Origin of the sequence: Prevotella sp. P5-50, assembly GCF_002251295.1 — a bacterium.
In the GTDB taxonomy this organism is placed as follows: Bacteria; Bacteroidota; Bacteroidia; order Bacteroidales; family Bacteroidaceae; genus Prevotella.
Window position 1 is genome coordinate 115,344 of record NZ_NPJA01000013.1, and the last position, 57,671, is coordinate 173,014.

General features: G+C 47.9%; 42 protein-coding genes and 2 pseudogenes (1 of these 44 only partly in view). 23 read left to right on the forward strand and 21 right to left on the reverse strand.

Annotated features, from left to right (window positions below; all coding sequences use genetic code 11):
* Positions 1-626: 626 nt before the first annotated feature.
* The 5 genes from CIK88_RS02225 (at position 627) to CIK88_RS02245 (ending at position 5,617) form a co-directional block, all read left to right on the forward strand.
* Positions 627-1,205, forward strand: a complete 579-nt coding sequence (locus CIK88_RS02225) for a porin family protein (RefSeq protein ID WP_094391318.1) — start codon at positions 627-629, stop codon at positions 1,203-1,205.
* Positions 1,206-1,433: 228 nt separating this feature from the next.
* The gene (locus CIK88_RS02230; protein WP_094391319.1) at positions 1,434-2,306 is read left to right on the forward strand and encodes an electron transfer flavoprotein subunit beta/FixA family protein; all 873 of its coding nucleotides are present in this window, start codon (positions 1,434-1,436) and stop codon (positions 2,304-2,306) included.
* A gap of 5 nt (positions 2,307-2,311) precedes the next feature.
* Positions 2,312-3,334 (forward strand): electron transfer flavoprotein subunit alpha/FixB family protein, encoded by a 1,023-nt coding sequence (locus CIK88_RS02235; RefSeq protein ID WP_094391320.1) that lies wholly within the window; start codon positions 2,312-2,314, stop codon positions 3,332-3,334.
* Between the two features lie 60 nt (positions 3,335-3,394).
* Entirely contained in the window at positions 3,395-3,778 is a 384-nt protein-coding gene (locus CIK88_RS02240) for a four helix bundle protein (protein ID WP_094434244.1), read from the forward strand.
* Between the two features lie 111 nt (positions 3,779-3,889).
* Positions 3,890-5,617 (forward strand): acyl-CoA dehydrogenase family protein, encoded by a 1,728-nt coding sequence (locus CIK88_RS02245; protein ID WP_094434246.1) that lies wholly within the window; start codon positions 3,890-3,892, stop codon positions 5,615-5,617.
* A gap of 1,437 nt (positions 5,618-7,054) precedes the next feature.
* Here CIK88_RS02245 and CIK88_RS12540 read toward each other — a convergent pair.
* Positions 7,055-7,184 (reverse strand): annotated as a pseudogene (locus CIK88_RS12540) (IS1380 family transposase); the annotation flags it as partial.
* A 250-nt stretch (positions 7,185-7,434) separates the two neighbouring features.
* Between CIK88_RS12540 and CIK88_RS02250 the strand changes: the two are divergent.
* From CIK88_RS02250 to CIK88_RS02270, 5 genes are read left to right on the forward strand one after another with little or no spacing between them, the layout of a single operon-like run.
* Entirely contained in the window at positions 7,435-8,778 is a 1,344-nt protein-coding gene (locus CIK88_RS02250) for a hypothetical protein (RefSeq protein WP_094434248.1), read from the forward strand.
* Positions 8,765-9,586 carry a hypothetical protein gene (locus tag CIK88_RS02255; protein WP_144269567.1) on the forward strand — a complete coding sequence of 274 codons (822 nt, stop codon included), beginning with the start codon at positions 8,765-8,767 and terminating at the stop codon, positions 9,584-9,586. Before CIK88_RS02250 ends, CIK88_RS02255 begins: the two co-directional genes overlap by 14 nt.
* A gap of 7 nt (positions 9,587-9,593) precedes the next feature.
* Positions 9,594-10,304, forward strand: a complete 711-nt coding sequence (locus CIK88_RS02260) for a DUF488 family protein (RefSeq protein WP_094434252.1) — start codon at positions 9,594-9,596, stop codon at positions 10,302-10,304.
* Positions 10,305-10,318: 14 nt separating this feature from the next.
* On the forward strand, positions 10,319-10,762 hold the full coding sequence (locus CIK88_RS02265; RefSeq protein WP_216820871.1) for a DUF488 family protein: 444 nt from the start codon (positions 10,319-10,321) through the stop codon (positions 10,760-10,762).
* Positions 10,763-10,771: 9 nt separating this feature from the next.
* Complete coding sequence (locus CIK88_RS02270; protein ID WP_094434254.1) at positions 10,772-12,010, forward strand: hypothetical protein; 1,239 nt, start codon at positions 10,772-10,774, stop codon at positions 12,008-12,010.
* A gap of 260 nt (positions 12,011-12,270) precedes the next feature.
* Here the strand turns inward: CIK88_RS02270 and CIK88_RS02275 are convergent.
* From CIK88_RS02275 to CIK88_RS02300, 5 genes and pseudogenes are all read right to left on the reverse strand, one after another.
* A pseudogene (locus CIK88_RS02275) lies at positions 12,271-12,513 on the reverse strand (transposase); the annotation flags it as partial.
* A gap of 1,029 nt (positions 12,514-13,542) precedes the next feature.
* On the reverse strand, positions 13,543-15,900 hold the full coding sequence (locus tag CIK88_RS02280) for an alpha-L-arabinofuranosidase C-terminal domain-containing protein (protein ID WP_158214625.1): 2,358 nt from the start codon (positions 15,898-15,900) through the stop codon (positions 13,543-13,545).
* A gap of 648 nt (positions 15,901-16,548) precedes the next feature.
* Positions 16,549-16,902, reverse strand: a complete 354-nt coding sequence (locus CIK88_RS02285) for a YraN family protein (protein WP_094391361.1) — start codon at positions 16,900-16,902, stop codon at positions 16,549-16,551.
* 14 nt (positions 16,903-16,916) lie between these two features.
* Positions 16,917-17,921 (reverse strand): A/G-specific adenine glycosylase, encoded by a 1,005-nt coding sequence (mutY, locus tag CIK88_RS02290; protein ID WP_094434258.1) that lies wholly within the window; start codon positions 17,919-17,921, stop codon positions 16,917-16,919.
* Positions 17,922-18,340: 419 nt separating this feature from the next.
* Positions 18,341-19,042, reverse strand: a complete 702-nt coding sequence (locus CIK88_RS02300) for an outer membrane beta-barrel protein (protein WP_094391363.1) — start codon at positions 19,040-19,042, stop codon at positions 18,341-18,343.
* Between the two features lie 432 nt (positions 19,043-19,474).
* Here CIK88_RS02300 and CIK88_RS02305 point away from each other — a divergent pair, with 432 nt between their 5' ends.
* The 6 genes from CIK88_RS02305 (at position 19,475) to CIK88_RS02330 (ending at position 26,878) form a co-directional block, all read left to right on the forward strand.
* Entirely contained in the window at positions 19,475-20,365 is an 891-nt protein-coding gene (locus tag CIK88_RS02305) for a hypothetical protein (protein ID WP_094434262.1), read from the forward strand.
* A 93-nt stretch (positions 20,366-20,458) separates the two neighbouring features.
* Positions 20,459-21,751, forward strand: coding sequence for a DUF6175 family protein (locus CIK88_RS02310; protein WP_094434264.1), 1,293 nt, complete (start codon positions 20,459-20,461; stop codon positions 21,749-21,751).
* A 38-nt stretch (positions 21,752-21,789) separates the two neighbouring features.
* Complete coding sequence (locus CIK88_RS02315; RefSeq protein ID WP_094434266.1) at positions 21,790-22,908, forward strand: hypothetical protein; 1,119 nt, start codon at positions 21,790-21,792, stop codon at positions 22,906-22,908.
* 30 nt (positions 22,909-22,938) lie between these two features.
* Positions 22,939-24,255, forward strand: coding sequence for a plethodontid receptivity factor PRF (locus CIK88_RS02320; RefSeq protein WP_094434268.1), 1,317 nt, complete (start codon positions 22,939-22,941; stop codon positions 24,253-24,255).
* Positions 24,256-24,306: 51 nt separating this feature from the next.
* Complete coding sequence (locus CIK88_RS02325; RefSeq protein WP_094434271.1) at positions 24,307-24,933, forward strand: hypothetical protein; 627 nt, start codon at positions 24,307-24,309, stop codon at positions 24,931-24,933.
* A gap of 106 nt (positions 24,934-25,039) precedes the next feature.
* Entirely contained in the window at positions 25,040-26,878 is a 1,839-nt protein-coding gene (locus CIK88_RS02330) for a hypothetical protein (RefSeq protein WP_094434273.1), read from the forward strand.
* A 127-nt stretch (positions 26,879-27,005) separates the two neighbouring features.
* Here CIK88_RS02330 and CIK88_RS02335 read toward each other — a convergent pair whose 3' ends face one another.
* The 6 genes from CIK88_RS02335 to CIK88_RS02360 form a co-directional block, all read right to left on the reverse strand.
* Positions 27,006-27,617, reverse strand: coding sequence for a hypothetical protein (locus tag CIK88_RS02335; RefSeq protein ID WP_371327161.1), 612 nt, complete (start codon positions 27,615-27,617; stop codon positions 27,006-27,008).
* 210 nt (positions 27,618-27,827) lie between these two features.
* Positions 27,828-30,008, reverse strand: a complete 2,181-nt coding sequence (locus tag CIK88_RS02340; RefSeq protein WP_094434275.1) for a TonB-dependent receptor domain-containing protein — start codon at positions 30,006-30,008, stop codon at positions 27,828-27,830.
* 25 nt (positions 30,009-30,033) lie between these two features.
* Entirely contained in the window at positions 30,034-31,008 is a 975-nt protein-coding gene (locus CIK88_RS02345; RefSeq protein ID WP_094434277.1) for a hypothetical protein, read from the reverse strand.
* A gap of 18 nt (positions 31,009-31,026) precedes the next feature.
* On the reverse strand, positions 31,027-31,722 hold the full coding sequence (locus tag CIK88_RS02350) for a hypothetical protein (protein ID WP_094434279.1): 696 nt from the start codon (positions 31,720-31,722) through the stop codon (positions 31,027-31,029).
* On the reverse strand, positions 31,719-32,231 hold the full coding sequence (locus tag CIK88_RS02355; protein ID WP_256387686.1) for an RNA polymerase sigma factor: 513 nt from the start codon (positions 32,229-32,231) through the stop codon (positions 31,719-31,721). The genes CIK88_RS02350 and CIK88_RS02355 overlap by 4 nt, the downstream gene beginning before the upstream one ends.
* A 35-nt stretch (positions 32,232-32,266) precedes the next feature.
* A complete protein-coding gene (locus CIK88_RS02360) occupies positions 32,267-33,067 on the reverse strand; it encodes a GIN domain-containing protein (protein ID WP_094434283.1) in 801 nt (266 codons plus the stop codon).
* Between the two features lie 514 nt (positions 33,068-33,581).
* Between CIK88_RS02360 and CIK88_RS02365 the strand changes: the two genes are divergently transcribed.
* The gene (locus CIK88_RS02365) at positions 33,582-35,024 is read left to right on the forward strand and encodes a PTS galactitol transporter subunit IIC (protein WP_094391375.1); all 1,443 of its coding nucleotides are present in this window, start codon (positions 33,582-33,584) and stop codon (positions 35,022-35,024) included.
* Between the two features lie 15 nt (positions 35,025-35,039).
* Complete coding sequence (gene kduI / locus CIK88_RS02370; RefSeq protein WP_094434285.1) at positions 35,040-36,008, forward strand: 5-dehydro-4-deoxy-D-glucuronate isomerase; 969 nt, start codon at positions 35,040-35,042, stop codon at positions 36,006-36,008.
* Between the two features lie 121 nt (positions 36,009-36,129).
* On the opposite strand, the gene CIK88_RS02375 is transcribed toward kduI, so the two are convergent.
* From CIK88_RS02375 to nadB, 7 genes are all read right to left on the reverse strand, one after another.
* Positions 36,130-37,365 carry an NAD(P)/FAD-dependent oxidoreductase gene (locus CIK88_RS02375; protein ID WP_094434287.1) on the reverse strand — a complete coding sequence of 412 codons (1,236 nt, stop codon included), beginning with the start codon at positions 37,363-37,365 and terminating at the stop codon, positions 36,130-36,132.
* Positions 37,352-38,764 (reverse strand): aminomethyl-transferring glycine dehydrogenase subunit GcvPB, encoded by a 1,413-nt coding sequence (gene gcvPB, locus CIK88_RS02380; RefSeq protein ID WP_094434289.1) that lies wholly within the window; start codon positions 38,762-38,764, stop codon positions 37,352-37,354. Before gcvPB ends, CIK88_RS02375 begins: the two co-directional genes overlap by 14 nt.
* 16 nt (positions 38,765-38,780) lie before the next feature.
* Positions 38,781-40,100 (reverse strand): aminomethyl-transferring glycine dehydrogenase subunit GcvPA, encoded by a 1,320-nt coding sequence (gene gcvPA / locus CIK88_RS02385; protein ID WP_094434335.1) that lies wholly within the window; start codon positions 40,098-40,100, stop codon positions 38,781-38,783.
* Positions 40,101-40,124: 24 nt separating this feature from the next.
* A complete protein-coding gene (gene gcvH / locus CIK88_RS02390; protein ID WP_094391379.1) occupies positions 40,125-40,505 on the reverse strand; it encodes a glycine cleavage system protein GcvH in 381 nt (126 codons plus the stop codon).
* A gap of 37 nt (positions 40,506-40,542) precedes the next feature.
* Positions 40,543-41,619, reverse strand: coding sequence for a glycine cleavage system aminomethyltransferase GcvT (gene gcvT / locus CIK88_RS02395; protein WP_094391380.1), 1,077 nt, complete (start codon positions 41,617-41,619; stop codon positions 40,543-40,545).
* A 51-nt stretch (positions 41,620-41,670) separates the two neighbouring features.
* Entirely contained in the window at positions 41,671-42,642 is a 972-nt protein-coding gene (locus CIK88_RS02400) for a lipoate protein ligase C-terminal domain-containing protein (RefSeq protein ID WP_094434291.1), read from the reverse strand.
* A gap of 73 nt (positions 42,643-42,715) precedes the next feature.
* A complete protein-coding gene (gene nadB, locus CIK88_RS02405; RefSeq protein WP_094391382.1) occupies positions 42,716-44,302 on the reverse strand; it encodes an L-aspartate oxidase in 1,587 nt (528 codons plus the stop codon).
* Positions 44,303-44,394: 92 nt separating this feature from the next.
* Here nadB and dacB point away from each other — a divergent pair, with 92 nt between their 5' ends.
* Positions 44,395-45,612 (forward strand): D-alanyl-D-alanine carboxypeptidase/D-alanyl-D-alanine-endopeptidase, encoded by a 1,218-nt coding sequence (dacB, locus tag CIK88_RS02410; RefSeq protein ID WP_094434292.1) that lies wholly within the window; start codon positions 44,395-44,397, stop codon positions 45,610-45,612.
* A 796-nt stretch (positions 45,613-46,408) separates the two neighbouring features.
* Here dacB and sprA read toward each other — a convergent pair.
* Positions 46,409-53,722, reverse strand: a complete 7,314-nt coding sequence (sprA, locus tag CIK88_RS02415) for a cell surface protein SprA (RefSeq protein ID WP_371591478.1) — start codon at positions 53,720-53,722, stop codon at positions 46,409-46,411.
* A 49-nt stretch (positions 53,723-53,771) separates the two neighbouring features.
* Positions 53,772-54,374: a Holliday junction branch migration protein RuvA gene (gene ruvA / locus CIK88_RS02420; protein WP_094434296.1), complete on the reverse strand. Its 603-nt coding sequence runs from the start codon at positions 54,372-54,374 to the stop codon at positions 53,772-53,774.
* Positions 54,375-54,574: 200 nt separating this feature from the next.
* On the opposite strand from ruvA, the gene CIK88_RS02425 reads away from it, so the two are divergent.
* From CIK88_RS02425 to CIK88_RS02440, 4 genes are all read left to right on the forward strand, one after another.
* Positions 54,575-55,474, forward strand: coding sequence for a diaminopimelate dehydrogenase (locus CIK88_RS02425; RefSeq protein ID WP_094391386.1), 900 nt, complete (start codon positions 54,575-54,577; stop codon positions 55,472-55,474).
* 85 nt (positions 55,475-55,559) lie between these two features.
* Entirely contained in the window at positions 55,560-55,991 is a 432-nt protein-coding gene (locus CIK88_RS02430; protein WP_094391387.1) for a Fur family transcriptional regulator, read from the forward strand.
* Between the two features lie 133 nt (positions 55,992-56,124).
* Positions 56,125-56,451, forward strand: coding sequence for an ATP-binding protein (locus CIK88_RS02435; protein ID WP_256387687.1), 327 nt, complete (start codon positions 56,125-56,127; stop codon positions 56,449-56,451).
* A 27-nt stretch (positions 56,452-56,478) separates the two neighbouring features.
* On the forward strand, positions 56,479-57,671 hold the 5' portion of the coding sequence (locus CIK88_RS02440) for a glycoside hydrolase family 28 protein (protein ID WP_094434300.1). It continues 232 nt past the right edge of the window; the window shows 1,193 of its 1,425 coding nt (coding positions 1-1,193); it begins with the start codon at positions 56,479-56,481; its stop codon lies off the right edge, out of view.

Below are 57,671 nucleotides of genomic sequence, written 5' to 3' on the forward strand. Positions count from 1 at the left end.
TTAGAAGAAAATACTATATCTTTGCAAGCAAATAAGAACCAAAAATATAACAAAAAGGTTTCAAAAACATGGCACAGACATCAAACCAAAGTACTGTAAATAAGATAGAAATGAGACTTAGAGGAAAGGGACGTGGTTCGATATGTGCATTTGTATCTTCAGGGCGATGCCCTGGGCTAAGGAAACCATTGGGCTTTCAGCCCGCTTTTGCTTGTCAGAGTTCTATTCATAGTTCCGTATAAATTCCGTTTAAATTCCGATGATTGATTTCTTGCGAAGCAACATCTTCAGAAAGATTTCCTCCAAAGATTTCTTGCCGTAGGCAACTAAAAAATAATCTTTTCTGTGATTTCCGTGATTTCTGTGTGACCTTTCAAGGGAGCGCACACGGAGGCACCCCCCAAAAAACTCATCTGTTTAAATTCCGTTTAAATTCCGATGACCCGATGTTCCGATGTCCCGACAAAATCGTCGAATCACCACATTTTTTCGCTATTTCTCTGTTTTTCATATTTTTTTCCTTGGATATATTGACATTTTTTCATACTTTTGTTCCGTGATAAGACATGAAACAGTGTAACAAACCAAATAATAAACCCTATTATTAATTTAATTTCAGTACAATTATGAAGAAGTTATTTTTAGCCGTAGTAGCAATGATGATATCAGCAGCTACCTTTGCACAAAATGAAGTAGGTCAGCTCACTATCCAGCCTAAGGTTGGTGTCAACATCGCCAACATCACAGATGTCAACGACGCCGATCCCCGTATTGGTTTGGCTGCCGGTGCAGAATTTGAGTATGGACTAACAGACAATATCGGTTTGAGCGCTGGTGTCCTTTATTCTATGCAGGGTGTTAAAACTATCATTGTTGATGATGATTGCACTTCGAAACTCGATTACCTGAACGTTCCTATCCTTGCCAATTTCTATGTAGCAAAAGGATTTGCTGTGAAACTCGGTGTACAGCCTGGTTTCAAGCTCTCTTCAAAGGCGGAATTTAAAGGATCTGGAGGATCAAAAGAGGTAGATGTTGATGGTTTCAAAAGCGTTGACCTTTCTATTCCTGTAGGCGTCTCTTATCAGTATCAGAATATCGTGTTTGACGCTCGCTACAACTGGGGTGTTACAAATATTGTTGAAGATAGCGATTCAAAGCATAGCGTATTCCAGATTACCGTTGGCTACAAGTTCTCTTTGTAATAGCAACATGATAGTCAATCATTATATCCACAAGGTAGGTTCTCCCAGAACCTACCTTTTTTAATATCCCACACCTATTTATATATACCAACTCGAAAAATCACAGACATTGCACAAAAATCGCCATTTGTGCACAAATCGTCGGTTTTTGTGCATTTTATTTGGCTACATACCAAAAAAAGATTACCTTTGCACCCGATTTCGAAATTTCAATAACTCAAAATTTATATGGCTTTAAAGATTGTCGTTCTGGCAAAACAAGTGCCAGACACCCGAAATGTGGGTAAGGACGCAATGACCGCTGAAGGTACCGTAAACCGCGCCGCCTTGCCTGCTATCTTCAATCCCGAAGATTTGAACGCCCTGGAACAAGCCCTTCGTCTGAAGGAACAAAACCCAGGCTCAACAGTTGGAATCCTCACCATGGGTCCTCCACGTGCAGGAGAAATTGTCCGTCAGGGACTTTACCGTGGCGCCGATACCGGTTGGGTTCTCACCGACCGCCTCTTCGCTGGTGCCGATACCCTTGCTACTTCTTACGCTTTGGCCACCGCCATCAAGAAGATTGGCGATGTGGATATCGTACTCGGTGGTCGTCAGGCTATCGATGGCGACACCGCACAGGTAGGCCCGCAGGTTGCTCAGAAACTGGGACTCAACCAAGTCACCTACGCTGAAGAGATTCTGAAAGTAGAAAATGGAAAGGCCACCATCCGCCGCATCATCGACGGAGGTGTGGAGACCGTAGAAGCTCCCCTGCCTGTTGTCATCACCGTCAACGGAAGTGCAGCACCCTGCCGTCCGCAGAATGCCAAACTGGTGATGAAGTACAAACGCGCTACCTGTCCTATGGAGCGCCCCAAGGAAGGCACTCCCTACGACTACCTCTATGAAGAGCGCCCCTACCTCAACCTCAACCAGTGGGGTGTGGCAGATGTTGACGGCGACGTAGAGCAGTGTGGTCTTTCAGGATCACCCACCAAGGTGAAGGCAGTGAAGAACATCGTGTTCCAAGCCAAAGAGTCAAAGACCCTGACCGCTTCAGATGCCGACATTGAAGGAATGATCAAGGAATTGTTGGACGAAAAGATTATTGGATAAGAGATATGAATAATGTATTTGTATATGTTGAGATAGAAGGTACGCAGGTACAGGAAGTATCTCAGGAACTGCTGACCAAAGGTCGCAAGCTCGCCAATGAACTCGGTGTAGAGCTCCACGCTGTGGTTGCCGGCACCGGTATCAAGGGTAAGGTAGAGGACCAGATCCTCCCCTATGGTGTTGACAAGCTGTTCGTGTTCGATGGCGAAGGACTCTTCCCCTACACCTCAGCTCCCCACACCGATATCATGGTCAACCTCTTCAAAGAGGAACAGCCGCAGATTTGCCTCATGGGTGCAACAGTCATCGGTCGCGACCTCGGTCCCCGCGTGTCATCATCACTCACCAGCGGACTGACTGCCGACTGCACCGAACTGGAAATCGGTTCGTTTGAAGACAAAAAGTCTGGCAAGACCTTCGACAACCTGCTCTATCAGATTCGTCCCGCTTTCGGTGGTAACATCGTAGCCACCATCGTCAACCCCGAACACCGTCCACAGATGGCAACCGTTCGTAGCGGTGTGATGCAGAAAGCCCTCTACGACGGACAGGCCAAGAACGAGGTCGTATATCCTGAAGTATCAAAATACGTAGCTCCAGAAGCCTTCGTCGTAAAGGTGCTCGACCACCACGTAGAGGCAGCCAAGCACAACCTCAAAGGCGCACCTATCGTAGTAGCCGGAGGATATGGCGTAGGATCTAAGGAAGGCTTCGACCAACTCTTCCAGTTGGCAAAAGTACTCCATGGCGAAGTAGGAGGATCACGTGCCGCTGTCGATGCCGGATGGATAGACCACGACCGTCAGATCGGTCAGACCGGTGTCACCGTACACCCCAAGGTATATATTGCCTGCGGTATCTCTGGTCAGATCCAGCACATCGCTGGTATGCAGGATTCAGGCATCATCATCAGCGTCAACAACGACCCCGACGCACCCATCAACAAGATTGCCGACTACGTCATCGTGGGCAATGTCGAGGAGGTAGTGCCGAAGCTCATTAAGTATTACAAGCAAAATTCGAAATAAATAATTTGGGAATTTAAAGAAGTTAAGGGAAGTTAGAGAAGTTAAGAGACAATAGCTTTTATGGTATATAGTTTTGAAAATATCATAGCTTGGCAGAAGGCTCATGCTTTTGTTTTGTTCGTTTATCGAGTAACGAGACATTTTCCAAAAGATGAGATTTTTGGACTGACATCTCAGTTCAGAAGAGCAGCTGTATCTATCGAAGCAAACATTGCAGAAGGCTATAAGAAACTTAGCAAAGCTGACAAACTCCGTTTCTTCAACATTTCGCAAGGAAGTCTTGAGGAATGTAGAGATTACATTATCTTATCTAGAGATTTAGATTACATCTCGCAAATTGAATTTGAAGAACTCCATACTGGCCTTGTAACGACAAGTAAATTTCTCAATTCATATTGCGAAGCTATCGTTAACAATAATGCTCTTAAGGAAGAAGGAATGTAGTTATAAATAGTAGATCAAGGAAGAAAGGTGTTGTCCCTTAACTTCCCGAACGACCGTAGGGAGTGATAACTTCCCCTTAACTTCCCCTTAATTCCCACAAAACAAAAAAATATGGCAAACTATTATAGTGATCACCCCGAAATCGCGTTCCACCTCAACCACCCGTTGATGGAGCGTATCGTAGAACTCAAGGAGAAAAACTACGAAGACAAAGCCAAGTTCGAGGACGCACCCGTCGATTATAACGATGCCATCGAGAACTACAAACAGATTCTCGACATCACCGGCGATGTGGCTGCCAATATCATTGAACCCAACTCAGAGAGCGTTGACCTCGAAGGTCCACACCTTGAGAATGGTCGTATGATCTATGCCTCAAAGACATTCGAGAACCTTGACGCCACCCGTAAGGCTGGACTCCACGGTGTCTCAATGCCCCGTCGCTACGGCGGTCTCAACCTCCCCAACACCGTATTCTCTATGCTCAGCGAGGTCATCTCAGCAGCCGATGCAGGCTTCCAGAACATCTGGAGCCTCCAGAGCTGTATCGACACCCTCTATGAGTTTGGTTCAGAGGAACAGCGTCAGAAGTACATCCCGCGCGTATGTGCCGGCGAAACCATGTCAATGGACCTCACCGAGCCCGATGCCGGTTCCGACCTGCAGCGCGTCATGCTCAAAGCCACCTACGACGAGAAAGAAGGTTGCTGGCGTCTGAATGGCGTGAAGCGCTTCATCACCAATGGTGACTCAGACATCCACCTCGTACTCGCCCGTTCAGAAGAAGGCACCAAAGACGGTCGTGGACTCTCTATGTTCATCTACGACAAGAACCAAGGCGGTGTTGACGTGCGCCACATCGAGCACAAGCTCGGTATCCACGGATCACCCACCTGTGAGCTGACCTATAAGAACGCTAAGGCAGAACTCTGCGGAAGCACCCGTCTCGGTCTGATCAAGTACGTCATGGCACTGATGAACGGCGCCCGCCTCGGCATCGCAGCCCAGTCTGTAGGTGTAGAACAGGAAGCCTACAACGAAGGACTCGCCTACGCCAAAGAGCGTGCACAGTTTGGTGAGAAGATCATCAACTTCCCTGCAGTCTATGACATGCTCTCACGCATGAAGGCCAAGCTCGACGCAGGTCGTTCACTGCTCTATCAAACCGCCCGCTACGTAGATATCTACAAAGCCCTTGAGGATATAGAGCGCGACCGCAAGCTCACCCCCGAAGAGAAGCAGGAGCTCAAGAAATACCAGCGTCTGGCAGACGCCTTCACTCCAATGGCAAAGGGTATGAACTCAGAATACGCCAACCAGAACGCCTACGATGCCATCAGCATCCACGGAGGTTCAGGCTTCATCATGGAGTACAAGAGCCAGCGTTTGTTCCGCGACGCCCGCATCTTCTCTATCTACGAGGGAACCACCCAGCTTCAGGTAGTAGCCGCCATCCGTTACATCACCAACGGCACCATGCTCAACAACATCAAGGACATGGCAGCCACAGAAGTTTCTGAGGCACTCCAGCCCCTAAAGGCACGTGTTGAGAAGCTCATCCCCGTTTACGAGGCAGCCCTCAACCGCGTCAAGGACCTCAACAATCAGGACGCCCACGATTTCCTTGCCCGTCGTCTTTACGACATGACCTGTGAGATTGTGATGTCGCTCCTCATCCTCGACGATGCCACCCGTGCTCCAGAGCTCTTCACCAAGTCAGCCAACGTATATGTTCGCATGACCGAGGAAGATATTCTTGGCAAGGCAGCCTACATTCAGAATTTCCAGGTAGAGGATCTCGCCAGCTTCCGTGCTGCCGAAGAATCTGCCGCCGAGTAATCTACTCCCCCACTATACCAATCACCGCCGCAGTCAACCACTACGGCGGTGATTTTTTCACCTCTACCATAACAAGACATCTCAGATTCCCATCAATGATTCCACTGGAATGTTAAGCATTTTAATGTAATCTACGCCAAAAAGAAAAACGAAATCTCATCAAATATCTCCCTCGTTGTTTTACAACAGGTTATGAATTTAGCCCATACCAGTCATTGGCATTTGCCCCCTCTTCCGTAAAGCATAGCCCTGACATACACAACTTTACAAGTTCGAATAACCCCGGATTGCTATTACTTCACTCGTCAGTTGGATTGCATCCATCGTTTTCTCGCCATGACATAACCCGAACCAGTTCGGTTCTGCTCATCTGACTTCACTCTTCAGTTCCATTTCATGGCACATTTTCTCGCCATGGCATAACTCAACGAGTTCGGGAAGAAAAGGCTACCATCCCCCACAGGTTGGGCAGTTTCTCGTCGAGTTATCGATAGTTTCTCGTCCGAGAGTCGTTCTTCTTTCGTCCGTCTCTCGTTCGTTTTTTGCTTGATCCTCGTTCGGTCCTCGTTCGGTCTTCGATAGACTAACGAATAAGCAACGAGAGACGAACGAGAGACGAACGAGGACCTAACGAGAAGTTAACGAGAACCGAACGATAAGCTAACGAGAAGAAATCAAGCCCTGGTCGGGTGTCAATCGAAAAACCATGATCCTTCTGTTGTAAGCAGTTTGAGATGTTTGATGTAAAAATTGTAAACATAAATGAGAATTTTTAATTTGTAAGACTTGTGGTTTATTGCAAAGGCTTCTTTCTGGTTATGAAAATCAGCCACGAGATCGCGTGCAAATATACAAAATCACACCCCCCATTGTCAACCCTTTGGCCCAAATTTTAATTTTATTTAACTAATAATTTAGCTTTTTTTAATATTACAACGCGCTCAAATATTATAAACATAGACACATTTTTGACGAGAGATAAACTGTCTATCAAGGTGCCTGTATTCCGTGGATAATAAAAAGAATCCGAGTCCCTGTCAGACCACGACATTAGATTTAAACTGGTACTAAATACTGTGTTTTAGCGCATGACGTCATCGCGACTGGCGATTGGCGTTTTCTCCAACAGAGATTGGCGTTTTCGCGACCAGTGATTGGCGTTCTCTCCAACAGAGAGCGGCATTACCTGTTTTTCAACGAATGCTGTTGTCTAGTAAAACACGATTAACAGATTGCTCGGATAGAGAAAGAGTCTCATTCTCAGCATCTCAATTACAAAATAGTCATGTAAAGAAATTAGATAACAATATCACATACCTGTGAAATAGACTTTGCAGATCAAAATCTTTGAGCAGAAGCCATCTACTGACCTCAAAATGCTTATTTTTTTCAAACGGAGTTGCATGTTGAGGAAGGTGTATCCGTTAAAGTGCCCCTATGAATTATACACCTTAGACCAAGGATTGAGTCAATTACAGAAGACAATGTGGAGTCAAATTGCTCCACAACCCGAAAATATTTCTCCAAAAGGAGTATGTTTTTCAGATTTAATTTGTATTTTTGCCATGTCATATCAGAGTTTTGCTTGTTTTCTTTTCGCAACACTAAGATAAGTGAATTCTTCGACATGGCAAAATCCTGGGCCGCTCGGCTCTGCCGCTTGGCTTGTCCAAGTAACTGGCTCTACTGCTTGCCAAAGCAAGTAACCGGCTTTGCCGCTTAGCTAGTCTAAGACTTTTTGTTGCTCAGGTACTTAAAAAGTTTAATTTATAATAGTGTTGCGGAATAAAGGATAAAGATATTCAAATCTTAGAGACATGACCAAAGAACAGCGGACGGCAATAGCTCGCATCTTCAACGACATGATTAAGGCTGATAATATCATCGAGGAAAGCGAGGTAAAGAACATGAAACGGCTCATGTCCGAGTATGCCATCACTCACCAGGAGATGAGCGATGCACGCAAGATTCGTTTCTCAGATGCTGTCAATACACTGAAGGAGTTGTCTGTCAGAGAGCGGAAGGCATTCTTCGACCATATATACGATATTGCCCTGAGCGATAACATCTGCGTACCTCGCGAAGCTCTTCTGCTCATTGCCTTGCAGTACTGTCTGATGAAGGATGCCAAGAAGGCTGATGGCACTATACCCACTCCAAAGCCATATCTTATTTCCTGTCCTACTGGCGAGGCCAGTTTCAACGACCAGTATATGGTCTATCTAGAGAGTTCCTACGATGAAGAGCGTAATGAGGAACTGAAACAGCACTTCCGACTGCTGGTCACGATTACACGCCTCTGCGGGTTTAACTTCATCTACATCCCCAAGATGGTGGAGGAGTTTCGGGGCATGAATGAGCAGTATGTGAAGGATGTCATCAGCTATATGGCTCCCAACCTCGAAGAAGCTATCATCCAGCAGGTGTACGACCGCTTGTGCGATATGACGACAGTCGATTTTTTCCGCAATGTGCTGTACGAACGCTTGCAGGTGAAGGCACTCCACAACACACCGCCTTCTCTCCTTATCAATATCGGTACATCTGTCGTGCCATTTTGCAGCGCTGGCGGTTCGATACAATACTACACGGAGTTTCTGTGCATCCCCATCTCGTCGGGCATCTTGACTCTGGTGGATGACATCCTGGGATTCTATCAGAGCAAGGTCAGCATCCGCCAATCGATAACCATCAACGACAGCAAGGGCCAGTTCAAGTATTTCGGATTCTACAAGGCCCTCTTCGATTTCCTTGTGGCTCCTCCACCAGTGGCTCCCGACTTGGTGTTCCTGGGACAAGACATGAAGACTGGCCGCTATCAGGTAGCCTTCAAGTTCGACGATGGGAACGAGAAGAAGGTGACGTTCACGCCCAAAGAATATGACATCTATCTCCAGGTTGCCCTGAAGACCTATAAGTCTCGCACGAGGGGACTGCCCGTCACCTACGACAAGCATATCAAGCCCACCATAGCTCATCTGAAGAGCAAAATCAGTAGCGACATTCCCGACCTGAACTATTCCGACCAGTATAAGCCGGAAAGAGACGGCAATGCCTACGTCATGCGTTTGGACAAATCGAAAGTATTTGTAAGAGTACGCACTTCCAACTGCGGTTATGACTATGAGGATATCCCCATTCTGAAGTATGAAAAGAAGTGATTTCCATACCCCTCGGCAACGTTGCAGCCTCAGCACTACTTTTTTGCCATCTTTGCATGGCAATGTTGCTGTTTTGGTGCTTTGTACAGATAAAGTCCTTATCTTTGCAACAAGAAACAATAAACTAAAAGCAAAGAGTATGGAAAAGCAAATTATCTGTATGGGCAACTCCTACAAAAATGGTGGAAGATGTCTCGCCGGTATTGAGATTCAAGACACTGCTTCTGGAGTTTCAATTGTAAGAAACCAATATGGCCTACCCAACTGGATAAGACCTGTAATGTCGAATGGTGATAATGGTCTCCCCGAATATCTCGTAGGCTCATTCTCTATGCTAGATATACTTGCTGTAGACGTTACAGATGCCGTTCCAACTGGAGCACATTGTGAAAACGTGCATTTCAATTCTATCAGGAAAGTCGGTAGAATTGGACAGAATAGTCAAAATCTCAATCCTCTTTGCGACACATGGCATTCCTTGATTTTTGGTAACAGGGGGAAGGCTGTTCCAAATAAAGTATTTGAAAATGGTAGCTATTCGCTTATGTTTATCATGCCAGAAAGTCCAGTCATTACGATGCAGTATGATGTTTATGGTCACGAGAAGTATCGCATTCAGTTCACTTACAATGGTACACAATATGACTTCCCTTTGACAGATACCCGATACATTAACGCACTTCGCTATAGAACCAAGAATTGCGGGCAAAGGAATACAGGCGATTTGTATCTCACGCTATCGCTTGGGGTTAACCATTACGATTGGCACTATAAATTGGTTGCCGGAGTTATTGATTTAGCAGCTTAATAAAACTATGGATAAAAGACAGTTATTTTCGGTAGGACATTCCAACCAAAGTATAGAAGAATTCTTCCAACTTCTGGAATCACAAAGAATAGATTGTATTCTTGATGTGAGGAGTATGCCCTATAGTAAATACACGCCACAGTTTAATGAGGAAATCCTCAAGACGTGGTTCAAAGGACACGGGGTTTTATACGTACCTTTTGGCAAGCACTTTGGTGCAAGACGCTCCGATTGTCTTAAAGAAACGGAATTCGTAAAAAAGGGTGTCAAGGAGAAGAAATTACAGGTCAATTTTGAAATGGGTGTCAAGACCACTAATTTTTTAAGCGGTGTCGAAAGGCTGAATAAAGCACTAGATCAAAACAGACGAATCTCGCTGATGTGCTCGGAGGCAGACCCTCTGGGATGCCACCGATTTTCTTTCATCTCAAGGTACTTCTATGATTTAGGCTGGGATATTCAGCATATCATGCACGATGAAGAAACAGGAGACCCCATTGTTCACTCTCACCAAGAACTTGAAAAAGCGATGATACTTGACTATGTAAAACGGAATAAGTTAAAGTCGGTGGGAGGCCAGATGGCCGATTCGCTCTTCGCTGATTTTGGTGACGGATATGACGAAAAACAGCAGCGAACAGATGCTTATCGCTTGAAGAATTATGAAATCGGATGGATACCGGACTATGGTAATGATGAAACTACAGAAGAATATTAAATATCGGAATAATTATGATTACACTATTTACAATTGGATTCACCAAGAAGAGCGCAGAGCAGTTCTTTGAGCTTCTTAAGAAAAATAAAGTAAAGCAACTCGTTGATGTGCGCATCAGCAACAGTAGTCAGCTGGCTGGTTTCGCTAAAGGCAAAGACTTGGTTTATTTTGTGAAGCAGATATGCGGTATTGACTATAAACATGTCACAGACTTTGCTCCCACAAAGGAACTCCTTGATAGGTGGCATAAGGAAACAGTTACTTGGCCAGAATATATCGAAGAATATACAGGTATGCTCAAGCAGCGTGATATCATCAAGAAATATGGTGTGAAGCAGTTCGACGGTTCATGTTTCCTTTGTAGCGAAGAGACTCCAGAGATGTGTCATCGCCGTTTGCTCGCTGAGTATATGAAGGAGCACTCTGTTGAAGAAGTAAAGATAGTTCACTTGGTATAACCCATATCTATGGATAAGTATTTCATTTGCTTGGCAAACTCCTACAAGCGTGGAGGACGTTGCATCGCTGGAGTGGAAATCGTTTTCGACAACAACGATAGATGGAAACTTGTTCGCGATGATGACGGCAGGCCACGATGGATACGTCCGATTGCTAGAACCATATACGGTGAAATCCCCAACTTTTTGGGAGAAAATATAAAGGTATTTTCAATAGTAAGGCTTACAAATGTAGTACCTTGTCCAGAGAAGGCTCATACGGAGAATGTTTATTATTCACATATTGAGCAATATAATTATGCCATTTCGCAGGATTCAAACGTAATAAATCTGCTTATTGACACGAAGCATCAATCGTTATTTCATAATAGGGGACGTGCCGTTTCTACAAAAATGATTGCAGGAATCAACTACTCTTTGATGCTAATCCATCCCGACAAAGCAAGTGCATATATTGATGAGAATCGAGAAAAGTCCAAAAATCGTATGAGGTTCACATATTATGGTACAGAGTATGACTTTCCCATAACAGACCCGACGTTCATTGACTGTTTGAAGAAAAGCGCAGACAAGTATACTAACATAAATGATGTATATCTAACCCTATCATTAGGATTGGAATTTGAGGGCTGGCATCATAAGTTGGTGGCAGGTGTGATAATACCAACTGATTCTACGAAGCTCCATGAAGTAGGAGGTGTTTCATACATGGCACAACAGAAACATATCCATCACAATGCTTATGCAAAGTGGACTACAGGAGATGAAGAACAACTATCTGAACTTGTAAAAAAAGGCGTTTCCGTCCAAGAACTGTGTCAAATATTTGGACGCAACGAAGGTGCAATACGTTCACGAATAAGTAAGTTAGGATTAGATGTTGACGCTTCTTCGCCACACATATTTGATAAATGGGCAAATAGTTCTAATCTATCGCTGAGTAATCAACCGAATTGGTTTGACGAATACGAACGAAAACTTACAAGTCTGCTTGACAAAAAGAACAAAATAGAAGAGCAAATTAATGAAGTCCGTGCAGAAATATTGCAAAAAATGGAGTCTCATGGCTTAGAAAAACTCCATTCTGATCAATTCTCTGTAAGCTATACCCCCGCAAAGACGGTTATGCAATTTGATAGTCGTACATTCCGTATAGAAAACGAGGAACTATACTCAAGTTATTGTAAACCTAAACAGCGAGAGGCGTCAATTGTTGTAAAAAGAAACATAAAAGAACAATATGACTAAGTTCACTAGTGTCTCTTAAAATTGTTAAAACTCAAAATTAAATATCTTATGCACAACGTTTTAGCCCTGCGATACCCTGTCCGGGTTTTGAAATGCTTACCTTTGCATCTGATTCAAAATCGGAGCAGATATGCATACTGGAATACCCCAATTCGGGATAAAATAGCGATTAGTTGCATGTTAAGAGAGATACATGAATTCTCTTCCCATGCCATCAGACATGGGCTATATATAAAGAATCGAAAGAGATTATTCTGTCCTTAGAACAATGTAAGTTGCTTCGTGTCTTCGATGCAGTATCCTTGCAATGCCTTTGGCTTGTTATCAAAGAAACAATATGCTCCCAAGGCAGAAATAAGGTTCATGATAAAGTTGCTTACAGATCTATGGCGTGAATGTACAATCTGTGCCGTATTCTTCAGCATGTCGTTAATGGTTTCGATAATGTATCTCTTGCGCAGCATCATTCTGTCATAGAACGGCATCAGCTTGTTTTTCAGATGTCACAGGGACGGGTCATTGACATCATAATCATTGGTGGTTCTTACAGCTTACAGTATTACAGTTTTTGGAAAGGCACACAGATCATCGGAATTTATACGGAATTTATACGGAAATATAATCTTTAACGAAAATCCGTGTCGTCCGTGTGATCCGTGGATGTTTTAGTAGCCTACGGCAAGATGTTTTGGAGGAAATCTTTTTTAAGATGTTGCTTCGCAAAAAATAATCTGTAATACAGGGAGGCAGCAAATAAAATCTTTAACTATAATCCTTGACGATAATGCGCTCGAGTACCTCGCTTTTAGGGAGGACTTTATTATGGATCGCATCGGAGATGCTCGAATTTTTGGAGTAGCGAAGACAGAGTGAGAGCACGCTTTCACTATGCTGAGTCACGACAAAAATAACCTATGGTGTAAATCTTAACTATAATCTTTAGAATAATCTTTAACGATAATCCGTGTCGTCCGTGTGTTCCGTGGATGTTTAGTTGCTTCGCAAGAAATCTTTGGGGGAAATCTTTTTTAAGATGTTGCTTCGCAAGAAATCTGTTTAAGTTCCGTTTAAGATCCGATGATTAATAGGCTACACAAAAATAATCTTTAACTAAAATCTTTGACCAAAATGCGCAACAGTACGTTGCTTTACGGGAGGGATTTGTTATGGATCGCATCGGAGATGCTCGAAATCTTAACTATAATCTTTAGAATAATCTTTAACGATAATCCGTGTCGTCCGTGTGATCCGTGGAATTTTTTTAGTTGCCTACGGCAAGATGTTTTGGAGTAGCGAAGACAGAGTGAGAGCGCGCTTTCACTATGCTGAGTCACGACAAAAATAACCTATGGTGTAAATCAAAAACAAAATCTTAAAAATAATCTTCAAACAAAATGTTTCAACCATACAGGTCGAAACATTTCTAGATTTGTAACAAAAGCTTTTATTTTTATTCCGAAACAACCTATATAATAAAAAACTGAACTTTCACCTCAAGAAAGTTCAGTTTTTAAGAATACATATTTTATGAATTACTTCTTACTAATACGGAATACCGTAACAGAGTTTGCAGGGAACTTATGTACTAAATGATTGCCATTGATACGTACCTGCTCCTTGTGTGGAACAACTTTAGTTGGAGCATCCAGGCTGTTTTCATCAAGACTACTTCCTGAAGAAAGGACTGTTGCCTCTGCCAGATCAGCCACCTTTCCGATTCCATTGAGCAGAACCTTTGTGGTAAGATCTTTTTTGCCGGTATTCACAACCTTGACAATAATGTCACCCGACTTTTCGTCTTTTTGTGCACTGGCACAAACTGTCTTTCTGTTTATATCAGTAAGCGAAGCCTGCTGCACCAATTTGCCATCAATATATCCCTTAACCGTGAGAGGGGATACTTCCAGACGGATGTTATACCAACGTCCTGGCTCGATTGAATAGTTGATGCTATGAGAATCCATGATCGTCTGCATCTGACTGATGGAATTGCTATAACCACCAATGTCCCAACGAGTACGATTGTTTTCTCCCTTCTGATGATGGAAGTATATCTGGAAACCATTTTCACCCGACAACTTACGAGCTTTCAAAGTAACAACATACTCTCGCCAATTGTCTTTGCCAACAAAAGCAGTAACTTCTGCTGCCAAAGAGTTTTGACTAAGCACACCATTGCTAACGTTCCATTCTCCATCACCCTGCATCTCCCAATCATCAATACCAGATGAGAAATTATTTTGATACAGCACTTTGCCCTTTGGCGTAGTAACCTTCAAGTCCTTAAACTCCGCAGTATTATTCCAAGTACCCAGACCAATGCCACCTGAACTAGATGGAATATCCACAAGTGGACTTCCCGTCACAGAAACAGGCAGCGTAACTGTGCCCTGATTCTCAGCAAACATCTGCTGTACATAATAGCTAGGCAGACCATACCAACGATGGTTATCATAATTAATCAAGTTGATTGGCCAACGCTGATGCTCCACATTGCAGAACAAAGGAGCATATGCAGCCATAGCCACCACATCGGAATTGCGCTCCAATCCCGTCATAAATGCAGCTTCACCAATGGCACCTCTGAGGTTACCCTTTCCACATTGACTAGTTACGGCATACTCACCAATAAACACTTTTTCTCCTCCACGCTTGCGATTGTCATATTTATTGGCATTGAGTATGAACCAATCCGGCGTGTTATAATAATGCTCGTCAATCATCGCATGAGAAGGAGTTGAAGGATGTGAGCCACTCCAGTCGTTAGAGATGATTTGCATTTCTGGAAAACGAGTCTTGATGGCATTGGCTATCAACTCGAAATTCTTGAAATAGACACTACCAAAGTTCTCATTTCCCACTTCTATATATTTTAGGTTGAAAGGTGCAGGATGACCATTGCGAGCTCTGGCTGCTCCCCATACGCTCGTTACTGGACCGTTGGCATACTCAATGGCATCAAGCGCATCTTGAATCCACTGGTCTATCTCATCGGACGGTATTGTCTCCTTGTGTGAGACTCCAGCATTAATACAGAACAACGGTTCTGCGCCAAGGTCTTCAGCCAACTGCAAGTATTCATGATATCCTATGCCATGAGTTGCTGTATATCCCCATAAATTCCATAAAGGTATGCGACTGTCGATATTACCGATGGTATTCTTCCATTGATAACGCTGAGAAATTACCTCTCCTTCTACCCAGCAACCACCAGGAAAACGCAAGAAGGTAGGATGAAGATTGTCCAAGGCTTCACCCAGGTCTTTCCTCACACCGCTCTTTCCCCATCGTTTCTGAGGAATAAGGCTAATCATATCCATACACACCTCGCCTTTTCCGTTGCCTTCAATGACAAGTTGTGCATTGGTACTTGCTTCCATAGGAATCAATGTGGCTTTCGTATATTTCCAATGACCTGTTACATCAGAGATGTCAGTTTCTGCCAACACGTTGTCACCAACAACTATCTTGGCTTTCATATTTCCTTGATAAAAGTTAGGAGTGCGCAAAGCAATAGAGAAGTCATATTTCTCTCCTTTCTCCACATTCATGCCCCAGTAGCCATCATTAGAAAGCGTAAAATCACCTTGCACATCAACATTCAAAAACTGTCGGTTTCTGGCGTTGAGAGGAACTGCTGGATTTTTCGCATTAGAAAGGTCTGCCTTTCTCACTTTGGCTTCGCCTTGCAAAGAGCGGAATTGCCAAAAACATAACGAATCCGCATCCTCAAAAGAGCGATTGCGCACCAACTCAGGGTAGAGACCTCCATCCACAGAAAGATTGATATCCTCTAAGAAAATACCAAAAAGTGTAGGAGAAACTGCATGTAACGGCTTGTTTACATCGATTGTTATCGTTGTTTTTTGAGCAGCAGCCGTCATTGCCATCAAGACAAAACTGGAAAAAAGTGCCTTTTTTATCATTTTAAGAATATTTATAGTTAAAACTTGTTCTGTGCAAAGGTACTCATATTACTTTGATTACCAAACAAATTTTAATTTTTTGATGTGTTTTGTTTTAAATTTTTAATGTAATCCATTTGTAATTTTTGAGGCATTCTATCATATGTTTATGCGGCAATCCATCGGGTGCTTAAAAATAGATGCCAGGGGGCAGATCATTGACATCATGACTTTCAATTCTTACAGCTTATAGTATTACTGATTTTGGAAAGGGAAAATAGGTTTCGCGAGGACTGTTCCTGTTTCTTGGACAACGCCAATTCACACCAGGCGTTATAGTTTACTGTTTCTGAAAACGGATGTTTTTTGGGGTTGCGCAAGCGCAAGAAATCTTTGGAGGAAATCTTTGATGAAATATGGCCTTTGGCCAGAAATCAATCATCGGATCATCGGAATTTATACGGAATTTATACGAAAATATAATCTTTAACAATAATCCGTGTCGTCCGTGTGTTCCGTGGATGTTTAGTTGCTTCGCAAGAAATAATCATCGGAATTTAAACGGAAATTAGACGGAAATAAAATCCGTGAAAATCTATACAATCCGTGTGCGGTGTTGAATGATGGGGAGGATCAGAAGGCATCGATGATGTGGTTGATGGTATGGGTGGTATCGGGGGTGCCTACGATGGAGATGATGTCGAAACGTAGGTCGCCATCGTAATATTTCATCTTGACGTAACGGTTGGCTGCCTGCTGGAGGTTGGTGATCTTCTGATAATCTACTGCCATTTCGGGGTCGGTGAACAGCCGGTTGCGACGGGTCTTGACTTCTACTATCACCATGGTGTCGCCATCCATGGCGATGATGTCGAGGTCGCGATGGCCACTCTTCCAATCGCGTTCGAGAATCTGATATCCTTTCTTTTCCAGATATTCTGCAGCAAGGGTTTCTCCCCATGTTCCGAGTTCGTTATGTTCTGCCATAGACTTATATATGATCAATCGTTGTTGGTATGTATCTTTTGTAGCATTATCTCTACCAATCGTGACACGGCATAGTGGTCGAGGGCAGACTCGTCTATCCAGATGTAGTCGTCGGACAGAGGTGGTCGGGTGGCTGTTTCCCACAGCCAACAGTCTGCCAGGATGACGCGATGGGTCAGTACGTGGCGCAGTTTACTGCACACGAGGGTCAGGTGGCCGCCTTCGGCGGGTAACGCATCGGGGGAGATCATTGGCGGTTCCCATAGTCCTTGCCAGATGTCGCCTTCGGGACGTCGGCGAATGGCGGTCTGTCCGTTACACCTTATATAGATATAGGTGATGAGGCGTTCACTCACCTTGACGGTTTTGAGTTTTACGGGTAAGGTATCGACACGTCCTTCACGACATGCCACACACGTTTCCTGGAGCGGACACCGCTGACACTGTTGTCCTTTGGGGGTGCATTGTAATGCGCCGAAATCCATCATCGCCTGATTATAATCCGCAGCTTGATGTTCGGGCAGCAGCTGTTGTGCCAAGGCAGCAAACTCGTGTTTGCCAGCTGTGGAATTGATGGGGGTGGTGATGCCGTAGTATCTTGAAAGGACGCGATAGACATTGCCATCGACCACGGCAACGGGGAGGTCGAAGGCTATACTTCCTATTGCTGCTGCGGTATAGTCGCCTACTCCTTTCAGGCTGCGCAGCGCTTTCATGTCTTTGGGGAATCCTCCCATTGCCACCACCTGACGGGCTGCCTGCAGCAGATGTCGGGCACGACTGTAATAGCCCAGTCCCTGCCATAAGCGCAGTACTTCGTCTTCAGAGGCTTGTGCGAGGTGATCAACGGTAGGCCAGCGTTCGATGAAGCGTTGCCAGTAGGGTTGTCCTTGTTCGATGCGTGTCTGTTGCAGTATGATTTCCGAGAGCCAGATGGCATACGGGTCTCGTGTCTGTCGCCAAGGCAACATCCGTCCATTTTTCTGGTACCATTGCAGTATGGTGGTTGTGAAACTCATAGTGGTGACAAAGTTACTGAATCGGTTGCGAAAAACAAAATATCGAGGGATATTTTTTTTGATCCACGGAGTGAACGGATGTTTTTTAGTTGCTGTCGCAAGAAATCTTTGGAGGAAATCTTTAATGAAATATGGCCTTTGGCCAGAAATAATAATCTTTAAATAAAAATCCTTGACAAAAATGCACTCAAGTTCCTCGCTTCTTGGAAGGGTTTTTATGGGGATCGCCTTACAGGCTCGAATTTTTGGAGCAGTGAGAGCAGAGAATAAATCCAAGAATTTATTCTTTGCCGAGTCGCGAGAAAAATAACCTATGGTAAATCTTAAATAGAATCTTAAAAATAATCTGTAACTATAATCCGTGTCGTCCGTGTGCGGCATTAAAAATCCGTGTGGGACATTAGATATTGTGGTTCTGCTTATAGCGTGAACTTATATCCTGCTGTGATATAGATGGCATGGTTGCGTGCGGTGCGAGAGTTGTTGAAGTCCCAGCCACCGGGGTTGTCTGTCTCCAGATTGATAGCTTGTCGCAGTTCGAAACAATAGGAGGCATCGAGGGTGATGTGTCGCCATTCGTAGCTCACTCCAAGGGGAATGCCAATAACGACATTGCGGAATTTGCTGCTTACATTCTCCGATTTCTTCTCTTTGTACGATTCCCATAGGTACATTGATGATACGTCGTTGCCGAGGTTCATCGTGCGTATGCTGTGTATAGTCATCTTATCCTTTGCCGAGAGGAGTATGCCAGCCTGCACACCAATATGTGCAGCCAAACCTTTCACACCAGAGAAATATGTCTTGATTTGCAGCGGCACGGAGAAATTGTATTGTGGGAAAAGGAGATCGGTCAAGTTTCCTGCAATAGTGATATTGTCACCCTTCAACATGAAGCATTGGTCGTAGAGTTGGCTTCCAAATCTATCCCATTTGTTTATTTTGTGATTTTCTGAAAAAGCTAATGTGTGGTAAAACTGCTTGTTCCATTCATCGCCATTGAGAATATCAATATCGGTAACATTCTCGCCATTGATCATGTGCGTATAGTGGATGGTTTCCCACTTGCCAAGCAGTTCTGCAGGCACAGGGGCCTTCATGATCTCGTAGGCTCGCATCATCACATCAGGAAAAAGAAGAAAGGGAAAAATATCAAAGTGGGCGAAAAAAAATGGGATTGCATGTTACTAAAAAAAAAGAATGAATACCTTAATCTATGTTACACGCGCATGATAACAGATGAACTATCAGTAGTTTACATCAAATATAACACTTATCCACAGGATTTCTACACTACATCTTTTTATATAGGGGTCATCGTCATGCGATGGAAAATGAGACCGTTTCAGACAGGATTGCAACCGCATGAGAAACGCCACAAAACAATTATCATACGGTAAAAAACATATTCATTGCGTATAAAAATCATGTTGAGGAGTAATTTTTAAAGACTGAAATTTTATTAATCAATAAAAAAAACGTATATTTGCACCACCAATAACGATTTTCTAAGAATCAATAACAATTTTAATAATTTTAAAGGATTTATAAATATGGAAAAGTACATCTTGCGCAACTCTTTCGTTTTCACAGTAATTCTTCTCTTAGGATTCTGCGCCAACGTATGCGCACAGAACGAACTGTCGGAAGCAAAGAAGACTGTTTACATCGAGTATTTCAACCGTCCACAGAACCTCAGTTTTTCACAAGCTGAAGCTTTGCGCAACAAAGTGATTGAACACATTCAGTATCGCAAGCGCATTATTCTGATTGACGTGGATTCTGACAAATCGCTCAAACTGGAGCAATCACGACGCGAGAGTCCTGAAGCCTCTGCAGAAGGCGATATGGATCGTATGAAGACCATGGTGACCATTGGTGCCAACCTCATTCTTCAAGGTAGAATCAACTCGATTGCCACTAAATCTGAAACTGATAAAGAAGGTAAGCGCACTTATACTGCCACCTGTAGCTACACCCTTAAATTTGTGAATCCACAAAACGGTACCATCGTTGCCAGTGAGACCAACGAAAATTCCGGCCACGATGCATCGGAGGAAAAAGCCATTCAGAGTGCAGTGACAAGCGTTGGTACCTCGAATGCTATCGACAGATTGCTCGAAAACATAGCTCCCCTATACGGTCACATCCTCGAAATCAGCAAATTGAAGAAGGATGAAGCCAAAGAGGTTTATATCGATTTGGGCACATTACACGGTATCGACACCGAAACTTGGTTTAGCATCAAGGTAAGTCGCCAGATTGCCGGACGTACAGCCAACAAGGAAATCGGTCTTTTGAAAGTCAGCACGGTAGAGGGTGAAGACATCTCGCTCTGCAAGGTAAAGAAGGGTGGTAAAGAGCTCAAAGCGGCTATGGATCAGGGGGTCACCATTACCCTTCAGTCAAAATTCGTCAGCACCCTCTTCGGTATCCGTATCTAAGACTAACGAGGAAAATTGATTTATGCAGCCATCACCCCTCGTCGGCCTTCTGACCGATGAGGGTTTTAAGCCAATAAACCACAGAGTATAGATATGAAAAAGATTATCTGTTTCCTGTTGGGACTGATACTCTGCCCCAACCTTTTCGCACAAGTATATTCCAACGATGCCGAACTGGTGTCGGAGGAAAACGGTAATGTAACATTACGATCATCGGGCACTGCCGACAAGAAAAAGGAAGCTACCGCCCTCGCCATCAAGTCTGCATTCAACACGCTGTTTCACTCTGGTGTGGCAGGACTGAAAGGTGGTACTCCCATGATAGCCGTACCCCGCAAGGACTACGACTACCGTTTCTTCTCTGAGTCACGATACATCAACTATCTCACCGACGAACCCAAGGAGGTTGATGATATGAAGGTGACGAAGAAAAAGAAAGTGGTTGTGACGGTGACCATCAATACGAAGTCGCTGATTGCTGACCTCCAGCACAACAGCATTGCTGTTTCGCCCACATGGGTGGATGGTAAGAAGCAGGTGAAAGCTACCGCCGCCCTCAATCCCACCATCGTCATTGTGCCAGAAGTGAACAGCTGCAATGGTACCGACTTTGAGGCGATGCGCAAAGCAGCAGAGAATAATGAGGCGTTGAAATATGCCCTCACCCGTGTCACTGCTGAATTTGCCAAGCACGGTTACAAGACTCGCAATTTCATCACTCAGTTGCAGAACTCCAAGAGAGATGAGATGATGCGCATGGGCAGCAAGTCGGACTTGAAGACCAAGATTGTGCAGCAGTTGCCAGGCGACATCGTTGTCAAGGTTGATGCCAAAGTACTGGCAGACAACCAGAACCACATCGAGTGTAACCTCAACCTGAGTGCTGTGGAGAATCAGACCAACGGCAACCTCGCTGCAGCCACCTTCCCCAGTGGCAAATACTACAAGGGAAGTACAGGCAATACCGAACTCGTGGAGTATTCTATGAAAAAGATTACTGCCGACTTCTTCGAGCAGATCAAGAGCTCGTTTGAGAAGATGGTAGCCGACGGACGTGAAATCTATATTGACCTGACCCTCTCACAGAGCATCAGCGACTGGGACTTCGACCAAGACAGTCCTGAATCGGGTAACAACTTCAAAGACGCCCTCGATGACTGGTTGCGCGAACATGCCCAGCAGAGTGTCTATGACATGAGCAACAGTACCGATAAGTTTGTACACATCGCCCTCAACATCCCCTTGTGGAATGCAGAGCGCGGACGTTCATACACCATCTCTAATTTCAGCAGCGACCTCCGCAAATTCTTCCGCACACAGTTTGGTGACAACTACAAAGCCACCATTACCGCACAGGGACAGAAACTGGAGATTGTCATTGAATAAATTCCAGGGACTGAGTATCAACAATAATTACCAAGAGTATGAAAAGACTGTTCACACAAATAGCAATGATGACGCTTGCCATCGTAGGATATGCGCAGAGCGACATCCATTTCTCAACCGTGAAAGCCACGGATAAGAATTTGCCTGCAGAAGTCGTTGATGCACTCGACCTCAAGATGCACCAGGTGCTCAACCGCAACAGCGCAGCAGCAGCCGACGTGTATAATGTGTTTGCCATTGAACCAGCCCTCTCGCTGGGCGATGTGCTCTCTACCGAGGGAATGGTGCGCAACGTATCAGTTGCCAAAGGCGAACTGGTGCTCATCGCCAAGAATATCATCGATGGCACGGAGTACTACAGTCTGACCATCCCCGTGGAGGCTGATGCCGTAGGCGATAAAGACAAGGCGCTGATGAAGCTGGTGCAGAATATCAAGGTGACCAACCCCGCCTTCACCCGATTCATACGTACCACCCGTCAGAAGATAGCCGACTACTATGCCGCCAACTGCGCCATCATCCTGCAGAAGGCACAAGCACTGTATAACCAATGCCGCTATCAAGAGGCTGTCATTTATCTGTCGGCTGTGACAGGCAACATTCCCTGCTACGATCAGGCTTATGCCCTTCAGCAAGAGATTGCCGCCAATATCCCTGCCGGTCCAGATACCGTCATCGTAGAGAAGGAAGTGGAGAAACCCGTCATCGTGGAAGTGGAGAAACCCGTCATCGTGGAAGTGGAAAAGCCACAGCCCGCCACTCCCGTCATCGACCAGAAGGCACCCCAGATGCCTCCTTACGAACTGACGATCTCGGTGAACGACCTCGATTTCCGCATATTGCGTTGCTACGGCAATAAAGAACAGAACCGCATCACCATCGAAACAGAATTCTGCAACCGCCGCATGAACACGGAAAAAGGTGATATTGAAATCAAATCAGCCTTCGACGAGAATGCCAAGGAGTTGGAGCGCTACAACTTCTCCGTCAACGAAAACGACAGCAGTTACGACTGGCGCAATATGCCTCCGAAACTGGCTATGAAGCAAGACTTCTACCTCATCAAGGCAGACCATTTCATCCCCAAGATTTCATACATCAAACTGAAAGTGCGCGATGCCATCATTGAGATTCGCAATCTGCCAGTAGAATGGTAGCATAACACCTACTTATAAATACAGACCATTATGAAACGACTGATAACCCTCGCATGCATGATGCTCGCCATCGTGACGATCTATGCACAAAACAAGGTGGTGGAGAGTAGTGCCAAGAAAGTGCCCACATGGCTCGGCACAGCCGTAGAAGGCAAACTCGTGGTCAGCGTGACAGCCCCCACCTTAGCCCAGGCACAGGTCAAGGCGATGAACGAAGTGACTGAGCGCATCATCCTCTCGGTGGCCAGCAATGTCAGCGTGACACAACGCAACGTGGCCAGCGAAACCGTGACCAACGACGGTATAGAATCGCGCGACGAATACAACCGCATCGCTAAGATGAAGTCTGCCAACCTGCCGTTCCTCAAAGGTATCTCGCAAGCCAAGGTGGAAGAGGTCTATTGGCGTCGCATGCGCGACAAGCAAACCAAGAAGGAGTTTTACGAGTATTCGGTGCTCTACCCCTACTCTCGTGCCGAACAGCGCACGCTGCAAAGTCAGTTTGAGAAGATTGACGCCGAGAAAGTGGCACAATACCAAGCCCTGGAAGACGGTATTGACGATATTGCCGATGTGGCAGACATCAAAGCCGCTATCACCCAGTTGGCAGCATTGAAGGAGTACTTCTTTGATGATGTCCGCGTGAAACAAGTGGAAGGGCTCATGTTGCGCTACCGCCAACTCTATGACGCTCTCGCCATCACCGGACGCTTCACCGACGACAATACCTACTTGGTACAAGTATTGCTGAAAGGCAAACCCGTGCGCGTTGCCAAGGTGCCCACCGTTAAATCAAACTGCGCCGGACAAATCAGCGTAGAGCCACAGGACGGTGCCTTCCTCATCAGTTTTGACGCCACCGACTGTTTGCCCGAAGAAGAAAACTTCCTCGACATACAGTTGCGCATAGAAAACAAGAAGCTGCAACAGCGTGCCATCATCGGTGTGGATGCCGATGCCACCATTAATATTGCGCAAGCCGTAGTGCCCGAAGGCAAGATCATCCTCACCGCCAATGCTGTCAACAAGCAAGACCGCACCCTGACCGACATCAATATCCGCATGACTCTCAACAACCGTCAAGGCATTACCTTCGGTCTGAAGAGCATCGAACTTGAAGTGCCCGAACTGACCGCCCCGTTGGTATTCGACGACATCGACGCCATCTTCGGTTCTAAAGGCATTATCCAGGTCAAAGCACTGGCAGAAGGCACGATGAAAGCCCGCACCACCAAGAAGTCGCACTTCGCTTTCGTCAAAGGCACCATCACCGTGGTGAACCCCACCACCAATGGCGTGGAGCGCATCAAGGTGTCACTCCCCTACACCACCAACTGGGAAGAATAACCCGCAACCGTTTATAAACTATTAAATAATAACTCAAAAAACAAGAAGATTATGAAACAGCGTATTTTCAACCTGCTGCTCCTTGCAGCCATGATTCTGTGTGGTTCAACCATGGTTTCGGCACAGTCGAAAGCCCTGGCAAAGGACATTAAGAAAACCACCAAGGAATGGAAGAAGGCTGGCTGGACCATGCTTGCATCAGCCTCAACCATGGATTATGCTCTGACCAAGTATCGTACCTATATTGAAGGAGACGAGGAAAACCGTATCAGCCTCATCGGCATTGCAATAGGTTCTAATCCCAAGATTGGTCGCGACAATGCTACAATGAGTGCCGTTTCCAACTATGCTATGCGTGCGAAGGCTCAGGTAGTAGGTAAAGCCAAGAGCATTGCCTCTTCAGACAATAGCAGCATGACCACCGAGGAAATTGATAAATTCGGTCAGGCTTACGAAATGGCTGTCAACACCAAGATTGCCGGCTTGGTAAAAGAACACTTCGCCATGGTTCGCAACGTGGATGGTAAGAAAGAATTCCAGGTATTCCTTTCTATCGACGAGACACAGGCCAAGAAAGCCCGTGAGGCCGCAGCACGCGAAGCCAAGCAGAAAGCCGCTCTCAAGGATCTGAGCAAGGAAGTAGAAGACTTCATCGGTGAACCTGTAGCTCAGGATTAACCGACCACATATCGACAATCCGAAAGCCGACCGCAAGGCAGTCGTATGCTTCGGATTGTCGATTTTTTCATTATTCACAGACTGTTCACCATTAACACCTTCAACAATGAAAAGACTCGTTTTTCTCGCCGTCACAGCGTTGGCAAGTATTCCCTTGTCTGCTCAAGTCGTCACTGACGATTTTGACAAATTCATCCAAGAAGAGAATGCCTCGTTCGACAAGTTCATCGACGATGCCAACAAGGAGTTTATCGAGTTTCTGCGCCACCCATGGAAAAAGGCAGAAGCCAAGAAACCCGTGGAGCGACATACCAAACCCGAACCTCCGAAACCTGTCATCTACGACGAGCAAAAACATCCTGAAGATACTCCACCAGTGGAACTGACCATCAAGGATATTCTCAATCAGACCACCATCGAGGGACAGCAACGTCCTACGGTAGAGGTGAAGAATGTGGATCAGTTGACCTTCGACAAGCCGACACCCAAAGCGCAACCACAACCCAAGCCAACTCCAAAACCTACTGTGATCGTGGCTAAGCAAAATACACCCACGATCATTGGAGGTAATACACCAAAAGCAGGACCTGCGAAGCCACAGGCTATACCAGTTAAGCCACAACCTGTGGCACCAAAAGCAGAACCGACAACACCTGCAAAGCCACAGGCAACACCAGATAAGCCACAACCCGTGGCACCTAAAGCAGAACCGACGACACCGGCGAAACCACAGGCGACACCAGTCAAGCCGCAACCCGTAGCACCTAAAGCAGAACCGACAACACCTGCGAAACCACAGGCGACACCGGTTAAGCCGCAACCCAAGCCAAAAGCCAAACCCGCTATGCAGAGTTCGTTGCAAAAGGAATTCTACCCCAGTGTAGCCATCAACTATTGCAACACCAAACTCTATATTGACGCATCGATGAAAGGCGTTATCAATATCACCAGCAGTCAGGAATGTGCCGTTGCCGACGGTTACGAAGCATTATGCCGTTCCAACTACAAGCCCCTTATTGCCAACTGCCAGCAGGCACAGAAAGACTTCCGCCTCAACGACTGGGGAGTATTCCTCTTTGTGAAAACCGCAGCCGAAGCCTTATGCAACGATGAAAACAGCTGTATTGTCATGCAACAGTTCTTGCTCAACGAACTGGGTTACCGTGCGAAGATGGCACGTCGTGGCGATCGCAACCAGTTGTTATTGTTTGTTGCCACCGACTGCATGGTCTATGGTCACCCCTATTTCACCAAAGAAGGATTGAACTATTATAACATCAACGGCACGGAGGCCTGCACATTCTATATGTGTAATCAGGATTCGAAGAAAGCCAAGACTCCCGTTGCCATGCGCCTCAACAATGTTCCAGCCCTCAACAGCGGCGTGGTCAGTAGGCAGCGCACCAACAAAGCCGGCAATGTCAGTGTCAGCGTTAATGTTTCCAAATCGTTGATGGACTTCTATGCCTCCATGCCCCAATGCGACTATGGCGTCTATGCCAAGGCACCCGTAGCAGGCAGTTTAGCCCAAGAGGTGCTCGGCACATTACGTCCCCTTGTACAGGGAAAGAGTGAAGTTGATGCTGCCAATCTGCTATTGAACTTTGTGCAGACCGGTTTCAAATATGCTACGGATGAAGAACAGTTTGGTTTTGAGAAACCCTTTTTCGTTGAAGAACTGTTCTATTATCCTGCCTGCGACTGCGAAGACCGTTCAGTACTCTTCGGTTGGTTGGTTCGCGAACTGCTTGGCCTTGATGTCGTTTACCTCGACTATCCCAACCATATCGCCACCGCCGTACAGTTTAAAGGCGATGTGAAAGGCGATTTTCTGACCGTCGATGGCAAGCGTTACACCGTATGCGACCCCACCTATATTGGAGCTTCCATCGGTATGACCATGCCCAATCTGCGTTCAGCAGGCGTTTCCATTCTTCGCTATTAACCCTCCTGTCCGAGTTGGGGATTAGCCATCACCTGTAACAATAATGACCGACATGGTACGATGTCGGTCATTATTGTTTTCAAGGGTTATTGTGCCTTGCAAGATTCTTATACTAAAAATCTCCGCATCAGTTTACAGGATTCAGCGGTGTCATGTGGTAGCCCATGGCAGAGAGTTGCATGGCCATTCCCATGAGATAGAGTTGGTGGAGACATTGTGTATAGGCCTGAAAAGCCTCTTTGGTGCCAGGCTGTATATGTTCGTGACGCAACATATTATCGGTGCGCGAGGCACACTCCGCCACGATGTCCTGTGTTTTTCTGCGTCCATTCTCATCGAGTCTGAGCACATCCTCCATGATATGATCATCCATCGCATCGTAGCCACGCGCATCGCGCAACAGTTCGTAAAGCTGTGGATCAGCATTATAGCGCATCCAGTCTTTGTCCCACATGTATGCGATAGCCATGCCGATAAACATCATCCATCCCAGCGAAACGGTAGGATAGGCAGCAAACTCCCTGATGCCATCAGGGAGATAAGCCTCTATCAGTTGTTTCCATCGTCCTTCTACATCAGGACATTCAGGCAGACGCTCATCCACCACTTTCATTCCCAGCAGATAACGGTGCAGGTCATCGTGCAACCGCTGTTCAAAAGTTTTTTCCATATCTTGTCTATTAGTATTCATACGTTGGCGGACAATGGTTGCATCGCCTGGCGACAGTACCTTGTCCATACTTAATCATCATCATTCAATCTACAAAGATACAACATTTCATTGGTTTTCCTATCGTTTTTCAGATAAAAAAGCTCCCATGTCATCCGACATGGGAGTAGAAAAAGGATGCATTCCGCAAATCTTCACAGACATAGCATGGAAGCATCATATTGTTTGAGAGTGTTTATTCATAATCAGTCATCAGGGTAATTGAGCGTGTTTATGCTATTATTTGCGCCCCATCAAATCGTCGTTGCTCACTTGTTTGGCAGTCTTCTTGACCGATGCTTTCAGACTTCCGAAGCGATAAGACACTCCAAACTGCAGATTCCAGTTAGGACCATCAACACGCTGACTGCCGATGTAGTCACCTTTCACGTAATGGGTTTTGATATCATTGCGATAACTGCAACGCACAAAGGTGGTGAGTCGATCTTCTTTAAGGAAGGAGCGACGGAGCGACACGGAGAAGTTCTGCCATGCACAGTCATAACTGTAAAGCGTTGTCGGAGTGCCATAATCGAAATATGCAGACAGGGTCAAAGCCAGTTTGGCAGGCAGTTCCTGTGTCAGTTGATTATAGGAATCGAAGTTCCATCTATGCATGGCAAGTCCAAGTGAAGTATTGGCTTTGTCCACCCAAGTGACGGTGCTATTGCTCACGAGTTTAGTGGTTGGAGTAATCTGCCACTGGATATAAGGCACGACCTGGAAGTAGTTAACCTTACCACTATTGTCGTAACTCGACATGAAGCGATTGTCTTCCACCCATTTCACTGCGGCAATAGCATCATCGCAGAGGCTGAATGAAGCATTGAGACCGATGGTCAGTTTAGTGGTCATGAGGTTGTATCCCAACGTGAAATTATTAGCTTTCGACGTGCCCAAATGCGGATTTCCGTAGCTGACGGAAATTGGTGTTTCGTTATGATACGGGTTCAGATAACTGATGCCCGGTCTTGACAATCGCATGGTGTAAGCGAGTTTCAGCGAGTTTTGATCATTGATGCGCCATGTCGTGCGAATAGACGGAACGATATCGTTGAAACGTCTGCTAAAATCATCTTGTGAACCGTCTGGCCATGATTCCTTCATGCGTGACGTCTCGTAGCGCAGTCCGGTAGCAAGGGTAAATCCACCGAGACGATATTTATATTCAGCATAGGTAGCCCCCACATCGGTCTTATGGTCAAACTTAGTAGCTGGCGAGCGTAGGAGTTCGCTGTTGAGGTATTCCCTCCTGAGGTTATCACTATTATTGAATCGCATCACATACTTACCACCCACATCTAATGAATGATGCTTGCCAAACGGACGTTCATAGTCAATCTGCAGGGTATGTTCGCTGAAGGTAGTATGATTGTCAAAAGACTGGCTGTCATATTCCCCATAGTTCAAACACTGTGACAGGTCTAAGCTTCCGTCACTATGAGAACGGGTGGTAGAAAACAGATAGTCGATGGCAAGGAGTTCGCCCTTTCTGCTGAAATTATGCTGATAGGACAGTTGCAAGTCGATATCGAAATAGCGCGCCAACACATCTCTACTATCCATCTGCATGCTATATATTGGATTTCCAGCAGCATCGGTCAGTCGGGTGTTTTTTATTGCATCATCTTTCACCCGATAGGCAAATCCACTTGCCGCCAGAGTCAAGAGGTTGCAGGAGTCGAGTTCCAGACTGGCATCCATGCCATACCACATGTTTCTTCCCGGATTGTATGTTCTCCGTTCATCGTGGTACCGGTTGTTGGTGTCGGTATAGACATAGTCGGTTGTTTCTGTCTGATGCCATTTCTGAAATGCCATACCGAAATACGGCGCGATGGTGAGTTTGCCCGTCTGTGCTGTAAGAAAGAGATTGCCATTGTATGGATTGCCACTATCTCCAAATGTCCCGTTCGAACTGACAGTACCCGTCAGTCCTTTCATCTGGCTCTGTCGGTCCATCACGATATTGAGGATGCCCACCAGTCCTTCCGCATCATATTTAGCTCCAGGTTCGGTGATGACCTCGATGCGTTTCACCATACTTGCCGGCAGTCCTTTGAAAAGTTCCTTGGCATTGTTGGTAAAAGACTGGTCAGGTCTGCCATTCTTGAATATTTTGAAATCACTCGAACCCTTGACCTTGATCGTACCATCAGCATCGACGGTAACAAACGGCACTTTCTTAAGCATCTCTATCAGCGGATTGGTCTTTGCCTCAGGGTCGGAAGCCACATCAAAGCTGACACGGTCGTCTTTAGTCTTCACCATTTGTCGCTGTGCCTTAACGGTCAGTTCGCCCAAACCCACATTTTTATAGACATCAGTAGTGTCGGTGGCTACTGCAGCAGAGTCGCTCTGCGCCTTCGCTACAGGGCATAGGAGTAGCAGTATGGCTGCCCATACATATCTTTTCATCATTGTTTTGTGTTTATGTTGTGTATGTTTATTTCTTTCCGAGATAATCTATGGCTTGTTTGAGCATTCCCTCAAGATAGATATCTCCGCGAACGGTTTTGTTCATGATATTAGTCATATCCAAAATAGTATTCTTACATGTTGTCCGTTCGCCATAGGTCAAGAGACTGCTGTGATCTTTACACAGTGCCACTATCTTAGTAGCGAGCCCCACCTGCAGCATTTTCTGGCTAGGGTCTTTGATGGCATCGAGGAAAGCCACTCTGAGTAGTCCGAACTGAGTCATAAACTGCACATCATTGGTGACCTTCGACGGTTTAGCAGTCACATCATCTACCGACAGATCGTCAGCTGTTTTGCTGTCGTCTGACACACTAACCTGTTGCAGGGTTTTATTGCCCTGTTCGTCATAGCGCTCGATGATGAGCGTATTGCCAGAAAGAGTGCTACGTATGCGATTTCCCTTGGCGAGACTCGACAGGCTGTTCATCGTTACGCTTTTAGCAGCTTCTGGAGTCATACCATAGATATGATAGTAGTAGCAGTGGAAATCCATTCCTTCCTTAAACCACACGAAGGCATAGGCATGGCGGCGAGTAGAGTCAGACGGTTCCTTGAAAAAGGTAGAATAGTAATAATGCGACTTATTACTTCCCAATGTCACCCCATACTCATTGTTTGGCCCATACACCACTTTCTTGGTGTTGAGTGTGTTCATCTTTGCTTCAGGTTTTCTTATAAAAAAGGAATAAGCACGGTCCTGATCCTTTAACATGGCTTGTTCCATTTGTTTAATGAGGTTTTTATTGCTCTCCGGTATTTTAAACTCCGTAAACTTACAGTAAGTGGTTGGCGAGTCGGTTCGATCCTGATAATCGGAACGCGACAACAGTTCAACCGTCGAGTTTCCAATAACCTTTTGATAGGTATTCTGGATTGTTTCCTGTGCCGAGGCACTTACAGTTGCCCACATGGCAACCATGGTAAGTATTATTTGTTTCATTGTTGTATAGTTATTTGCTCATTGTTCTACATATTCTTCCTCTTCGGCATCAAGGGCATCCATAGCCTGGAGGTATTGCATCTTACTATCGTTGAGTTCAACCATCTGTTGCAGTTGCATGGCTTGGAGCAAGAGTTCTGCCTGTGCCACGGCTTCATCGAGGTCAGCCTGACTGATGGCCTTGTCCACCGTCTTGGTATTTCCAGTCTCAGCCAGATATTCTTTAGGAGGCGGTGGAACGCTGTGTAGTCGACGTATCTTCCGCTTAGTAGTTTTGGCGGGCGGTGTGATACTGTCTAATGGTATCTGACGTCGATCCACTGCCACGGTATCGGTTTCAACGGGAGTGATGGCCGGTTGACTTTGTGCTATCGGCTGCGGTTGGTCGGTAGTATGATTCCAGAGTGTCAGTGCGCCAACCAGCAACACAGCCACCGAGGCAGCCGCCGCCATCCAGCGCAGTGGCAAGATGCGATGTTTCTTCTCAGGAGCGTCTGTTTCTACAGGACGAATGGTTGCCGTATGTTCTTCCATTCCGTTTTCAAACATGCGGAACATCTCGCAATAGGCCTGCCAATCGTCGTTCGAGATTCCTTCGGGACGGTCGGCATCTGTTGCTTGACGGAAGAAGTCAGCCAGTTGTGTTTCCTGTTCAACTGTCGTTTGTCCATCCATGAAGCTTTCGAGCAGATTGATGAGTTGTTGGTTTGTCATTGTCGGTTCCTTTCTTTGATATCATTAAACAGTTTTCGGCGTGCTGCCGATAGCATGGTTGCCACAGATGCTTCGCCTATTCCCAGTAGTGCTGCAATCTCAGCGTTGGTGCGTCGTTCAGTCTGTCTGAGTCTCAACACCTGCATTTCTCTGGGTGGCAGTTGTTCGATGCGTTGTCGCAGCCATTGTTCGCTTTCCTCCCATTCCATCTTCCAGTCAGGTGTATCGGTGGTGGGAATATCGAGAGGAATGACTCTTGTCCCACTGTCTATACTGACCGATGGTCGCCGTCGTCGTTGGTGGTCAATGGCAGTATGTCGAGCCACGACAACAGCCAGTCTGACGGCATGTGTTTCGTCGTGTAGCGTATCATGCACAGCCCATAGCCTAAGCATTGTTTCGCTCGCCACATCGTCGGCATCATCGCTATCGTTCAGCATGCGCGATGCCGTTTGCCAGGCCTTCATGCGCAATTGTTTTGCCGTATGTTCAAACTGCTGTTGGTTCACCTTCAGTATCCTTCCTTGTCTTATGCCGTATAGTTTTAAGGATTTGCCACGATGCCGTTCACCGTATCATTGCCTTGGCTTCTTCCTGTTCTGTCAATCACATACGCCTGTTTTCCGTCATATCTTGTGGCATTGCTGAGATTGGTATATTTCAGTTTCTTGTCACTAACACATCCTGATCCCATGACCGATTTACTATAGTTAGCAGTTCTTCCCGATACACTAACGTCTCCTGATCCTGCCACTACGCAATTCAGTTTATCACTGCAATCCACTTGTGCCTTGACCATACCACTTCCACTCACAACGAGAGAAGCATTGACAGCTTGCAGCTCATCAACACTTATGCAACCTGACCCTGCTACATTGCATGTGGCAGTTCCTACGCTGGCATTTTTCACATGTATGGATCCAGACCCTGTCACATTCATAGTCAGCATGGATGTTTGAACTTTATACTTATCGACTTCAACCTCTGCGCTGCCTGTCACATTGATCACATTGATTGCAGGCGAAGTGACATAGATGGTAACCGAACCGTTGTTTGATCCATTGCCCATATAATAAATGCCGCCAATCTTGGTGGTCTTGTAACCGATATTGAGGTGCTTATCTGTTTGTTTGATTTCGAGGCGATCGATTTCTTCTTTGTCACCCTCCAGACGCACACTATGTCCGCTACCTTGGATATAAACCACTTTGGCACTACCAAGGATATTCAGAACAGTAAAAGGTTGGAGTGGCTTGGTTTCCACAATCTTCGTTCCTGCTGCGACAGTCAATACTGTCAGCAGTAGTGCCAGTGTTGTTGTGATACATCTTTTGTTCATAGTCATTGTCTTTATTCTGTTTTTGCTGATAACGATTTGGGGCTTTTCCCTGCGTCTTTTATACAAATAACGAGAAAAAACAGCAGACTCAATGACAGGCAACGCGATTTAACACTATTTTAACATCATATAAACTTTTGGAATTTAACCTCGCGTTAACGCAAAGAGCCAATCGGAATTTAAGACACTTGCGCACAAGAACGAAAAAGCCACGTTGTGTAACACAACACTTTTGGCATGACATTTGTCTTTGGCAAGCATGATTTCGTATGAAAAAGAGGTATGGTAAGCGAAAAAATGCATTTAAAAACGATAAAAGGTGAGTTTTACAAAAAGATTAAGTAATTTTGCAGGTGCATATAAAATTCGTGATACGATAATATCCCGTGGCATGCTTCTTCGCTGATGAAAGATGGCACACGATATCGGTCACGCAGTCATACTACTATCACAAATCAAATATCGTGGCATGAGCCAGTCACGGTACATTATAATTAGAAACAAACAAAAAAGTAAAGTAATGAATATTTTCAACTACATCATTCAAATGGGTGCATCGGTGATGATGCCCATTCTTTTCACGATTATCGGTCTGTGTATCGGCATGAAATTTGGCAAGGCACTCAAATCTGGTCTGTATGTGGGCGTAGGATTTGTGGGCCTCGGTATTGTTACAGCTTTGCTTACCAATAATTTCAAGGATCCGCTGCAGGCTGTTGAGGATATCTTCAACCTCAACCTGAGTGTATTTGATATGGGATGGCCTGCTGCCGCTGCTGTAGCATACAATACAGCTGTCGGTGCACTCATCATCCCTGTGTGCCTCGGTGTTAACTTCCTCATGGTAATCACCAAAACCACACGTACTGTCAATATCGACCTATGGAACTACTGGCACTTCGCTTTCATAGGTGCTGTGGTATATTTTGTGTGCGGCGAGAGTCTTGTATGGGGGTATTTTGCAGCTATCGTGTGCTACATCATCACACTCGTGATGGCAGACCTTACGGCAGAGCGCTTTCAGGAATACTACAACCTTCCAGGCATCTCCGTGCCACAGCCTTTCTGTCAGAGTTTCACACCGTTTGCCATTGCTATTGGATGGCTGCTCGACAAAATACCGGGATTCTCAAAACTCAATATCGATGCCGAGGGCTTAAAGTCAAAGTTCGGCGTTATTGGCGAACCCCTTGTACTCGGTGTGGTAGTAGGCGCATTGATAGCCACTGTAGCCCATTGGGGCGACATCACCCAGTTCGATCAGTTTATGGCAACCATGCCCGCAGGTTCTACCGCTACCGATGGTGTGATGCGCATTGTGAAGCATATTCTCTTCCTTGGCGTAACGATGGGAGCCGTGATGGAACTGATACCCCGTATCACCAAACTGTTTATCGACGGACTGATGCCTATCTCAGAGAAGACCAAAGAGGTGGTCAACAAAAAGATGAAGGGCAAGACCATCCACATCGGTATGAGTCCTGCACTCGTTATCGGTCACCCCACCGCGTTGGTAGGTACTTTGTTTCTGATTCCTACCTATATCGTTATAGCAGTAATTCTGCCAGGCAACCAGTTTCTGCCCCTTGCATCGTTGGCAGGCCTGTTTTATATTTTCCCCATGATGCTTCCCTATACCAAGGGTAATGTGGTGAAGAGTTTCATCATAGGACTTATAGCATTACTCATAGGACTTTGGTTTATCACCGATATGGCTCCCGATTTTACCAAGGCCGCCGCTTCGGTATATGCGCAGACCCAAGATAATGCCGCTCATGTTCCAGAAGGATTCCTTGCAGGTAGTATGGATTTCGTGTCCGCCCTGTTTAGTTATGTCATCTATGCTCTGGTGAAGTATTTCAAATATATAGGTGCTGCCGTATTGGTAGTCATCACCCTCGCCATGATGCTGATCAACCGCAAGCGCATTATCGCTGACGAGAAAAAGAAAGTAAACAACTAATAATTATAGAAAGTAATGAAAAAGATTTTAATGACTACAGCCATTTGCCTGGCAGCCATTTCGGTGAATGCACAGTGCAAGTGTAAAGGCTATGAAGTAAAAGCAGAAAACAGCTACACAAACTATTGTGTGCGACAGGCTTCAAACCCCAGAGATGCCAAGAGCTACGACACACAGCGTTTGCGTAGCGAGTATCTCATTGAGAAAATCATGGCACCAGGTGAAGTAAACTGGACCTACACCACCATCGACCGTTTCCTTGTGGGAGGTGCAATGCCAACCGATACTCCACTGAAACTCACATCAATCGAACCACTCTATGTGGATCTCAGCAAGAGTGACAATGGTCGCAATCTGCTCGACAATCGCGAAATTGGTATCATCAACGTAGGTGGTGACGGTAGTGTGACGGTTGACGGCAAGCGCTATGACCTCGCTTTCCAGGAGGCTATCTATGTAGGTAAGGGTGTAAAGGAAATCATCGTGGCAAGTAAGAACGCACAGAATCCTGCTAAGTTCTATATGAACAGTGCATGTGCCCATCAGAGCTATCCCACCAAAAAGGTGAGTCTGAAAGACGCGAAGAATATTATAGCAGGAAGTGCTGCCGAGAGCAACGACCGCGTTATCCATCAGATGATTCTCAACGGTGTGGCTGGTGTGCGCACCTGCCAGTTGCAGATGGGTATTACCGAACTCAAATCAGGATCGGTATGGAACACAATGCCTGCTCATACCCACCTCAAGCGCATGGAGGTGTATTTCTACTTCAAGGTTCCAGAAGGACAGAGCGTTTGCCATATCATGGGGGAACCACAGGAGACTCGTCTGATTTGGACAGGCAACGAACAGGCTGTTATCAATCCAGAGTGGAGTGTGCACTGCGCTGCAGGAACTTCCAACTATACTTTCATCTGGGGTATGGCTGGCGAGAACCTCATCTACAACGACATGCAGGTGGTGAAGATCACAGAATTGAAATAAGATTCACATATAAAAGCTCTTGTCTCCGGATAAGAGCTTTTTTGTATGCTCATGCCGAGCATACCCCAAATCAAAAGCCCCGTCCATGCTGACGGGGCTTTTGATATGGGGTAAAATGATGTTATTCCTGTTCTGATGCGGCATGCAACACCTCAGAGAGCGTTGGGTGGATGTGTACCATGTCGCGCAACTGAGCGACAGTAGCATTGAGACACATCAGACTGCTTACCTCCTGTATCAGGTCGGCAGCGTGAGCACCATAAGCATGACACCCCACTATGCGGTCGTCAACATCCGACAACAGTTTCAACAGGCCTTCGGCAGCATCCATCGTCAGAGCCTTGCCGTTGGCACGCCAGAATGCTTTGCGACAACGGTAGCCAGGCAATGTGGCTTTACACTGATCTTCCGACAAGCCCACACACGCAGCTTCAGGACTTGTGAAGATGGCAGAAGGCATGATATCGAAACGAATATTGTCCTGATGTCCCGTCAGTCGGTTGACCACATGAATACCTTGCATCTCTGCTGCATGAGCCAACATCTGTTTGCCATTGACATCACCAATAGCATAAACACCGCTGACATTAGTCTCAAAGTGCTCATCTACGCTGATGCCTTTACGCTCGTCGTAGGTGATGCCGGCAACGGCAAGGTCAGCCGACACATTGGGTTTGCGACCTGTGGCAATGAGAATGGCATCAGCATCAATATCTGCGAGCGAGGTGACAATAGTCTTCATGCGGAAGGTGATGCCTTGGCGCTCCAGGTATTTGCGGAGTCGTTTGGCAATATCGCTGTCGAGCATAGGCAGACACTCCTTGAGGTATTCGATGACTGTCACCTCTGTGCCGAAGCGGTTGAACACACTGGCAAACTCCATGCCCACTACACCAGCTCCGATGATACACAAGCGACGAGGCTGTTCCTGACACTGCAAGAGTTTGGTAGAGTCCATCACCTGTGGAAGGTCGATACCTTCTACAGGAATCATCTTGCTACTACTTCCCGTAGCGATGATGATGTGTGGAGCGGTATATTCCGTATCGCCAACCTTAACCGTATGAGGTCCGGTGAACTCACCACGACCGCGTACGAGAGTGATGCCTGGCGAAGCCATGAGTTGTTCCACACCGCTACGCAATGCAGTGACCACCTCCGGCTGTCTGCCCACAGCCTCGTCGAAGGAACGAGCGTGGACATACGTTTTGGTAGGTATGCAACCACGGTTAAGGCAAGTGCCACCCACCTGATCGGCTTCGATGACAACCACCTGCAATCCTCGTTGCGCGGCAAGATGTGCGGCGCGGTAACCACCAGGTCCCGCACCGACGATGATAAGATCAGTTGTTGTCATGAATCATCTGTTTGTAGTTGACAATAGGATGCTTGGCTGCCAATACGTCATCAACTCTTCCGATAGGCGTCTTGAGCGGTGCCGACTTGACCGTATCGGGTTGAGTCTTGGCTTCTTCTGCAATCTGTTGCATCACACTGATGAATCCGTCGATCGTGTCTTTCGACTCACTCTCCGTAGGTTCAATCATCAGTGATTCATGGAAGAGCAATGGGAAATAGATGGTCGGAGCGTGATACCCATAGTCAAGCAACCGCTTTGCCACATCCATTGTTGTCACCCCTGTAGATTTGTCTTTCAGTCCGTCGAACACAAACTCATGTTTGCAGAGTCCGTCGATAGGCAACAGATAGACATCCTTCAGACATTCCTTGATATAGTTGGCATTGAGTGTAGCCAACGGTCCAACCATCTTGATCTGTTGGCGACCCAGTGAGAGGATATAGGCATAAGCCTTCATAACCACTCCGAAATTGCCAGCTTCATAGGGACTGACAAAAGGAAGGAAAGGTTCTAATCCGCTTCTCACTCCGACAGGACCGCTGCCAGGACCGCCACCACCGTGAGGGGTAGAGAATGTCTTGTGCAGATTGATATGCATCACATCAAAGCCCATATCGCCCGGCCGACATGCACCGAGCATAGGGTTGAGGTTAGCGCCATCATAATACATCAGTCCGCCACAGTCGTGGATGAGTTTAGCAATAGCAGGGATATCAGTTTCAAAAAGTCCCAATGTATTGGGATTGGTCATCATCATGGCAGCAATATTGTTGCCTTCCGCTTCTACAATAGCTTTCAGATCATCGAGTGACACACGACCGTCGGCAGTTGATTTCACTTCCACAATCTCCAGTCCGCATACAGCAGCCGAAGCTGGGTTAGTGCCATGTGCCGAGTCAGGTACGATGACTTTGGTACGCGCCATATCACCACGACTTTCATGATACCCTCTGATTACCATCAGTCCAGTCAGTTCACCGTGCGCTCCAGCAAAAGGCTTGAGTGTAAAGTCAGCCAGTCCGGTCAGTGCACAGAGCGCTTTCTTCAGCCGTTGGCATACTTCCTTTGCGCCCCGTGTCGTTTCAGCGGGTTGTAGCGGATGCAAGCGTGTGAACTGTGGCATAGCAGACACTTCCTCATTGATTTTAGGGTTATACTTCATGGTGCATGACCCTAGAGGATAGAATCCGTTATCCACTCCGAAATTGTTGGCCGAGAGATTGGTATAGTGACGTACCACGGTCAGCTCGTCACAGTTCGGCAGTTCGGCAGGATGTTGTCGTTGCATACTTTCCGGCATGTTATAGTTGCCATACTCGTTTCTGGGCAGCGAATAGCCCTTTCTGCCAGGCTTCGACAATTCGAAGATGAGATTTCCGTATAACTTGTTGTTCATAAGGCTTTGCTGTGGATTAGAGGTTGATAAGGCTGACCAGACGGTCAATGTCAGACTTGGTGCGTTGCTCAGTGACGGCAATCATCAGTTGGTCGTCTGCCACTTTCACACCACCGAAGATACCTTCGTCGGAAAGGCATTGGAGCAGTCCGTCGAGGTCATCGTCGTAGCGTACCACAAATTCGTTGAAGAAAGGCTGTTGATAGACAAGTTGGAAACGACCTGTTGCTATCAGTTGGTCACACAGATAGTGGGCGCCGGCATACGACAGCTGTGCAGCTTCGCGCAGTCCCTCCTTGCCCATGAGCGATAGATATATGGTGACGAAGAGCGCCATCAGGCTCTGGTTAGAACAAATGTTTGATGTAGCTTTCTGTCGGCGGATATGCTGTTCGCGTGCCTGCAGCGTGAGCACAAAAGCACGTTGTCCTCTGTTGTCCTGTGTCAGTCCGACGATGCGTCCCGGCATCTTACGCAACAGTTTCTCCGTGCAACACAGATATCCCACGTATGGACCACCAAACTGCATTGGGATGCCCAGCGACTGTGCATCGCCTACTGCGATGTCAGCCCCCCATTCGCCTGGTGTTTTCAGTAGGGCGAGGTCGGCAGCAATGCTATCGATGACAAACAGACCCTTATTGGTATGGATGAGATCGGCAAAACCGCTATAGTCCTCCACAATGCCGAAATAGTTGGGCTGTTGCACGAGAACACCAGCCACACCACCTTCCGCCAACTGTCGTTCCAGATCTTCACGGTCGGTAACACCGTCTCGTGAGACAACAGTTCCGAGCTGGATGCCATGATAGTGTGCATAGGTCTGCATCACCTGCAGCGTCTTGGGATTGACTGTATCGCTCACCAAGAATCGGTTTTGCTTCTTTCCCGATGCCGCCGCCATCATCATGGCTTCAGCGCAGGCAGTCGTGCCGTCATACATGGAAGCATTGGAGATATCCATGCCCGTCAGTTCAGCCATCATCGACTGATATTCGAAGATGTAGTGGAGCGTTCCCTGCGATATCTCCGCCTGATACGGCGTATAACTGGTCAGCAGTTCAGAACGGCTCAACAGATTGGGAATCACCGCCGGTGTATAATGGTCATAGACCCCTGCGCCGCCGAAACACATCATAGGACGGTTCATGGCGCCCAGTTGTTCAAACACCTGGCGCACCTCGGTCTCGCTCATTTCGTCAGGCAGATCATAGTCGCCACGGAAACGGATAGCCTCCGGCACTTCTGCATAGAGGTCATCGAGACTGCTGATACCGACGCGCTGCATCATCTGTTGCAGGTCGTCGTCGGTATGTGGAAAATACTTATAGGACATAGGCATATAGGCTTTTTGCGTGAATCACTGATTGCAGAAAGCCTCGTAAGCCTTGGCATCCATCAGCTGATCCAGTTCTCCGGTATCGCTGAGTTCCACTTTGATAATCCAGTTTTCGAAAGCATCCTGATTGATGAGTTCGGGCTGGTCTTCGAGTGCTTCGTTCACTTCCAGTACAGTACCGCTTACGGGCGACAGCAAATCGCTGGCAGCCTTCACGCTCTCTACCGCACCGAAGTCTTCACCTGCTGTTATCTCATCGTCAACATCGGGCATATCCACATAGACCACATTGCCCAGTGCGTTCTGTGCATAGTCTGTGATACCGATAAAACCGGTGTTACCTTCAACACGTACATACTCGTGTGACTCGCTATAATAGAGTCCTTCAATTACTTTTGCCATAATCGTATAGTTCTTTTTAGTTATTGTATATATTTTCTCATTTCTTGTAATGCTTGTCGTAGAAGCGCTTCTTGACCACAGTTCCAGGGAACACCTTTTTGCGAATCTGCACTTCCAGTTCTGTGCCGAGTGGCGCATACTGGCTGTCGATAAGTGCCATACATACGCTCTTGTCGGTAGAGATGGTATGGTATCCTGTCGTCACAGTACCGATGGGCTGTCCGTCTTTCATCACGGTATAGCCATGACGGGGAATCGCTTTGTCTTGGAGTTCTATACCCACGAGTTTCTGGGCTACACCTTCAGCTTTCTGTTTGGCAAGGGCGTCACGTCCCACAAACTCCTCTTTATCGAGTTTGACAAACATGCCCAGTCCAGCCATGATAGGAGTGATTTCGGCAGACAGTTCATCACCGTAGAGCGGCAGTCCCACTTCGAAGCGCAGGGTGTCACGGCATCCCAGTCCGCAAGGTGTCACGCCGGCAGCCATCAGTTTATCCCAACACTGGTTGATATAATCGGGAGTGGCATATATCTCAAAGCCATCCTCACCGGTATATCCGGTGCGCGACACGATGACGTCGCCCATGGTCTTAAAGGTGTAGAAAGTCAGTTCGCTGCATGGCAGATTGAGTATCTCTTCCATGATGCGCTCCGCTTCCGGCCCCTGCACTGCCAACTGTCCGTAGTAGTCGCTCTGATTGTCGAGTGTCACGTTGAACCCCTCGGCTTGCAACTGGATCCAAGCCCAGTCTTTGTCGATATTGGCAGCATTGATGACCAGGAAAAAGCGGTCGTCCGCCATCTTATATACCAACAGGTCATCGACCACTCCGCCATTCTCATAGCACATCATGCCATAGAGAATTTTGCCGACAGCAAGACCTTCCACATTATTGGTGAAGATATGGTTAACGTAGCGCTCAGCGTCTGTACCGCTGACGAGCACTTCGCCCATGTGGCTCACGTCGAACACACCACAATGTTGACGCACAGCTTGGTGTTCGTCAGTGATGTTGGAATACTGTATGGGCATGTCGAACCCACCAAAGGGCGAAATGAGAGCGCCCAGTGCCACGTGTTTGTCGTAAAGACAGGTGCGTTTGTTGTTCATAGGCTGTTTGAATATTTATATATTGTTGTTATTGGGTTTTTAGTATTTTGCTCAACCTGCCAGTAGGTTGACGAAGTCCTCTTTCTCAAGGTTGTAGATGATGTCGTCTATCCGGTCAGGGAGAATACATCTGATAGACTCTCTGGTAAGCGGAACACCCCGCAGTTTTTTGAGCAGTCCGTTGTCGAGATCGCCGATGAGGAAGTAGTCCCCCATCAGGTTGACATCGTGTATGACATTATGTCGCATATCGATTCTCACCTCAAATTCTCCTACGCCCTCTATCCTCTTGTGCTTCACCACGGTGTAGCGTGGGTTGTTGCCGTAGATGAAATCGTCGGTGAGATATTCCTCTTCGATATGTTCTATCTCTTCAATCTCTTTCTCTCCGAGGCAATAGGTCTCGTCGCAGAAGTGCTTGATGGCAAACTCTCTGAGTTCGTCAACATTGAGAGTGATATGGTTTTTGAGCAAGTCAATGCGCTGGCGTACGCTCTCCACCCCCTTTGAGAGTAGTTTCAATTCTCCCGGTGTGATAGCCCCCACCATGTTGACGATATCTGTGTCGTAGAGCAGGGTGCTATGCAGGATACTCCGGCCCGGTATGCGATAGAATGCGCTGCCCGACAGTTTTCTGTTGCCCAGCATCACATCGTTGCGCCCATTGGCTTTGGCATCGACGCCCAACCGATGGAGCATCGTGACCAGCATGCCCATATACTTGTTGAAGGTGAATCCCACCCCTTCGTCGTCGGTGATATACGACAGCATCAGGTTGTTCATATCGGCATACACACAGCCCCCACCGCTCTTACGGCGGTAGGTCTGTATGTTATGGCGGCGACAGAAATCAAGGTTCACCTCGTTGTCGATCAACTGGTTTCTGCCGAATATCACGGTGGGCTCCACCTGCCAGATAAAGAAGCAGTCGGCAGCCTTCAGGTGTCTGGCCACGTATTCTTCCATAGCCAGATAGAAGGTCAGTCTCCTTGTCTTATTGTCGGGCAGTGCGATGTGCAGCATGTCTTAGCATTCTTAGTTAGTAATCAGAGGCAAATGTAGCAAGAAATTTTGAATACTGCAAATTATTTGCATATTATTTCTTGTCGTAGGCATGCAACGGATAGTCGGTGGTATAGTGGAGACCTCTGCACTCCTTGCGTTCCAACGCCCATCGTGTGATGAGATATCCCACATTGATCATGTTGCGCAGTTCGCAGATGTCCCTACTTGCCTTGACGCGCTTGAAGAGCCGTTCGGTTTCCTCATAGAGCATGTCGAGTCGGTCCCATGCCCGGTGCAGGCGCAGGTCAGAGCGCACGATGCCCACATAGTTGGACATGATCTGCGTCACTTCCTTGACCGATTGCGTGATGAGCACTTTCTCTTCGTTGGTCATAGTGCCCTCGTCGTTCCACTCCGGCACATTGGTATTATAGTCGTATTCGTCGATATGCTGCAGCGAGTGTCTGGCAGCGGCATCGGCATAGACCACCGCCTCGATGAGCGAGTTGCTTGCCAGTCGGTTGCCGCCGTGCAGTCCGGTGCATGAACACTCACCAAGGGCATAGAGCCGTTCAATGCTCGACTGTCCGTTGAGATCTACTTTGATGCCTCCACACATATAGTGTGCTGCAGGGCGCACGGGGATGTAGTCGGTGGTGATGTCGATACCTATCGACAGGCATTTCTGATAGATATTGGGGAAATGGTGGCGCGTCTCTTCTGCGGGCTTATGGGTCACGTCAAGACAGACGTGGTCCAGTCCGTGTATCTTCATCTCCTTGTCTATGGCGCGTGCCACGATGTCACGTGGTGCGAGCGACAGCCTTTCGTCGTATTTCTCCATGAAGGTCTCGCCGTTGGGCAGTTTCAGTATGCCGCCATAGCCTCGCATCGCCTCGGTGATGAGGTAGGCAGGGTGTGTCTCTTTCGGATTATGCAGTACGGTGGGGTGAAACTGCACGAACTCCATATCTGCCACCGTACCTTTGGCGCGATAGACCATGGCGATACCATCGCCAGTGGCTATCACGGGGTTCGACGTGGTGAGATATACCGCTCCGCATCCACCGGTACACATCACGGTGATTTTCGCCAAATAGGTATCTACCTTCTCTGTGTCGGGATTGAGCACGTATGCTCCGTAACACTGGATGTGTGGTGACCGTCGGGTGACGCGCACACCAAGATGATGCTGGGTGATGATCTCCACGGCAAAATGGTGCTCTTTGATATCTATGTTAGGATTGTTGCGCACCGCCTCCATCAGTCCTCGCTGTATCTCCGCACCGGTATCGTCGGCATGGTGGAGAATACGGAATTCAGAGTGGCCTCCCTCGCGGTGCAGGTCAAAGTGCCCGTCTTTCTTGTCGAAATTGACTCCCCAGTTGACGAGTTCTTCAATCTGTGACGGTGCATTACGCACCACTTGTTCCACGGCCTTAGGGTCGGAGATGTAGTCGCCGGCTATCATTGTATCTTCAATGTGCTTTTCAAAGTTATCCACTTTCAGATTAGTGACAGAGGCAACACCACCTTGCGCAAACGAGGTATTGGCCTCGTCGAGCGAACTTTTGCAAATCATACAGACGCGTCCCTTATTGGCACGTGCTATCTTCAGGGCGTAGCTCATACCGGCCACACCTGCACCTATTATGAGATAATCGTACTTATAAACCATAACGTTTCGTTATAATATTGGTGCAAAAATACTAATTTCTTATGGAAAATCGACCATCAAACCATATTATTTTGTAATTTTGCACCCATATTATGAGTAAGATAAAGATTATACTGTTATTATTGTGGGCAGCAGTGGCTGCTTCTGCCCAGGAAACAGAGGAGCCCGATACCTTTCAGGTCGATACCATCGATGTGGCACTGCCATGGCCGCAGAACATCCAGTATCGCCTCGACTCGCTGCTCCGCCACCCTATGTTTGAAACCAGCACTGTGGGTCTGGAGGTCTATGACCTGACAGCCGACTCTATATTATATAAGGTGAACGAGCACCAGATGTTGCGTCCGGCATCGACCATGAAGCTTCTCACCGCCATCACCGCCATCGACAAGTTGGGCGGCTCCTACCAATTTCGCACCCAACTCTATTATACTGGAAAGGTAGAAAACCACACCCTGACGGGCGATCTCTACTGCGTGGGCGGTTTCGATCCCCGTTTCAACATTGACGACATGAATGCCTTCGTGGAGAGTATCCGCCACATGGGCGTAGACACGATCCGCGGCAGCATCGTGGCAGACCGCAGCATGAAGGATGCCGACCTCTTGGGCGAGGGATGGTGTTGGGACGACGACAATCCGCCGCTGTCGCCACTGACCATCGGTCGCAACACGCAGTTTGTCGATCGCTTCATCCGCCAGCTCGTTGACGACGGAGTGGTGCTCGATGTGCGCGTATCCGACGGCACACTGCCCGACAGCGCCTTCCATCTCTGTTCGCGTTTCCACAGCATCGACCAAATACTGTTACGCATGATGAAGCAGAGCGACAATTTCTATGCCGAAGCCATGTTCTACCAGTTGGCAGCCCATCAGGACCACCGCCCTGCGCGCGCCAAGGATGCCGCCGCCATTGTCAAGCGGTTGATTTCCAAGGTAGGACTGGGCCATCGTCCCTACCGCATAGCCGACGGCAGTGGACTATCGCTCTACAACTATCTCTCTGCAGACCTTGAGGTGCGCCTCCTGCGCTATGCCTACCGCAACAGCACGGTCTATCTCCATCTTCTGCCCTCGCTCCCTGTGGCGGGCAGCGATGGCACCTTGCGCAACCGCATGCGCGGCTCGTTTGCCGCCGACAATGTCAAGGCAAAGACCGGAACACTCGAAGGCGTTTCGGCACTGGCTGGCTATTGCACCGCTGCCAACGACCATCGCCTGTGTTTCTCCATCATCAACCAAGGTGTCATGCACACCAGCAACGCACGACGATTCCAAGACCGAGTCTGCAATGCACTTTGTGCACCTTGATGATACACAGCGCGATACATACGCGTACACGAAAGACTGTCGTCGGTAAACGACTATTCACGCTGTTGTTCCTCGGTTAGTTGATGAAAGAGAGCGGTGAATCAACAGCACCGCTTTCAGATACAGTTATTTTAGTTTTCAAAAAATTTCGACCACTCGACCACCACGTCAACCTAACACGCAGTGGTTTAGAACTTTAAGTGGTGGTCGAATCCTTAAATTTCGACCACACTTCGACCACCGCTTCGACCACACTTCAACAGCTCTTCAACCACGCGGATTGCCATCTATCAGCATCATAAATCTCTGAACAAGCATATATATCTATGTCAAAGTGGGGTATTTGAGTTTGTCAGCGTTTTTTCAAACCTTGATAATATTTTTGTCAAACGTTAGACAATACCATTGTCAAACGTTAGATAACACCATTGTCAACCGTTGGATAACACCATTGTCAAACGTTGGATAACACCTTTTTCGAACATTGAAAACACCTTTATCAAACGTTGAAAATACCTTTATCAAACATTGGACAGGACCTCTATTAAACGTTATTTCCAAATACCGATCAGTTTTATTTCTGAATGACAATTGTTATTTTTATGGATAGATATGAGCATCGCAGATATGCTTACGCCATTCTGTGGTCGAAGTGTGGTCGTAATCCCATGATTTAGGTTTTCGACCACACCATAAGACACTAACAGATAGAACATTGCAAATATCCGTGGTCGTGTGGTCGAAATTTCTTGAAAACTAAAATAACTGTACGCGAAAGCGGAGTTGCCATTCGCCCTCACCTCGACAGACTGACTTTAAGCGACAGTCCGAAATCGTGGGTAGTGGTTGGATAGCTTGCTGATGACAGCAAGGGGGTGTTGGTCTGCCGATCGTAGTAGGCGCTGAGGGTGAGCAGGCGCGACAAAGTATAGTCTGCCACAAAAGACAGGCGGAGGGCGGTATTGCCGCTGTTGGCGGCACTCGTAGCGGTAGCAATATCGCGAGAGAGGGATGCCTGACGACGCAACGAGAGGTCGAGACGCAACGAGAGGTCGTGGTTGACACCTGTCTTGACACTCTTCTGACTGTCGGGCTGTTGGCGCTGGCTGCGCTGGGCGCGGCTCACCCTACGATTGCCGGCGGTGCCGAAGAGGTTGAAGTCGCTGATGGTATATGCCATGCCCAGCACCCAGTCGTTGGAACGGCTCTCGTTGATCTGCACACTCGTAGTGGATAGGCTGACAATGCGCGTGGTGCGGTATTCGAGTTTCACACTGAGGTCGTTGTGCAGCGACACGTCGATGCCGAGCAATGGCGAGAAAGCTTCGTTCAGACTGACAGTCGGCACACTATAGTCGGCAAGAGTGGCAGCATTGGTGGCGGAGTAGCTGCCTACGGCATAGATGCTCCGATAGGCGTGTGACAGCGTGATGCTCTTGAAATGGTCTGCCACCCATGACAGCGCAGAGAGCCCCGTATAGCGTACGGTCCAATTGGGCAGCATCGATGCCAGCGAGGGGAAGAAGCTGCCACTACCTCCACTGCTGGTATAGGCGGAGAGGAAGGCGGGTATCATGACGGTGGCATGATAGGCATCGGGCACACTACCGTAGGCCGCGGCGGCTCGCTGCCGATAGCCTTCGAGCGACCGACAGAAGCGGCTGAACGAAGCGGAGCGGTATCCGCCTGTGGCACTGCCCGTGGATTCCAGTGCCGACTTGAGCGACAGGGTGGTCATAGAGAATGATCCGCTCAGCGTGGTGGGCATGCCGGAATACATATATTGTATGGTACGCGCACGTGTGTGCGTGCGACTGGCATGGAGGTCGATGCGCAACCCGCGCAGGGGTTCCAGCACGGCGCGCAACTGCAAGTCGGTGGTGTGGTTGGCAGTGGCTGGCGATGCGATGCTGTCTGCTGTGAGCAGCCATCCGCGGTCGAGGGCTCGACTGACATAGGCATCATCTACCGTGCCGAAGGCGAAGGCGAGACCAGGTGCCATCAGGTGACCGCCTCGCTGTCCGAAAACATCACCTATGGTGGGAAGGAAGCCGGGCACCGACAGCGAGTAGTCGTCTCGATAAGTGAGACTGGCGGAGCGCACCATCATGAGTACCTGGGTGGCTGACTGCAGGGAGCGATACCACCACTGGCGGTCTAAGGGTGGGCGCTCGGCTACCGACAGCAGGATAGTGGCGGTGTCGCGAGAGTCGATGCGCAACTGGCGGCGGTCAAGCAGCTTATAGCGCAGGGGGTAGGTGCGCCCGTCGCGAGTGCGTGCGGTGACGGTGAGGCGACGCGTGGCCTTGTCGTGGGTCACTATGGTAACGGTGTCTGCCGACAGTCTGACTTCGCGTTGCCACGTACCTTGGTTTTTGGGCAGGATGCGCTCTTCTCTGCTCTTCGGCTGCGGCCTCTTTGCCGCAGTTCTGCCACGCACTGTCGGCTGTCTGCCGACAGTCTGCCATTTGGCACGCTGCTGATTGAGGCGGCGCAGAAAGGGCACGTGGTTATAGAGGGTCTCCATATTGAATGTGGCAGAGAGGCTGACCTGCCGGTTGGTGGTGATGGTATGTCCCAGACTGGTACCGTCGTCGAGTTCTGTGCCGCGCAGCCAACTATAGTGGGCGTCGTACTTGGCAGTGCCGGTCACCCAGTCGAAGACGGGCAACAGGCTGAGTGGCCACTGCAGGGTAGCTGAGAAGCGCTGCTGATAGTCGAGCGGTTCGCCAAAGCGGCGGATGCTCTGCCATACCGAGTCTTTCCATGCCTGATACTGTTCGGGATAGAGGTCTTTGTTGACGGGGGTGTAGGGTTCTTCTATCTGTGCGTGGGTGGCAGACTGGAAATCGAGGTGGAGGCGCTGGGTGAGATCCCAGCGTACGGCAAACTCGCGATTCCACAGAAACTGCTGACTGAAGGTTAGGGGTAGCTGTTGGCCGCCTATGCTCTCCATGTCGCGCTCTTGCAGTTCGTAGTAGTTGCGCAGCATCTCGGTATTGAACGAGATGCTCTGCGGTAGCCAGTTCACTCCTAACTGTCTGGGATATTGCGCCCATTGGGAGCGGCCCTTGATCTTACGGAACGGTACCCAGGGCTTCACCACGGGTTCATAGACATAGTTGAAAGCACCACGCCACTGATCTTCCTTCTCATAGACCGTGGTCTCGCCACTGGTCTGGCGGTGGGAGTGGCTGTAGGAGAACGAGAAATTGGCAGGGTCGTAGGGCATGGGGGCTTTTCTTGAACGGATGCCGACACGCACATTAGACAGCGACAGATTGGTATTGGTGGTGCGGGTGACGGCGATACGCTCGATGGAATCGCGCTCCTGCTTGTTGGCTGCGGCATCGAGTGCCTCGTCGAGGGTCAGGTCAGTATCGAGCGGATTGTATTTCGGACGGGTTTCCTCTTTCGTCACCGAATAGTATAGCGGTGCCGACACCTTGGCTTTGTCGGGGAAGAAGCGTCCCAGTTCGATACTGGCGGTGACTGAATAGGTCTTGTAATCGTCAGTGGAGCGCTGTAGCACGCTCTCTTCGAGTCCGCCAAATCCGCTGGTCATCATCCTTCCACTGACATTGACCGTCCCCACATCGGAGAGTTGCATATTCATGGCACCACTCACAGCCCAGCCTCCATTGTCGTTGAAGTCGCGCAGACGGAGCTCATTGACCCACACCTCTCCCGACTTTTGCGTGCCCGACTTGTTGCGCACACCGATCATCAGCGTTCTGACCTCACCGAGCGACGGATTGCCGAGGATGCTTACCGTGCAACCGGTATGGCTGGCATCGGGCTCTGAGTAGATTTGCGTGAACACAGCCCCACCCTGTGCCCTTGACTTGTTGCGCTGTCGCTTGAGACGGGTAAAGGCGGAGAGGTTGACATCAAGCATATTAGCCTCTGGCCACACAGCCCTGCGATCGTCGATGCTGTATTTGTTGTAGTCGTTGCGATCGGGGGTCAGCGTCAGCGGTATCTCGTACTCATAATAGTTGTTTTTATAATCGCTACCCAACCGCACGAATACTGCCAAATCGCCATGTTGCAAGTCTGTGGCATCATCGATGAGGTGGTTGGCATGGACAAACATCTGCAGATTTCTATAACGGCGCAGGTCGAGCATGGTGTTCTTATAGACCGCCTTCGACTCGGCGGGTGCGAGATTACGCACCACGAGGTTCATCGCCTGCTCGTTGTCTTCCACGAGTTGCGGTTGGGAGGGGTCGGTAACACGACTGATGCCTGGCGGCAAGACATAGTTGACGGGACGCTTGTCGTTGTTTTCCTCAATATTCACCGCACTGACCTCGATGGTTCCTGTAGTCGCGCCATTGGTCAGGGGTTGCTGATAGATGCGCCATTCGCCACGCACCAAATCGAGGGAGCCGAAGCGCAACACCACCGGGCGGCGAAACTGGGTGAGAAACATGCGCATGAAGCGGATGCTGGTGAAGTCGTTGATATTGCCCACCCGCTGGTCATACTGGCTGAGGGGAATGCGAAACTGATACCACCGGACGGTTTCACTCGTTCCGTTGCGCAGCGGCACCGTTGTCTCGCGAATGTCGGTGATATGGTTATATCCCAGGCGCATATCCTCTGGGCGTATGCTGACACGATACTGGTAATAGCGTTCGTATTCGTTGAGCGTATAGTCCTGATTGATATCCTCCACATCGGGCGTGGTCTTATAGCTGGTATCATAGCCTTCGGTCTGACTGTCGGAATCGGGCGAATTGCCTTGCGGCATGTTGATTCGCTTATAGCGTTCAAGGATGGAGGTCTTGCGCTCATCGTAATCGCGACCACGGTAATAGTGGTAGTTGTCGTTTGCGGGATCGGCATGGATGGCGGCACGCACACTGTCATTGACCTGCACACCTTCTAAGAAGCGGACATACGCTGGTTGGGAGCGTTCCTCTTCATCAGTCAGTCCGTTGAGTCCCACATCTTGTTTGAGGCGTGCTCCGGCTGTTGTGGCAAAGGCGTAGGTCTCTGTAGGCTGCTGGGGCACCTTACCCCATGCTGTACGGATGAACGATCCCTGTCCGTCAACAGGCATATTGCTCTCCGAGAATTTCTTGCCGTCGCGCAAGACGTCCTCACTCACCTCACCAAGATTGATGTAGAGGTCGCCACCGTAATCAGCAGCACCGCCATCGCGGTCGGCATAGATAAAGGGGTCGAGCAACCAAAATTCCACATATTCAATATTGGCGGTTTCGAAATCATTGGTATCCAGGCGGCGCATCATGCCTCCCCATCGCTGTTGCGGATTGCGCAAGTGTCCATCGGCGGTGAGGTCGGTAGTGAGGTTGTAGGCTCCGCGCTCTTCGGGATAATAAGCCAAATCGAGGATGGGCAGCGTGGCTGTCACACCACTGTAAGTGCTCTGCTGACGGTTGGGATAGAGTTCGCTAACATAGACTGATCTCACATAGTGGTTAGACAACTGCTGGAGGTCGCTCTTGATATGGCTGGGGGTGAGCGACGACGAGCGATAGGTGAAGATAGGATCGATATTATACCATGCCAGCAAGGCACGGTTGAAACCACTTGTCACTGAGTCGCGGTCGGCATGTTCGGGAAACATGCTCGGCACGCTCGACATCACCCATGCCTTGGGGTCGCTGACGTCAATGCCGTTTTTGGCATTCTCGAAATCATCAATATACGAGGCATGGCTCTGCGTGCCGCCTGCCTGACCTGCCAAGAGTTGGGCGAACTCGCCAGTAAAAGAGAGTTGTGAGGGTTTTGTGCAATGGAGGAAGGGCAGACGGTTGAGCATATTGGTGAGCCATTGACTCTCCTGTCGCCAGTTGATGTTGAGTCCCCACAACATGTTGCGCAGCGGTTCGCTACCCATAGTCACCTTCGAGGTCAGCGGTTGCTCGGTCAGATACTGTAATGTGCCGCCCAACTGCAATGCCTTACTGACGTCATACTGCCAGTTGAGTCCTAACATGGTTTTGCGCTGCATACCATAGTCGGTATCGCTCTCCAGCGATACATTGACATTGGTGCCGGCATCGATAATGCTCTGATTGAGAATGGTCACCTCACCCACAGCATAGTCAACACTATAGTCTGATCCTTCAGTCAGTACCACACCGCCGGCAGTCACCACCACCGACCCTTGCGGCACATTATAAGCACCGAGCGAGATGACATTGGCTGACGTTCCCCGATACTGACCGACAAGCATATACTTATTCTTCTCTGCCATCTGCCGTGCTGCCGTTCGGGTGGTGTCATAGAGTTCGGCAAACACATAGCGTTCAGCCTCATCGGCACTGACACCATGAGAGGTGAGATAGCGGCGCAAGGTCTGGCCGAAGGGTTCGACTGCTGGCAGGAATACACGGCCGTCGCCGACGGTGTAGTCCTCAACATAATCGAAATAACCATTACTATTGGGGCGATTGTTGTTGTCAAGACGGTCGCATCCCAATACCCGCAACAGGGGAGTATCTTTAACCTGCTGCACGGGGATGTAGTTGAGCCATACACCAGTAGTATCGCTTTGATACTTGATATCGAGACGAAACTTAGTACGCTCCACCTGAGATGCCAGATAATACACATTCTTCATCATCAACCGCCAGTTGGGCTGCATCGGATGGTTGCTGGTATTCTTCAGCGATTTAACGAATATCGCTTCTGAAGTATTGGTGTGGTCGGATGCGAATTCACCCACTTGGTAAACCCGACCGCCTGAGGTATATTCGAAAGCTACGGCAAGCACCTGATCGGGTTGTAAGGTAGTATGGAGCGATATATAGCCAAGGGCACTGTTGACTGTATATTCAGAACTATTGAGCAGACGGGCGGAAGAGAGTTTCTCGTAATCGCTACCGCCCGTAAACTGAGGCACTCCATCAAGCACCGTCGTCGTTTGTTCCGACTGACGTGCTGCGACATAGTCGGTGGTCATGGCTTGATATTCGCCATTGGCGGTATTGGCAGGAACAGAAGAAACGGTTCCGCCACTACCCCAGCGCGTCGAACGACTCTCACCAAGATCGGCAAGGGCTATGATATTGCGAGTATTGGCGGTAGTCCCCGTCTTGTTGGTCACCCACACCTCCACTCTTGTAATCTGGATGCCTGTAGTGAGATTGGGCAACTGTTGCATGGCGGCATCATAGCGTTCACGAAAATACTGGGCAAGGAAGAAGTGACGATTCTCTTCATAATCTGCCACATTGATTTCAAAAGGTGTCAGCTGTACGCCTCCCTTTGATGAGACACTGGTGGTTGATGATTTCTTCTGCGAAAAGACGGTCTGCAGTTTCAACCGTCCAAACTGCATATCAGTACGTACGCCGAAGAGGCTCGATGCACCCTTGATCAGTGAGTTTTGCGAAGGGAAGGTGATATTGCCTGCCTCAATGAGTTTGATGATCTCATCTTCCTTTCCCTCATAACGCAACTTGATATTCTTGGTATCGAAGTCGAAAGTGGCATCGGTGTTGTAGTTGAGGTTCATATTCAACTTATCACCTACCTTTCCCGTCACATTGAGATTTATCTTCTCGTCAAAGTCTATGGATTTTGTTCGGCGATTGCGTACTGGCAACGACGGATTGTCGATATTCTTGATATTGCCACCCAGTTTCAGTTCTGCCGTTCCCATCATCTTGATGCGCACACCACCGGGACCAAATATCTTGTCGGCTGGACCGAGATCAAAATGCATGTCGGCAAAATCAAACTTGTTCTTCCCCTTGGTTGCCACATTTTCGGCATTCTTCTGGCGAAAGAAGGTGCCCATCCTTCGTTTGAGCGACCACTGTCCATACTCATCAGGGGACATCAGCAGGGGAGTAGTCAGATAGCGCCCTCCCATCTTCTGACCTACAACATAAGTATTGGCGGTGTCGTCATAGTCCACCTGGAGCGCAATATTACGCGGCATGCGAAGGTCAAGGGGGATGGTGTCGAGGTCGGCAACAGACCTGGGGGCGGTGCGCTGCGGAGTCCATCGGGGCTTTACCACACTATCGGCCACGCTGTCGGCAACAACGGGCAACGGCACCGTCGGTACTTCCAACGGTGCCTGCTTGTGCTGTTGAGCCATGGCAAAAGCACCAATGCTCAGCATCACCATGGCGATATGACCTACCCTAAACGCCAATCGCTTCTTGTTTTGTTTATTTGATTTGTTTTAATGCCAGTTTCACAACCTGCTCCACTGGCGCATCGGGCTGATCCTTCAATATCTGCACCACGACTTTCTGCGTAGGAGCAGGCGAGAATCCCAACATAGTAAGGGCTGCCACTGCTTCGTCTCTGACAGCAGTATCAACAGCGACAGCTACCGATCCGCCAGCAGGCAGTTCTTCGGCAATGCCCAAGGCTACTATCTTATCTTTCAGATCAACAATGATACGTTGGGCAGTTTTCAGTCCGATACCCTTGATGCTCTTGATAAGTCGCTCATCACCGGTGGAGATCGCAGCACACAATTCTGCCACACTCATCGATGACAGCACCATTCGGGCTGTATTTGCCCCCACACCGCTAACAGTAATAAGCAGTTGAAACATCTCGCGCTCCTTCTTACCTGAAAATCCATAGAGCACATAAGCATCTTCGCGGATAGCCTCATAGACATAGAGTTTCACGGTGTTCTTTCCCTGTATCGCACTATACGTGGTGAGCGATATGCTCATGGCATAGCCCACACCGGCAGCCTCAACAGTGGCTGAGGCAGGACTGAGCTCTGCCAGTTCGCCTTTAATATAATCTATCATAACTTATAATTTTGTATTAATACAATAGTTATAACGCTTGTTGGTGACGATTTATTGTGTGAGACGCCCACAAATCTTCAAATTGTCAGAATTGAAGGTCAGAGAAGAAAAATATTCCACCAAACTGTAACGATTCTCATGCAAAAAGTGTAATTTTGCACACAGACAGACAATAAGACAACTCAAAACAAGATACAAACATGAAGAAAATTCGCGCTGCCGTAGTTGGTTACGGCAACATCGGCAAATACGCCGTAGAAGCTCTTGAAGCCGCTGAAGACTTCGAGATTGCAGGAATCGTCCGCAGAAACGGAGCAGACAACAAACCCGCAGAACTGGCTGCATACCCTGTGGTCAAGGATATCAAGGAACTGAAAGATGTAGATGTAGCCATTCTTGCCACTCCTACTCGATCATGTGAAGAACATGCCATGCAGATTCTGCCTCTGGGCATCAACACCGTCGATTCGTTTGATATACATACCAATATCCGTGGTTATCGCGAAAGACTGATGGAGGTTAACAAGAAAACCGGTACCGTCAGTGTGATTGCTGCGGGATGGGATCCAGGATCTGACTCTATCGTACGTACGCTCATGCAGAGCCTCGCACCAAAAGGTCTGACCTATACCAATTTCGGACCAGGAATGTCTATGGGACACTCTGTATGCGTTCGTTCGAAAGCGGGTGTAAAGAATGCACTCTCTATGACTATTCCTTTGGGCGAGGGCATACATCGCCGCATGGTATATGTAGAATTGGAAGACGGTGCCAAGCTTGATGAGGTGACAGCTGCCATCAAAGCCGATCCATACTTTGCCAACGATGAGACACACGTCTTTGCCGTTGAATCAGTGGATGCTGTTCGCGATATGGGTCATGGCGTACATCTTGTGCGCAAAGGTGTAAGTGGAAAGACTCAGAACCAGCGTTTTGAATTCGACATGAGCATCAACAACCCTGCGCTCACTGCTCAGGTATTGGTCAATGTGGCTCGTGCCTCCATGCGTCAGCAACCCGGTTGCTACACCATGGTTGAACTGCCGGTCATTGACATGCTGCCCGGTGAACGCGCAGACCTTATCGAACATTTAGTATAACTCTATAAACGGAAGCCTGAGTCACAGCTATTTTCATTGCAGCTGACAGCTTAGGCTTCCGTTATTCTTTATTCATCACAACTGTATGCACCACCTTGAAATCTCCGACGAACAGTCACTCGACAATGCCGGCATCCGTGTCACAGCCGTACGCTTGATGGTATGGCGCACCATACGCCATGGTTTCAGTGATGCTTTTAGTCTGGCAGATGTTGAAAAGGCCCTGCCTACAGTTGATCGCTCCACCCTGTTTCGCACACTCACCCTCTTTGCCAGTGTGCATCTGCTCCATGATATTGACGATGGAACGGGCATGCAGAAATATTGCGTCTGCCATTTTGACGATACCCGACAGTGTGACGGCCATGTTCATCTGACTTGTCGCAAATGCAACCGCACCTATTGTCTGACAAGCATACGCATACCCCATGTTCCACTACCCGATGGCTTTGTAATGGAAGAGGCGGAATATATCGTAAAAGGCATCTGTGCCGAATGTGCTAAAGCGGGGAAATAACATTTTTTACTATGCGGTGATCTGCCATTCACCAATTAGGAGCCGACATACCACACACCTATTCTGTATTTGAAGATAGAAGAGACCAACGTAAACGAACTATGCGAAAAGGCAATAGCAGGACACCGACACTATAGAGACTGACCGTCACCGCACTTTACAGGCCATCAATGAAATGCTTGCCAACACTATTAAGAATACCACGAAGGGAAGTCTCCTTTTGGATTGTCGCAAGATAAAAAATGACCAAGGAACAGACAGTATCGCTTTCTGCGTCACCGATACAGGATGTGGTATTGCACCTAAACATCATAAGAAGTTGTTTGAAAGATTCGTCAAACTCGATTCTAACAAACAAGGTGCCGGATTGGGACTATACATCTGCCTTACCATTGCTACCAAACTGGGCGGATCAATCACAAACAGCTACAACGTTAGAAGAACAACAATAAGAAAATAAACACTACTATAAACAAATAAAAAAAGTATGAAAAAAACTATCACATCTATGCTGACTTTGTTGGCACTCTGCATGCCAGCACTATTGTCAGCGCAAGACTATCAGAAGTATTACAACCAGACTCCAGTCACGTTAACCCAACCACAACAGGTCAACATCCCCAGCCGAAGCATCACGCTGACAGAGGCAGGCGGAATAGGCGACGGTGTTACCCTCTGCACCAAAGCCATCCAGGATGCCATCGACAAGTTGGCACAACAAGGCGGTGGACACCTCATAGTACCAACAGGCGTTTGGCTGACTGGTCCTATCGAACTGAAAGACCACATCGATCTGCATTTGGAAAAGAATGCCATCATCTATTTCTCACCTGACAAAAGCATCTATCGCGATGCAGATACCAAAGCCCGGAGAGTATATCCATGCATCCGTGCCGAGAAACGTACTGACATTGCCATTACCGGAGAAGGTATCATTGACGGCAACGGTGCCCAATGGCGTCCCGTAAAGCGATCAAAAGTAAGCGATACAGAATGGAGCCAGTTTAAGAGTATGGGCGGACAGGAGATGAAAGATGGCACACTCTGGTATCCTTGGCAGATGCGCAACAGCTATCCTGACATTGCCAAATCGCCCGTAGCACAGGAGCAGATGCGCAACGACCTTGTGAGATTTGAAAAATGCAAAAGAGTTTTGTTCCAAGGCGTTACCTTCCAAAACTCGCCCAGATTCCACGTACATCCATGCTATTCTTCAGACATCATCATCGACGGCATCACCGTGCGTTGCCCTTGGAATGCACAGAATGGCGACGGCATCGATCTCTCCGACTGTCAACGTGTGCTGGTTGTCAATTCCACAGTCAATGTGGGCGACGACGGTATCTGCCTGAAGAGCGGACGTCCCAAAGCTTCTGCTGTATCAGGATGTGAAGACATTCTGGTAGAGAACAACACAGTATATCACGCACATGGAGCCTTTGTACTGGGTAGTGAGACAGCAGCCGGTGTGCGTCGTGTAGTGGCACGCAACTGCCGTTTTGCCGGAACAGATACCGGTTTGCGTTTCAAGAGCGGTGTAGGCCGTGGCGGTGAGACCAGCCAACTCTACATCAGCAATATCGTCATGACAGACATCAAAGACGAAGCCGTTGTTTTCCAGTGCGACTATGTCAATCGGCCAGCAGGAGCATCCGATGCCAAAGCATTGGCTCCAAAGGG

What these genes read in the sequence shown, in the direction of transcription:
- CIK88_RS02225 (WP_094391318.1), top strand. Translation starts at nt 627, where the DNA reads ATGAAGAAGTTATTTTTAGCCGTAGTAGCAATGATGATATCAGCAGCT.
- CIK88_RS02230 (WP_094391319.1), top strand. Translation starts at nt 1,434, where the DNA reads ATGGCTTTAAAGATTGTCGTTCTGGCAAAACAAGTGCCAGACACCCGA.
- CIK88_RS02235 (WP_094391320.1), top strand. Translation starts at nt 2,312, where the DNA reads ATGAATAATGTATTTGTATATGTTGAGATAGAAGGTACGCAGGTACAG.
- CIK88_RS02240 (WP_094434244.1), top strand. Translation starts at nt 3,395, where the DNA reads ATGGTATATAGTTTTGAAAATATCATAGCTTGGCAGAAGGCTCATGCT.
- CIK88_RS02245 (WP_094434246.1), top strand. Translation starts at nt 3,890, where the DNA reads ATGGCAAACTATTATAGTGATCACCCCGAAATCGCGTTCCACCTCAAC.
- CIK88_RS02250 (WP_094434248.1), top strand. Translation starts at nt 7,435, where the DNA reads ATGACCAAAGAACAGCGGACGGCAATAGCTCGCATCTTCAACGACATG.
- CIK88_RS02255 (WP_144269567.1), top strand. Translation starts at nt 8,765, where the DNA reads ATGAAAAGAAGTGATTTCCATACCCCTCGGCAACGTTGCAGCCTCAGC.
- CIK88_RS02260 (WP_094434252.1), top strand. Translation starts at nt 9,594, where the DNA reads ATGGATAAAAGACAGTTATTTTCGGTAGGACATTCCAACCAAAGTATA.
- CIK88_RS02265 (WP_216820871.1), top strand. Translation starts at nt 10,319, where the DNA reads ATGATTACACTATTTACAATTGGATTCACCAAGAAGAGCGCAGAGCAG.
- CIK88_RS02270 (WP_094434254.1), top strand. Translation starts at nt 10,772, where the DNA reads ATGGATAAGTATTTCATTTGCTTGGCAAACTCCTACAAGCGTGGAGGA.
- CIK88_RS02280 (WP_158214625.1), bottom strand. Translation starts at nt 15,900, where the DNA reads ATGGCAATGACGGCTGCTGCTCAAAAAACAACGATAACAATCGATGTA.
- CIK88_RS02285 (WP_094391361.1), bottom strand. Translation starts at nt 16,902, where the DNA reads ATGGCAGAACATAACGAACTCGGAACATGGGGAGAAACCCTTGCTGCA.
- mutY (WP_094434258.1), bottom strand. Translation starts at nt 17,921, where the DNA reads ATGAGTTTCACAACCACCATACTGCAATGGTACCAGAAAAATGGACGG.
- CIK88_RS02300 (WP_094391363.1), bottom strand. Translation starts at nt 19,042, where the DNA reads ATGATGCGAGCCTACGAGATCATGAAGGCCCCTGTGCCTGCAGAACTG.
- CIK88_RS02305 (WP_094434262.1), top strand. Translation starts at nt 19,475, where the DNA reads ATGGAAAAGTACATCTTGCGCAACTCTTTCGTTTTCACAGTAATTCTT.
- CIK88_RS02310 (WP_094434264.1), top strand. Translation starts at nt 20,459, where the DNA reads ATGAAAAAGATTATCTGTTTCCTGTTGGGACTGATACTCTGCCCCAAC.
- CIK88_RS02315 (WP_094434266.1), top strand. Translation starts at nt 21,790, where the DNA reads ATGAAAAGACTGTTCACACAAATAGCAATGATGACGCTTGCCATCGTA.
- CIK88_RS02320 (WP_094434268.1), top strand. Translation starts at nt 22,939, where the DNA reads ATGAAACGACTGATAACCCTCGCATGCATGATGCTCGCCATCGTGACG.
- CIK88_RS02325 (WP_094434271.1), top strand. Translation starts at nt 24,307, where the DNA reads ATGAAACAGCGTATTTTCAACCTGCTGCTCCTTGCAGCCATGATTCTG.
- CIK88_RS02330 (WP_094434273.1), top strand. Translation starts at nt 25,040, where the DNA reads ATGAAAAGACTCGTTTTTCTCGCCGTCACAGCGTTGGCAAGTATTCCC.
- CIK88_RS02335 (WP_371327161.1), bottom strand. Translation starts at nt 27,617, where the DNA reads ATGGACAAGGTACTGTCGCCAGGCGATGCAACCATTGTCCGCCAACGT.
- CIK88_RS02340 (WP_094434275.1), bottom strand. Translation starts at nt 30,008, where the DNA reads ATGATGAAAAGATATGTATGGGCAGCCATACTGCTACTCCTATGCCCT.
- CIK88_RS02345 (WP_094434277.1), bottom strand. Translation starts at nt 31,008, where the DNA reads ATGAAACAAATAATACTTACCATGGTTGCCATGTGGGCAACTGTAAGT.
- CIK88_RS02350 (WP_094434279.1), bottom strand. Translation starts at nt 31,722, where the DNA reads ATGACAAACCAACAACTCATCAATCTGCTCGAAAGCTTCATGGATGGA.
- CIK88_RS02360 (WP_094434283.1), bottom strand. Translation starts at nt 33,067, where the DNA reads ATGACTATGAACAAAAGATGTATCACAACAACACTGGCACTACTGCTG.
- CIK88_RS02365 (WP_094391375.1), top strand. Translation starts at nt 33,582, where the DNA reads ATGAATATTTTCAACTACATCATTCAAATGGGTGCATCGGTGATGATG.
- kduI (WP_094434285.1), top strand. Translation starts at nt 35,040, where the DNA reads ATGAAAAAGATTTTAATGACTACAGCCATTTGCCTGGCAGCCATTTCG.
- CIK88_RS02375 (WP_094434287.1), bottom strand. Translation starts at nt 37,365, where the DNA reads ATGACAACAACTGATCTTATCATCGTCGGTGCGGGACCTGGTGGTTAC.
- gcvPB (WP_094434289.1), bottom strand. Translation starts at nt 38,764, where the DNA reads ATGAACAACAAGTTATACGGAAATCTCATCTTCGAATTGTCGAAGCCT.
- gcvPA (WP_094434335.1), bottom strand. Translation starts at nt 40,100, where the DNA reads ATGTCCTATAAGTATTTTCCACATACCGACGACGACCTGCAACAGATG.
- gcvH (WP_094391379.1), bottom strand. Translation starts at nt 40,505, where the DNA reads ATGGCAAAAGTAATTGAAGGACTCTATTATAGCGAGTCACACGAGTAT.
- gcvT (WP_094391380.1), bottom strand. Translation starts at nt 41,619, where the DNA reads ATGAACAACAAACGCACCTGTCTTTACGACAAACACGTGGCACTGGGC.
- CIK88_RS02400 (WP_094434291.1), bottom strand. Translation starts at nt 42,642, where the DNA reads ATGCTGCACATCGCACTGCCCGACAATAAGACAAGGAGACTGACCTTC.
- nadB (WP_094391382.1), bottom strand. Translation starts at nt 44,302, where the DNA reads ATGGTTTATAAGTACGATTATCTCATAATAGGTGCAGGTGTGGCCGGT.
- dacB (WP_094434292.1), top strand. Translation starts at nt 44,395, where the DNA reads ATGAGTAAGATAAAGATTATACTGTTATTATTGTGGGCAGCAGTGGCT.
- sprA (WP_371591478.1), bottom strand. Translation starts at nt 53,722, where the DNA reads ATGCTGAGCATTGGTGCTTTTGCCATGGCTCAACAGCACAAGCAGGCA.
- ruvA (WP_094434296.1), bottom strand. Translation starts at nt 54,374, where the DNA reads ATGATAGATTATATTAAAGGCGAACTGGCAGAGCTCAGTCCTGCCTCA.
- CIK88_RS02425 (WP_094391386.1), top strand. Translation starts at nt 54,575, where the DNA reads ATGAAGAAAATTCGCGCTGCCGTAGTTGGTTACGGCAACATCGGCAAA.
- CIK88_RS02430 (WP_094391387.1), top strand. Translation starts at nt 55,560, where the DNA reads ATGCACCACCTTGAAATCTCCGACGAACAGTCACTCGACAATGCCGGC.